The sequence below is a fragment of the Allorhizobium sp. DMC15 genome (assembly GCF_056314065.1).
In genome coordinates this window covers 55,782-112,963 of sequence record NZ_JBQUZB010000002.1, presented here as the reverse complement: position 1 = coordinate 112,963, position 57,182 = coordinate 55,782, and the positions used below count along the sequence as shown (strand labels likewise).

The following is a 57,182-nucleotide window of genomic DNA, read 5'->3' as shown; positions in this document are numbered from 1 at the left end:
CGGTCCAATCTCGACAAGGCCGGGATTCTGTCTGCAACCGTGCGTCACGGCGATATTCTCAATCTGCCGCTCGATGCGAGCGATTATGACCTGGTTACGGTTCATCAGGTTCTGCACTTCCTTGAGGAGCCGGATCTGGCTCTGGCGGAGGCTGCGCGCATGTTGCGCCCCGGCGGGCGTCTCGTGATCATCGATCTGGCACCGCATGAGCTTGACTACCTGCGCAACGAACACGCCCACCTGCGGCTCGGTTTCTCCCATGCTGTCATGTCTGAGTGGCTGGCGCGACACGGGCTCTCGGTCGAGAATGTCGTCGATCTGCCGCCTGAGAGTGCTGCCGGTCGGGGGCTGACCGTCACCATCTGGCTTGCCCGGCGCGAAAGTGCTGCCGCACTCCGGATTGATCCAGAACCGCTTGTCCTGACGGGGAACCGATAAAATGGCCCAGAACGATCGCTCCAGCACACATTCCCCCAAGCTGAAGGTCTCCTTCGAGTTCTTTCCGCCGAAGTCTCCCGATATGGCAGATCAACTCTGGCAAACCGTGGAGGCGCTGCAGCCATTCCAGCCGGATTTCGTTTCCGTGACCTATGGGGCCGGCGGCACGACGCGCGAACCGACGCTTGCCACGGTCGGACGGCTGATCGGCCAGACGTCGCTTTCGACGGCAGCGCATCTCACCTGTGTCGGGGCAACCCGCGATGAGGTCCGCCAGGTCGTCGACGAGTTCAAGGCGGTCGGCGTTCGGCATTTCGTCGCGCTGCGTGGCGATCCGCAAGGCGGCGTGGGAACGCGTTATGAACCGCATCCGGGCGGTTTTGAAAATGCGGCCGACCTGGTTGGCGGACTGCGCGAGATGGGTGAATTCGAGATCTCGGTCTCGGCCTATCCGGAGAAACACCCGGAGAGTCAGGATGAGGCTGCCGACATCGACATGCTGAAGCGCAAGGTTGATGCTGGTGCAACGCGGGCGCTGACGCAGTTCTTCTTCGACAATGACGTGTTCGAGCGCTATCTCAATCGCGTCCGGGCTGCTGGGATTACGATCCCCATCGTGCCCGGAATCATGCCGATCCAGAACCTGACCCAGCTCAAAAGGTTTGCGTCAATGTGCGGCGCCAGCGTGCCGGAGCATTTTGATCGGCGTTTTGAAGGTACGGAGGGTGATGCGCAGGCGCGGGCCGAGGTTGCTTCGGATATTGCGGCGGAGCAGATCGCAGACCTTGCCGGACGCGGCATCGGGGAATTTCATCTCTACACGATGAACCGCGCCCCACTCACCATTTCGACGCTGAGCCGTCTGGGTCTTGGTCCGCAGTCGAGCGGCCTGTCGGGGGCCGCTGCCTGAAGACTGCATGCAAATTGTCAAAGAGAAAGGCGCGTGACGGTTCTTGTCACGCGCCTTTTTTGAATGGTTGAAGCATTGCTGCTGGAGAGGCCTCAGCCGGCCGTCTCATGGCGGGTGGTTCATCCGATCTCCGATCAGATGAACAGCATCGTGGCTATGAAAACAAACGCCGCACCGACGATCAGGACATTAAGCGAATTGGTCAGTCCCATTGTGTGCCTCCTTGCGTTGACCGTTAGATATTATGTCCGATTTGTGTCAGCGGAAAGCAGAATCTATGCTGCGCTGCCGCATGGAACAGTGGACAACATCCAGTCTGTTCGGAAAACGCTCAGAATTTCAGGGAGTTCCGACACCCTCCCTAATTGTTAATGGAGGTTAATTACAGTGAGGCCTGCGGGGCCTTAACGGCGCAAACTGGCGATGCCTCTGTCGCATTTTTCAAGGTGCCGTTTTTGTAAGGAAACCTCGTCATCAAACAAAAAAACCGGGGCGAAGGGCCCCGGCCGGAATGCACAAGATGCGGTGACTGATAATCAGAGCGCGTTGAGCAGCGCGGATGTCGCCCAGCCGTCGGCGGGGAGGCCGAGACGCTGCTGTTCTTTCTGGATGGCGACCCGGGTTCCCGAACCCAGAATGCCGTCGATCTTGCCGACGTCATAGCCGAGTGCCTGGAGTTTGGTTTGCAGGCCCTTCATCTCGTCGAGGCTGAGACCCGGTTCCGGATTGCCCTTCTGGTAAGGCGGCGCGCCCGAAAGGCGGGTGGCGAAATAGGCGGCCGAGGTCGTGTAGATGAACGACTGGTTCCATTCGAGATAGATGTTGAAATTCGGATAGGTGATGAACGCCGGGCCCTTGCGTCCCTGCGGCAGGACCAGCGACGCGGGCAGGGCGGCGAATGCCGTGTTGCCGTCGCGGGGCGCCACGCCCAATGCGAACCAGTCGCCGGCGGTCAGGGTGCCGCCGAGACCCGACTTTTCGAAAGGCAGGTTTTCCGGAATGGTCACTTCCTGGATCCATGGCTCGCCCTTCTTGAAGCCGAGATGCTGGATGAACTTTGCTGCCGTGAGGATGGCATCCGGGCTGCTGGTCTTGAGGTTGATATGGCCGTCGCCGTCTCCGTCCACACCGAATTCGATGATGTCTTTCGGGAGCATCTGGACCTGGCCGATTTCGCCCGCCCAGGCACCGGTGTTTGTCGCGGGATCAAGGTCGGCGTGCTGCACCATCTTGATCAGGGCCAGCAATTGCGGACGGAAGAGTTCGGGGCGGCGGCAGTCATGGGACAGGGTAACGAGTGCGTCGCGGGTGTTGAAATCGCCCTGCACGGCGCCGAAATCCGTTTCCATCGCCCAGAAAGCGGTGATCACGCCCGCTGGCACGCCGTATTCCTCATCCGCCCGGGCAAAGGTGTCGGCAAATTGCTTCAGTTTCTGGCGGCCGATATCGAGACGCGCCTGCGAGACGGTGCGCTGCGAGAATTCGAGAAAGGTCTGGCGGAAGACGCCCTGGGAGCGGTCGCGCGAGAGCACCTTCTCATTGATCTGAGCGCCCGCCAGTGCCTTGTCCACCACGTCTGCCGGAGTTCCGGCTGCGATCGATTCTTGGCGTACCCCATCGAGAAACGCTGCCAGGTCGCCTCCACATTGCTGGGCGAAAGAGAGGCTGGTCGAGGCCAGCAGCATGGCGAGGGGAAGAGTGATGCGGGTGGCGAGCTTCATCAAGAGGTCCTTTGAATATGCCTTGGGGAGGTCTCTGCGACACTGGCCGGACATGACGACGGTTCTGTGGCGCGTTGGCATGAAGGCGCGACCCGAAATTGGATTTCCGCCAAAACCGGTCGGCAGAACGGTCATTTCGAAACGGCGGCGACCCAATTGTGCCAGTTCTTCTGCGTTCCGGCAAAGACGTTGATATCGGTACCGCCCTTGATGCCGGGGATGACACCCGTCGAGGTATATTGCCAAAAGGCCCACCGGCGTTCCGAATAGATCTCGCTCGGATGTTGTGCCACCGCACGAACCCAGAAGTGGTAGTCGTTGAAAGCGCCGTCGAGATTGTCGCGATGGAAGTCAACGGAGGTATAGATGATCGGCCGCTTGCCGTAATAGGCCTCAATACGGTCCATGAACCGCTTCATCTCGCTGCGGACCGTTGCCGGGTCCGGACGGGTACGGCAGGTCTTGGAGGAGGGATTCCATTCGGCGTCGAGCACCGGTGGCAGCTGGATGGCCTCACGCGGGACATTGGCGATGAACCAGTCTGCCTGCTGGTCGGCCGTCGAACAGAAATAGTAGAAGTGGTAGGGGGCGTAAGCGAGGCCTGCCGCACGGGCGCCCTGCCAGTATTCGTTGAAGCGCGGATCCAGACGGTCGCCGCCTTCCGTCGCCTTGATGAAGACGAAAGAGACGCCCGAACGCTTGACCTCGCGCCAATCGACGTCGCCGTTCCATTTGGACACGTCGATGCCGTGCACCTGGTGACGGTGGGGTGTCTTGCCACCGAAGTCCTGTGGATCAGTATCGTGGAAGTGCGGCGAGACGGACGCCGTCTCCATGAGGTCGTAGCTGCCCGATGTGCAGCCGGCGAAAAACAGGCAGAAGGGCAAAAGTGCCGTCGATAGCCACCGCATCGGTCGTCCATGGGTCAGGTTAAAGCTCGTGCCCGGACAGACGGTAAAGGTCCGTTTGGTGCATCGAGTGTCCTTGTCCACCCATCATGGTTAAAACGGGGTTACATGCAATCCGTCCGATGCAGGGATTTTTGAAAACCGCCGCCGCTCAACGCGAGAGAACGGCGTGCCAGGCATAGCCGCGCCACAGCGACTCAAAGGTGAGGTGGAAGCCATTTTGCCGGGCGTGTTTCTCAAGGGCCTCCCGCAGGTCTGCGCGTGGGGTCACGTGGAAACGATTGAGCCAGGCCTGCAGGACCTTGCGTGCGAATTTGGGAAGCCGTTCCTGCTGGCCGAAGTCGACGATGTGCAACGAGCCCGCCGGGCCAAGCACCGCAAGTGCCCGGTCGATGGCTGCCTCCCAGTCCGGGATCATCGACAGTGCATAGGAGATCATCACGCGGTCGAAGGCGGCAGTGCCGAAATCTGCGGCGGTAAAGCGGGTCGCGTCGGCGACTCGCAGCAGGGGCTGGTCGCTTTCCCCGCGGAAATTGCGGCGCGCGGAGGCAAGCATTTCCGCCGAGATGTCGAGACCGCACAGGCTGGCCGAAGGATAGTGGCGGCGGGCCCGCAACAGGTTGCGACCCGTGCCGCAGCCCACTTCGAGGAGGGTGCCGCCGTCCGGAACAGCCAAGCCGGAAATCATGCGGTCGCGGCCGAGAAGGTAGTATTTCCGGGTGAGATCATAGATGTGCCGCTGATAGCGATACATCGCGTCCATGCGGTCCGCGTGGCCCGACCCGTCAACGATGGTGCTGCGGTCGGCGCTCATGCCGATCGCTTTTCGTAGATGTGGAAGCCGCCGTAGATGGCCGAGCGGTCCCGTTTGTCGAGCGCGGCGGACTGGTCGGCGAGATAGATCCACTGTTCCAGCAGACTGTCGGAGAGTTTGCCGTCGAGGACGCTTGCTTCTGCTGCCGTGCGGAAGATGACGCGGGCGCCTGGGGCTGCTGTGCGGCTGATCTCCGTCCAGAGCTCGTTCAACTGACGCGGCGTCATCCAGTCCTGTGCATCGAGCAGAACGAAGCGGTCGAGGCTCGCTGCCGGCTTTTGCGCCAGAAGTTCGGTGAAGCCGGCATGATGGACAGTCACCCGATCGGCGCAGTCGCGGATCGCCTCATGGTTCTGCGGCTGCAGATAGCTGGGCATGCGCCCCTCGTCCGCTCTCGGATACCGGCGCGCGAAAGCCTGCCAGGCAAAGGGGTTGTCCCGGAGTGGAAAATAGCAGGCCAGCTTTTCCAGCCTGTGCCGCAGGATTGGTGCAATCGTTCCTTCGTCGGAGAGGCTGGCAAGCTCGTCATATTGCTGCGGCGGGATGCCCAGGCCGAAGAGCGAGCTCTTGCGCGCTGTCAGCCAGCGGACGAAGGGCTTGTCAAATAGCGGCGCGATGCGGGTATCAAAGACGTGGCGCTGTTCGCGCAAGGACTTCGCCTCCACCATATCTTCCAGCCGGACACCATGCGCCCGGGCCAGCAGGTGACCGACCGCGATGAAGCGGCCAAGCAGACCCGTGCGATAGATGTTGCGGGTAAAGACGCTCGCACGCCGCCGGCCCATGAGACCGCGCTTCTGCCAATAGCGACGGGATGTTTCATCCAGATGCGGGGCGATATGCTTGTCGAAGAGAGCGAGGTTGGCGCGTTCGCCAGCCGTCCCGAGGAAGCGCAGCACAGCGGCGTAATCCGGCAGATGGCGGAAGGCGGCGAGCTTGAGGCGATTGAGGGCCACATGGTTCGGGTTGAGGTCAACCACGTCTATCGCGGCTGGTCGGCGGCTCAGATAAGCCAGCATGTTGCAGCCGCCGGAACCGATGGTGACGATGCGATGACCTTCCGAAAGCGCCATTGCCTCCATGTCGATCTCGGGGTCCTCCCAGATCTGCGCATAGACGAGACCGGAGAACAGCAGGCCGAACACACGCTCCGACAGCCCTGCGGCCGACAGGGGCCGATGTTGCAGCAGCGCATCCTTCAGCTTCGTGTTCTGATGAAAGCCGGCATCCGGTGCAATCTCTGTCATGTCAATCCGCCATCACTTGAGGTTGCTGGCGTTTAGCTCCTGGGTGCTACAGTTTGATGACGCGGAGCACGCCTGAGCTGCTAACCAATTCTAAAGGCTTTTCGTACAATTTATTGCCTACAAAATATGGGGTGTTTAACATCATGTTAAAGAAGCCTGCCTCACGTCGCGTGCTCACCTATTCGGCTGCAGGCTTTGCCGTTGGCGCCATCGCACCCTTGGCTTCGCTGATTCCCGCATTCGGACTAGACGTCGCCGGGATATCCCCGCTGAAGATCATGTCTGCCTGGCCGTTCTTGCTGACCGCCGGCCTGCCTTTCGTCACCGCCGGGCTCGCCGCCTATCTCGCCGGGGTGGAGCAGAAATTGAGAGGCCAGATCGCGGTTCTGGAAGAGCGTCGGGCCGATCGCCACACGCCCGGTGTGGACGGACTGACGGGGCTCGGCGACCGCGAAGCGCTGCATGACGGTCTGCGTGCCTTGTTCGGCACGGCCCGCCCGAACCAGGCGTTGCTGCTGATCGACATCGATCGCTTCAAATTTGTCAACGACACCATGGGCCATGAGGCGGGCGATGCGCTACTCGTGGAGGCGGGCCGGCGGCTCAAGCACTCGGTTGGCGAAGGGGCGCAGCTTTTCCGGACCGGCAGCGACGAGTTTGCCGTGATCCTCCCCAAGGCATCAAGCGCAGTCGTCGAATTCGTCTGTCTGGCCATCGAAGACAGCCTGTCGCACACGTTTCTGGTCCAGAAAAAACGGGTCTTTGCGGGTGTGAGCATCGGGGCAACGTTGCTTCAGGCTACGGATCACGACGTCAGTGAGGTGGTCAAACGTGCCGATCTGGCACTCGGGCATGCGAAACAGCGCTTCGGCGCAAGCCACGCCCTCTACGATCCGGCCTTGGCACGGGCGGCTAACGAGACGCTGGAACTGGAACGGGACCTTGTTCATGCGCTAAGCGGGGGGGAGCTTTATCTCGACTACCAACCGATCGTTGGTGTTAGAGACGGTGAGGTCCGGTCGCTTGAGGCCTTGCTTCGCTGGAAGCATCCGACGCGCGGGCTCATTGCCCCGGACGTCTTCATCCCGATTGCCGAACGGATCGGCATCATCCTGGATATTGGTCGTTGGGTCGTACGCAAGGCCTGCGAGGAGGCTTCGCGGTGGCCTGCGCCCGTTGGCGTCAGCGTCAATGTATCCGGCGACCAGTTCAAGGATCCCGGCTTTGTTTCCCATGTCTTCGATAGCCTAGTCGAGGCGGGTCTGGCGCCCGAGCGCCTGACCGTCGAGGTGACGGAATCGGTCTTTTCTGTCGACATTGATCTCGTCTGCGGAAACCTTGCGCAATTGCGATCGGGCGGCGTGCGGATCGCGCTCGATGATTTCGGCACGGGTTTCGCTTCGATCCATCATCTGCGCAGGTTCCCGCTCGACGAACTTAAAATCGACCGGTCCTTCGCTCAGCAAATGGTCGAGACCAGTCAGGGGGCAACCCTGGTGGATCTCATGCACAAGCTTTCCGAGACCTTTCAGGTTACGACCACCATCGAAGGCATTGAAACGGTCCGGCAACTCGAGTTCATCAAAACGCTCGGGATCGGAGATGCCCAGGGCTTCCTGTTCTCACGGCCTTTCGGTGCCGGCGAGGTGCTTGGTTATCTGCAGTCTCGACTGGCGATCGGCTCTGCGCCGGTCCCGGTTCATTGATTCCAGCCCACCGTTTGACCCGTGGATAGGAAGGCAGATTGCCTCCCATGACCTTTCGCCTGTCATCATTTGCTGATTGCATGGCCGCCTCACGCGGAGGAAAACATGCGTCTCCTGTCGAAGATATTCGCTGGCATCGCCTTGGGATTTATCGTGCTGCTCGCTGGTGGTATCGTCTGGCTGTGGCTGACACCACCGGACTTGTTGCGCGTCGGCACGGGTTATGCCGCCAAGATCGTCTGCTCCAACGTGTTTCTTGCGGGCCGCGATGCCGAGGATGTGCTGGCCGATGACGTGCAGGCGCCCGGCCACCCGCTGCTCCGGCTCGCCGGGGTGGAGGTCGACATGGACCGGCGTCTGGTTGTGGCGCGGCTCGCCGGCTTCATCGCACCGTCCGTGGCCGTCTATCGAGAGGGGTTGGGATGCGCCTCCGTGCCGGATGGCGATGTCGCGGCTGCGCGGGCGCTCATGGCACCAGTCTCCGAAGCCGTCCCTGCAGACGACACTCTGCCGTGGCCGGACGGCGAGGGGACGGCACCGAATGATCCGCGTCTTGCCAATGTGCTGCAGGATCAGGCGCTGCTTGGGTCCTCCTATCGCGCCGTGGTCGTCGTGAAGGACGGACGGATCCTGGGCGAGACCTATGGCGATGGCTTCAACGCCCAGACACCACTTCTCGGCTGGTCGATGGCCAAGACCGTCAATGGCGTTCTGGCGGCCATGGTGGCTGCCGAACAAGGTGTCGATCTCGATTCCGATAGGCTGTTTCCCGAATGGCGCGACGACGGGCGCTCAACGATCCGCTTGTCAGATCTCCTCGCCATGGAGAGTGGCCTCGATTTCAACGAGGACTATGGCGACGTCACAGACGTGACCCGGATGCTATATCTGCAATCGGATATGGCAGCCTATGTGCGGTCTCTGCCGGCTCGGACGGCACGTGGTACACACTTTAACTATTCATCGGGTGAGAGTGTGCTGATCGCAAGTTGGTGGATGTCCCGGCTTTCCGACCCTGATGCTGCCCTTGCCTTTCCCAGGAAGGCGCTGTTCGGGCCGATCGGCATGCGCAGCGCCGTGATGGAGGCGGACGCGCGGGGAACGCTCGTCGGCAGTTCGTATCTCTACGCCACGGCCCGCGATTGGGCGCGTTTCGGGCTGCTGCTGGCCCAAGATGGTCTGTGGCAGGGGAGGGTGATCGTGCCGGCCAACTTCATGTCGCGCATGATGAAGAAAACTCCGGCGTCCGGCAGCGTCTATGGCGGCGCGCAGGCGTGGCGGCAGGGGCCGGGCGACACGCCGGATGCGGGTTTCGGGATTGACGCGGAAGTCCTGTGGATTCTCGGTCACGACGGACAGTCTGTCGCCGTCATTCCCTCCGAAAATCTCGTGGTGGTGCGGATGGGACTGACGCCGAGTCGCGGCGGTTATAAACCGCAGCGGCTGGTGGCCGCGATCCGGGAAGCTTTGAAGTGAAGCGTGCCTTGAGGGCGTTTCACTGTGTCAGGTGCAGCAGCCCGCGGCGCTTGGCGTCGTAGTAATATCCGCGAGCGTAGAGGCGCACGGCGCCGTCATGATCGTTGTCGGCGACGAGCCAGGCACCTTTCAGGTATTTGACTGCGTATTTGATGTTGGTTTCCGCGTCGAATAGACCTTCCGCAGGTCCGTCATAGCCCATGGCCTTGGCCGTGTTGTAACGGATCTGCATCAAGCCGTAATTGCCTTTGCTGTAGGCCGAGGGATTGTACCGGCTTTCGCGGCGAACCACGCGATGCACGAGCTCCTCGGGAATCTCGTAGATTTTTGCGTATTTCTTGATCAGTGCATTGAGACGGGTTGGACCAACCGTCTCAGGTGTCGGCGTCAGGTCCTCCGGTTCGCCGGGCGGCGAGATGTCGAAGGGGTCCCCGAAGCTGGTGAGGGCGGTTGCGCGCAGCGGTGCCGCATAGGCCAGAACCACTGGGGCAGGGGCGGTCGTCGTTCCTGCGGCTCCAGGCTGCGGCGCCGCAGCAGCGGGCGTTCCCGGTGCGGCCAGCGTTGCCTGCAGAGGAGCGGCTTGAGCCGTCAGGGTCTGCTGGGCGTTCACGCCCGGTGGCGTGGTGACCATGGTCAATGCCTGGGTCGCCGCCGTTTCGGGCGTCGTCGCCGACAAGGCCGATTCCTTGAGGGCTGGAATGGGGGCGGCCGTTTCCGTGCCGGGAATGATCGGAGCGGGGCCGGGATTGGCCGCAGCCAGTTCGGCCTGGGTCATCGGTGCCTGTCCCGTCGGCTGCGCGCCTGCGGCTTGGCCACTGGTTGCAGCTTCAGCAGCCTTTGCGGCGAGCATTTCGGGCGAGTTCGGATTCGCCATTGGCGCCGTCTTCACATCGGCCTTCACGCTCTCATCGATCGCCGTGCATCCGCCGAGGCCGGTCAGTACGGATACAGCCAAGCACAGTGCGATGCCGCGGTCTTTTCTGACGATCATGCCACTATCCGTCTTAGAGATGCAGGTGACCGGTTGGGCAAATCACCGCCGATCAGATTTCCGTTTCTTAATCTATGGCTGGCATTGCGGCAAGCTTACGGCCCCGAACCGGTCTTCGGACGCTCAGGCCGCGATCTTCCGGTAGCCCGCCGTGACCGCGCCTGCGGAGATCAGAAGGGTGCCGCTGGCCCGCGTGATGCCGCGGCGTTTGGGTTGTTTCCGCAGGAATTCCCGTATCTTGGCGGGAGCGAGCGCATAGGCCAGTGAAGTCGCAATCGAGGCCAGGGCAAAGGTAGCTGCAAACTCCCAGGCCTGCGGCATCATCGCTTCGCCGGCGGTCATGAATTGCGGCAGCATTGCGACAAGGAACAGCGTGTTGCGTGTGTTGCGTATGGTCTCCCGCGCGCAGTGGGCGATGACCCGCAGCGGCTTTTCTTCGGGAAGGTTGTCGTTGTCGGCAATCAGCCCACCGGCGATGGGCGCACGCCATGTGCGAATCGCCACATAAACGATGTAGGCGCTGGCAAACCACGCGACGTAATCATAGGTGACAGGTGGCACCTGCAACAGGCACCATAGCACCGAAAGCGCGATGGCGATCGCGACCAGATTGCCGAGCGTGACGCCCGTGACCGTGGCGAATGCCGTCCTCTTTCCATGTCCCAGGGCATAGCCCAGGACCAGCAGCGCCGGACGGCCCGGCACGGCCAGCAGGGCCGTCGAGGCGACGGCAAAAACAATCCAGCTTGCATAGGACATGGCACTCACTCCTCGTCACAGAGGAAGCCAGTTTTCTCGGCTCAGGTCAATTGATCGGACGATACTTCTGGCCGAGATAATCCATCACTTCCTTGAACCAGGGGGTGCCGAGGTCGAAGGGCTTGCCCCCCTTGATGCGGGGAAATTCAATCGTGCGCAGGCGGCCGCCCTGATCCTCGTCGTGGCCCGTGACGCCGGAGATCTTGTTCAGTCCACTCTCGACGGCGAGATCGACCATGCTCTGGATCAGGCGCAGGTCGTCGTAATTGGCCGGAGCGGAGCGGGCGTAGTACCCCGACTTCTGCACCATCGAGCGGTCGGCATCGAGCAGCTTGGCGAAGTGCTTCTGGAACCAGTTGCCGACATTGATCGTATCGAGCTTCACATGTCCGAAGGCGTCGCGCTTGATTTCCTCGCCGGCGGCCTCGCGCTCCGCAACAATCTCGTCCATGCAGGCGCCTTCGGAGACGAAGAGCGTGACGAAGCCGGTGCGATCCATGATGTCCTTCAGGCGTGCAGCTTCGCCTTCCATGTCGAAATGGGTCTCTGGCAGATAGAGGCCGTCGATGTTCTTCAGTTCCTGGTTCATCATGAAGCCTTCAACATATTCGTTGTGCTTCGTACGCTGCATATACGCGCGGGCCGTGGCGGCGGTCAGCCAGCCGCAATGGCGACCCATCACTTCATGAATGACGAGGGTGCGGGGCGAGGCGCTCTGCTCGTTGGAAACGTGGTCGAAGAAGCGGGCGCCGACTTCCGCCGCCGTCCAGGCGCCGAGCGTCTGCTTGATCGGAAAAACGTCGTTGTCGACAGTTTTCGGCATGCCGACCACCGTCAGATTGTAGCCATTGGCGCCGAGATAGGCAGCGAGATCGGCAGCGGTGGTGTTGGTGTCGTCCCCGCCGATGGTGTGGAGGATGGTGATGCCGTCGGCGGCAAGACGTTCGGCGGCGACCCGCAACGGGTTTTCGCCTTCCTTGACCAGGCCGCGCTTCACGCAGTCTGCCGTATTCGTCAGCTTGACGCGGCTGTTGCCGATCGGCGAGCCGCCATAGCGATGCAGCACATGAGCCTTCTCGCGCATCTCGCGGGTGATCTCGATCTTGTAGTCCATCAGCAGGCCACGAAAGCCCGACTTGTAGGCGACCAGTTCGACATCCGGCGCGATGTCCGTGTAGCGCTCGATCAATCCGCCGACGGCGGAAGAGAGACAGGGGGCGAGGCCCCCGGCGGTCAACATCGCGACTTTCTGCTTGGCCATCGATCCTCCTTTTGTCGGCACTTTCAGCGCCGCCATCCACACTGTCGGGTGGCAAATGGATGCGACAGGCCGGAGGCGGAGTAAAGCAGAAAATGCAAGGATTTCCGCACTTTCGCGGTTTCGCGGACGGGTGGGCGTCCTTTCAACTGTTTCAATCGATTCAATCCGAAGTTCATGCGTTTCAGCGACCTGTGGAAAATCCTTCGGCCTGTCCCACCCGTCAGGGACGGATCGACTTCAGCAAAACCAATTCAACATGAAGAAACTTTAATCCCGCTTCGTGGCCCGATCAGCTTGCTTTTCAGGCCCATATTTGGTCAATCTCATTCATGATTTTCGATTTCGCCTGTGAACAGATATCGTCGTTCTGGGACCGTTTGCTGGGCGCAATCGGGGAGACGGCCAGCAATGTCATCGGGAGCATCGTCGAAGCGGTGCGCACGGCCTTCGAAGGCGATCCCGAGACCCGGCGCCGTGTGTCCTTCTCCGTCGCGATCATTGCGCTCTCGGCAAAGATGGCCAAGGCTGACGGTGTCGTCTCCAATGCCGAGGTCGAAGCCTTCCGCAAGATCTTCGAGTTCCCGCCGGAGGAAGCCCGCAACGTCGCGCGTCTCTACAATCTCGCGCGTCAGGATGTGGCGGGTTTCGAAACCTATGCGAAGAACCTCGCCAATATGTGCCGCACCTGCGACCAGTTCTGCCCGGTGCTCGAAGACATCATCGACGCGCTCTTCCACATCGCCAAGGCTGACGGACTGGTGCACGAGAAGGAACTCGCCTTCCTGTCGCGGATCGCCGAGATCTTCTCGATTTCGGAAGAACGGTTTGCCATGATCACGGAACGGCATATCCATGTCGATGGCGATCCCTATGGCGTGCTCGGTGTGAAGCCGTCCGACGACTTTGCAACGATCCGCAAGAAGTATCGCGCGCTGGCCGCCGAACATCATCCCGACCGTTTGCATGCCCGCGGCATTCCGACCGAATTTCACAGCGTTGCCAATCATCGCATGGCGAAGTTCAACGCCGCTTATTCGGCCATCGAGAAGGCACGCCGGGCGGCATGACGTCCTTCACTTCCGATTATGCGGGTGCCGAGATCTGCGCGTCGCCCAATCATGGTGACCGCGTCGGCGTCGAGCGCCCCGATATCCTCCTGCTGCACTATACCGGCATGCCGTCTGCTGAGGGCGCGCAGGCCTGGCTCTGCAATGTCGAGAGCGAGGTCTCGAGCCACTATCTCGTGCATGAGGATGGGCGCGTGGTGCAGATGGTGCCCGAGGCGCGGCGGGCATGGCATGCCGGCAGAAGCGTTTGGCATGGCGAAACGGATATCAACTCGCGGTCGATCGGGATCGAGATTGCCAATGCGGGTCATCCCGGCGGGCTGCCGGAATTTCCGCAACGGCAGATCGACGCCCTGATCGAATTGTGTCGCGATTGCGTCGAAAGGCATGGAATCCCCGCTGAACGCGTGCTTGCACACTCGGATGTGGCCCCCATTCGCAAGGTTGATCCGGGTGAAAATTTTCCCTGGGGGCGGCTCGCTGCCGCCGGTATCGGACACTGGGTGGAGCCGTCGCCAATCGGTGGCGGGCGCTTCTTCCAGCGCGGCGATGCGGGACAGCCCGTCGAAGCGTTGCAGTCGATGTTGTCGCTCTACGGGTATGGTATTGAGATTTCGGGAGAATACTGCGTCCGGACCGAGGGCGTGGTTGCTGCTTTTCAGCGTCACTTCAGGCAATCCAAGGTCGATGGCGTCGCCGACAGTTCGACCATCGAGACCCTTCATCGCTTGCTGACATCCCTACCGCGATTTGCCTGAAAATCGGCTCGCCGATCCTAGGGCGCAGCGGTCTTCGGGAACGCGCGACGGCGGGAATTGTTGCGGTGCCACACGATTTCCTCATTGCCAAGGTCTAAAGGCCGGGCTGAACGCGATGGCGGCTTCACCAGGAGCCCGTCGCAAACATCAACATTGAAGGTCTGGAACGGGGAGCCCCCGCGGGGCTCGCGACGCATGGATTGCGTCCGCTTTGACGCGCGCCGCTCTCGACCTTCGGACGGAGACTGACCCTTCTCATGACAAGACGACTGGTTGCTGCTGCGGCATGCCTCGCTATCCTTTTGACTCAGATCCAGACTGCATCGGCAGAGGAGAAGGACGGGCGCTCGAAATGGTCGCTTAAGACCATCAGCCGCGATGCCGGTTTTCCGGTTGCCCCATCCTTCTCGAAAAGTCCTTACGGCAAGATCATCTCGAAATATGCCAAGACCTATGGTGTGCCGGTTGATCTCGCCCATGCGGTCGTGCGGATCGAGAGCAACTTCAACCCGAAGGCGAGAGGCAGTGCCGGCGAGGTCGGTCTCATGCAGATCAAGCCGGCCACGGCACGGGCCATGGGCTATCGCGGTTCGACCAGGGGCCTTTACGATCCCGAGACCAATATCCGCTACGGCATGAAGTATCTCTCCATGGCGCATGAGCTGGGCGGAGGCGAGACCTGCGGCACGATCCTGCGATACAATGCAGGCCATGCCGCCAAGCGGATGAACCCCGTTTCGAAACGCTATTGCGGCAAGGTGATCGCGCTGATCGGCGACTGACAAAGCTGTGACCGAGGCGTTGTCTCGGTGGACAGGGCGACGCTGCATGCTATCACCGCGGCATGTACGGAATGGTGATGCATGGTTGAGCGTTTCAAAACGATAATCGTCGGTCGTGGCATGATGGGGGCTGCGGCGGCGCGGTATCTAGCACTTGCGGGGGACGACGTGGCCGTGATCGGTCCCGATGAGCCGATGGACTGGGCGCAGCACGACGGTGTCTTCGCCAGCCACTACGACGAGGCGCGTATCACGCGGACCATCGATTCGAACCCCGTATGGGCCCGGCTGGCCAACCGTTCGATCGCACGATACGGTTCGATCGCTGCGGAGAGCGGTATCGATTTCTACCATCAGGTCGGGTGTCTCATTGTCGGGCCGCAAAGGGGAGGGCGGGATCCCTATGTGGCCCAGGTTCATGCCGCTGCTGAAGCGCTGGGTGTCGAGACGGACCTAATGGCGGCCGGCGACATCCGGAACCGGTTCGACTACTTCGATTTTGGCGATGGCTGTGAGGGCGTCTACGAGCGCCGCAACGCCGGATACATCAATCCGCGCAGGTTGGTGGCAGCGCAGAGCATGCTCGCGGAAAAGACCGGCGCGCGGGTTATTCGTCAGACGGCGGTGTCTGTCCGGGAAGAGCCCGGTTCCGCCGTGGTAACGACGGATGACGGTGCGGTTTTCACCGCCGAGCGGGTGCTGGTGGCAGCAGGTGGCTTCAGCATCAACGAAAATCTGCTGCCGCGGTCGCTCGATCTTAAAGTCTATGGCCGAACCGTCGCTTTCTTCGAAATTGAGGACGCCGACCTGCCGGCCTATGCAGGGATGCCTTCGCTGATCCACCAGCCGGACGATCCGCTCGACCACATCTATCTCCTGCCGCCGGTGCGTTATCCCGACGGCAAGACCTATCTGAAGATCGGCGGCGATCCGGATGACCTGTGGCTTGCCACAGAACCTGAGATCCGGGCGTGGTTCCGCAGGGGCGGGCGCATCAGCACACGCAATCATCTGCAGCGCATTATCGGGGAGATCATCCCAAGTCTTGCGAACGCCCCAATATCGATGGCCGCCTGTGTCACCTCGTTCACGCCGGAAAACTATCCGGCCATTGGTTACGCGACAGACCGTATCGCTGTGCTGACCGGTGGCTGCGGCGCGGCGGCCAAGAGTTCGGACGAGATCGGGCGCCTCGGATCCGAGCTGATCCTCCATGGCCGTATTGTTGATGAGGCCTATGGCGGTGTCTTCCGTCCCGTCTTCACGGACTGATTCACCAAATACCGCCAAGTCACGCGGATAGCGTCATTTTCGTTGGCATTCGGCGGGCGTGTCGTTTAAGGACCGCTTGCCAGTTGGCCGGGCAGCCGCGCTTTACCAATGCCGAAAGGCGGTAGGGTGAGGAAAGTCCGGGCTCCACGGAAACACGGTGCCGGATAACGTCCGGCGAGGGCGACCTCAGGGAAAGTGCCACAGAAAGCAAACCGCCTCGCATGCGAGGTCAGGGTGAAAGGGTGGGGTAAGAGCCCACCGCGTCGCTGGCAACAGGGACGGCACGGCAAACCCCACCGGGAGCAAGACCGAATAGGGATGACGCGGGGGACGCGCAAGCGTCGCTACAGCCTGTTTCCGGGCCAGTCATCCGGGTGGGTTGCGCGAGGCAGCGTGCAAACGCTGTCCCAGATGAATGGCTGCCACGTCCCGGGAAACCGGGGCCATACAGAACCCGGCTTACAGGCCAACTGGCGAATTCTCCTCCTACTTCTGCCGCCCGGGCGGCGCTTTTGGCAAGTTTCCGCCAAGCGGCTGAAACTTCGACCAGAAAACTGGCCCGACCCGTTCCCGGCGAATGACGCGGCGGCCTGCGTCTTTGTGCCGATTTCCACTCTGGAAACAGAGGTTTCTAACCATTCGTTAAGCTTAACCGCCTATCAATATTTGCAGCCCGCGAAGGGTGGTGCCCGACCCGTTCCCATTGACGCCCATATAGTCCCATGGTATCCCATTCACATGCTGTTGCGGGGAACATCTTGGTCCCCAAAGTCCGGAAATTGCATGGTCTCTCCCTCTTGCTGGGTGAGTCTTTTCAGGATGGTGCGGCGGCTGGTGTGAGCGTGCGTGTCCGGGGGTCGATCAGCGACTCCTTGTCTTCAGGGAGGTTGGTCGTCAGTCATGAGCCGCTTCCTGTCCAATGCGACAAACAGGATCGATGCGAAGGGGCGGGTTTCCGTCCCGGCGGCGTTTCGTGCCGTTTTGCTGCAGCGCGACATTCAGGAGCTTTATTGTCTCCAGGATTTCGTCTATCCGGCGATCAATATCGGCGGTCCCGATTTGCTCGAGCGATACGAGCAGAGAATGGCCGCGGAGGATCCCTTCGCATTGGAGGCAAACGAGATGTCGCTGCTGATTCACGGTGGCGGCGTCTTTATGCGACTCGATGCCGAGGGGCGGCTGGCGGTGACGGATTTCATCCGGGATTTCACGGGGATTTCCTCGGAAGTCTGTTTCGTCGGTCGGTCGGATCATTTTCAGGTGTGGCAACCGCAGGCATTTTCGGATGCTCAGGCGAGGGCCAGGGAGGTCGTCAGGCTGCGGGGCCTGAAGACCTAACAAGACGGGGAAGCGGAATGGCGGCGAATCTTGGCGAAGGAAATTCCGATGCCAATGGCGGATCGGTTCGCCACATTCCGGTTCTTCTCGAGGGCGTGCTCAAGGCGCTTGAGCCGGAGGCTGGCAAAGTCATCCTCGACGGGACTTTTGGTGCGGGCGGTTATACGCGCGCCATTCTCGATGCGGGTGCCGACGTCATCGCGCTCGATCGCGATCCCACTGCCATTGCCGGCGGGCAGTCGATGGTTGCCGAGTACAGTGGCCGTCTCACGCTGAATCATACCGAATTCTCGGCGCTGGCCGACTTTGCGCCTGCGGGCGGCCTCGACGGCGTCGTGCTCGATATCGGCGTCTCCTCCATGCAGATCGACGAGGCTGAGCGCGGCTTCTCGTTCCAGCGCAACGGTCCGCTCGATATGCGCATGTCGGCCTCGGGTGTCTCGGCTGCTGACGTCGTCAACCGTGCCAAGGTTTCGGACCTGATCCGTATCTTCGGTTTCCTTGGTGAGGAAAAGCATGCGGGCCGCATTGCGCGTGCCATTGAGAAGCGCCGCCTGAACGAGCCCTTCCAGACGACGCGCGACCTCGCGAACCTCATCGAAACCGTCAATCCGCGCAAGGCTAAGGACAAGATCCATCCGGCCACGCGCGTTTTCCAGGCGTTGCGCATCTTCGTGAATGACGAGCTTGGTGAACTGGCACAGGCGTTGTTTGCCGCCGAGCGGGCGCTGAAGCCGGGTGGGCGGCTGGTTGTTGTCACCTTCCATTCGTTGGAAGATCGGATCGTCAAAAAGTTCTTTTCCGAGCGCGCCGGCAAGGCGTCAGGCTCGCGCCATCTTCCCATGGTCGAAGCGCGTAAGGCGACGTTCGAACCGGTGGGTAAAGGCATGGTGGCGGCGAGCGAAGAAGAGGCCGAGCGCAACCCGCGCGCCCGTTCGGCCAAGCTTCGAGCTGGTACCCGCACCATGGCGCCACCGGAAAAGCCGGATATGGCGATCTTCGATCTGCCCGACCTCGCAACGCTCGAAAAGATCGGGGGCTGAATATGCTGCGTACCTTCGATTTCCTGCTGATCGGTTCCATGGCGGCGGCTGCTGCAGTGACCTACCAGATCAAGCATGACACGGATAACAAGGCGGCCGAAGTGCGTCGCCTCGAGGCTGAAATCAAGCTGGAGAAGGACACGATCGATCTCCTGCGTGCCGACCGCGCTCTGCTTACGCAGCCGAACAGGCTCGATCGCCTCGTGAAGACCTATGCGACCGAATTGCAGCTGCAACCGACGGCACCGACACAGCTCGCGCGTCCGGTCGAACTGCCGATGCCAAAGGATCAGGTGCCGCAAAAGGAGGTTGCCGAAGACAAGAATGCGGCCTCCGATCCGGTCAAGGACCTGATTACGACCGGTTCGGTCAATCCCATTGAATCGGTGAACGACTGATGAGCTTTTTGTCGCGTATCATGCTCCTCAAGAGCCAGGCTCATTTCTCCACGGATGTGCAGCGGGGCGGCGCGGTCGTGGCCGGCCCCCGTATTCAAGGCACGGCAAAGCGCAAGTCGGCGATGGCAAAAAATCGCGTCGGCCTGATGATCGCCGGTTTCTGCGTTGTTTATGCCATTATCGGCGGACGTCTCGTTCAATATGGCCAGGCTCAGCCTGAGACAGTGTCGAGCATCCTGCCAGCCGACCGCCTGATGGCCTCGCGGCCGGACATTCTCGACCGCAACGGCGAGGTCCTTGCGACCGATATCAGAACGGTCTCGCTGTTTGCCGAGCCGCACAAGATCGTCGATCCAGACGAGGCGGTGGAACGCCTGTCGACCGTGCTCACCGATCTCGACATCAAAGGCACCTACAAGAAGCTTTCTTCGAAATCGCGATTCCAGTGGCTTCGCCGCCAGCTCACCCCGAAGCAGCAAAGCCAGATCCTGGCACTCGGCATTCCCGGCATCGGTTTCCGGCCTGAAAAGCGCCGTTTCTATCCCGGTGGTCCCACCGCCTCGCATATCGTCGGTTACGTCAATATCGACAACCGCGGCATGACCGGCATGGAGAAGTATATCGACAACCAGGGTCTGGCTGACCTGCGTGCGCTTGGCATGACCAGCGATACGCCGCTTGAACCGGTCAAACTGTCGATCGATATCCGCGTGCAGAACATCGTGCGTGACGTGCTGGTCGAAGCGATGGCGAAGTTCAAGTCGATCGGTGCTGGCGGCGTCGTACTCGACGCTCACACCGGCGAGGTGATCGCCATGGCGTCGCTTCCCGATTTCGACCCCAACAGTCCGGCTGGCTCCGAAGAGGGCTGGCTCAGCCGCATGGCGAACGGCACCTTCGAAATGGGCTCGACCTTCAAGTCCTTCACGATCGCAATGGGCCTCGATTCGGGCAAGGTGTCGCTGAAGGACAGTTTCGACGCCCGTTATCCGATCCGGATCGGCGGCTTCACGATCAAGGACTTCCACGGCAAGAACCGTATCCTGACCGTGCCGGAAATCTTCCAGTATTCGTCGAATATCGGTACCGCCAAGGTTGCGGATCTCGTCGGCACGGAAGGTCACAAAGAGTTTCTCACCCGGCTCGGCCTGTTGACCAAGATGCAGACGGAGTTGCCGGAAGTGGCGATGCCGTCGCAACCGCGTGAGTGGAAGAAGATCAATTCTATCACCATCTCCTTCGGCCACGGCGTGTCCACCACGCCGCTACAGACGGCGGTTGCCGGGGTGGCGCTGGTCAATGGCGGCAAGCTCATCGAGCCGACCTTCCTGCCGCGCACCCGCGAACAGGCCGATCTCGTCGCCAAGCAGGTGATCAAGCCTACGACCAGCGACGACATGCGCTTCCTGTTCGAATGGAACGGCATCAAGGGCTCCGGCAAGAATGCCCGCGTCGAAGGCTTCGACGTCGGCGGCAAGACCGGGACGGCGGACAAGGTGGTCAATGGCCGCTATGTCGGCGACAAGAACTTCAACGCCTTCCTGGCGGCCTTCCCGATCGACAACCCGCGTTACGTGGTGCTGACATTCATCGATGAGCCGAAGACGGACAAGGGCAATGGTGCGGCGCTGGCCGGCAACAGTGCTGCACCGATGGTCGGCGACATCATTCGCAGAAGCGCCGCAATTCTTGGTGTAGAACCCAAATTCGGTGAAGACGGGTCTGCTTTGCTCGTCTCTTATTGACCAGATTGAAGATGATACGGGGCGATTCGACTGACATTGCCCCGGAAGGATGGACTGCACATGCTGTTGGGCACACTGGCCGGCGACGACTACAAGAACCAGGTATCGGCGGCTGGCGCCGCTGCGATAGAGGTGGCAGGGCTTTCCGCAGACAGCCGGAAGGTCCAGGCGGGCACTGTGTTTTTCGCCCTGTCCGGGACCAAGGCCGATGGCAGCAGCTATGCGGCGGATGCTGTCGCAAAGGGTGCCGTCGCGATCGTTGCATCGCATCCGATTGAGACGTCCGTGCCCGTCGTCGTCGTCGACAACCCACGCCGTTTCCTGGCGCTGGCCGCTGCCCGTCTCGTCGGTCGCCAGCCGAAAACCATGGTTGCCGTGACCGGCACCGCGGGCAAGACTTCCGTTGCCTCGTTCACCCGCCAGATCTGGGCCTTTGCGGGCCATCCTGCGGCGCAGATCGGCACCACGGGCGTCGTATCTCCAAGCCGCAACGACTACGGTTCGCTGACGACGCCTGACCCGCTTGCTCTGCACACGCTGCTGGGTGAACTGGCCGACGAGGGCGTAACGCATGCGGCGATGGAAGCCTCCAGCCACGGTCTCGACCAAAGCCGCCTCGACGGCGTCGTGCTGTCTGCGGCAGGCTTCACCAATCTCGGCCGCGATCATATGGACTACCATCCGACGGTCGAGGACTACATGGCCGCCAAGATGCGGCTCTTCGATACGTTGCTGCCGAAGGGCTCGCCTGCCGTCATCTACGCCGACGATGCCTGGTCCGACGAGGCGATTAGGGTGGCAACGGCTGCTGGCCACGATGTGCGCACGGTTGGCCGTAAAGGGAGCTTCCTCAGCCTGAAGCGCGTCGAACACTTCCGCCACAAGCAGGTGGCCGAAGTGCATCACGGCGATCAGATTTTCGAGGTCCATATCCCGCTTGCGGGCGATTTCCAGATCGCCAATGCGCTGGTCTCGGCGGGCCTCGCCATCTCCACCGGCGTGCCGGTGGCTATCGCCCTGAAGGCGCTGGAGACTTTGGTCGGCGCCTCGGGTCGTCTCGAGCTCGTCGGCCAAACGAAGGCCGGAGCGCTTGCTTATGTCGATTACGCCCACAAGCCGGACGCGCTGGAAAACGTTCTGAATTCTGTGCGGCCGTTTACCACGGGGCGTGTCATCGTCGTGTTCGGCTGTGGCGGCGACCGGGACAAGGGCAAGCGCCCGATCATGGGTGAGATCGCGTCGCGGCTGGCGGATATCACCATCGTCACGGATGACAATCCGCGTTCGGAAGTACCGGCGACCATCCGTTCCGAGATCATGGCGGCAACGCCGAAGGGGATCGAGATCGGCGACCGTGCGCAGGCGATTCGGGCGGCCGTTGCCATGCTGTCTGCCGGCGATACGCTGATCGTGGCCGGCAAGGGACATGAAGAGGGGCAGACGGTCGGAGGAACCACGCTGCCCTTTTCCGACCATGCCGAAGTTCGGCACGCCTTGGAGGAGTTTGATCGTTGACCCTGCTCTGGACCTCACGCGACATGGTGGTTGCCATGGGCGGCCGGCCCTTCGGCCAGCTACCTGACGGCGTCACCGGCATATCGATCGACAGCCGCACCATCACGCCTGGTGAAGCCTTCTTTGCGATCAAGGGCGACCGGGTGGATGGGCACGACTATGCGAGCCTGGCGATCGCCAATGGCGCTTCCCTGTTGGTGGTGAGCGAGGCGAAGCTTCCGGCTCTCGGCCGTCTGACCGTGCCGATGATCGTGGTCGAAGACGTTCTTGCCGGGTTGCAGAAGCTCGGGATCGCCGCGCGCGACCGGACTGCGGCAACCGTGATCGCGGTCACCGGGTCCGTCGGCAAGACCACAACCAAGGAAATGTTGCGCCTGGCGCTTCAGCCCTCGGGCAAGGTGCACGCGGCCGTCGCCTCCTTCAACAATCATTGGGGCGTGCCGCTGACGCTCGCCCGCATGCCGATGGATACGCGTTATGGCGTGTTCGAGATCGGCATGAACCACGCAGGCGAGATCGGTCCTCTGTCGCGGATGGTGCGTCCCGACGTTGCCATCATCACCACGATCGCGCCGGCCCATCTCGGCAATTTTTCGAGCGTCGATGAGATCGCCGATGCCAAGGCCGAAATCTTCGAGGGCGTGGTGAATGGTGGTGATGTGATCCTCAATCGCGACAACCCTTATTTCGACCGGCTCGAGCAGGCAGCTCAGGCTACAGGGATCGAAAACGTGCACAGTTTCGGCCAGCACGCCAAGGCTGAGTTCCGGCTGGCGGAGTTCGACGGTGCGGCGGAAACCTCGACGCTTTGGGTATCCTTCCATGGCGAAACCCGGGAAGTCACTCTCGGTGCGCCGGGTCGGCATCTGGCCGAGAACGCGATGGCCGTCCTGGCTGCCGTTTCGCTCGTGGGCGCCGATCTCGATGCGGCGGTCGAAGCCTTCGCGTATCTGTCGGCCGTCAAGGGCCGGGGTGCTCGGCACAAGCTTTCCGCCGGTGGCGGCGCTCTCACCCTGATCGACGAGAGCTACAATGCCAATCCGGCCTCCATGCGCGCAGCGATCTCGGTGCTCGCTTCAGCACAGCCGCATTATGACGGCCGCCGGATCGCCGTGCTCGGCGACATGCTGGAGATGGGCGAGTTTTCGCCTTCGGTGCATGCGGAACTCGCGGGTCCTCTGCTGGCTGCGGGCATCGAACACGTATGGCTCGCCGGTCCGGAGATGGCGGCACTGCGCGACGCCCTGCCGGAATCGGTCTCGGTCGTCTATTTCGAGACGACGGCAGAAATGGCGAACTTCGTCACGGCGGAAGTGCGTCCGGGCGACGTGGTTATGGTCAAATCCTCTCTCGGCATCGGCTTCGGCAAGATTGTAGCGGCTCTGCTTGACAAGTATCCGGCATTCCCCGACACGGAGCGCCACTCTTAATTCGGGCTTTTGGAAAGGGCTCCCATGCTGATTTGGCTTGTGGAACTGGCGAACCACTTTCAGTTTTTCAATCTGTTCCGGTACATCACCTTCCGGACGGGGGCGGCTCTCTTCACGTCGGCGGCGGTGGTCTTCCTGTTCGGACCGATGATGATTTCCTCGCTCCGCGTCCGCCAGGGCAAGGGCCAGCCGATCCGCGCCGACGGGCCGCAGACGCATTTCAAGAAGGCCGGCACGCCCACGATGGGCGGCTTGATGATCCTCGCCGGTATCGTGGTGTCGTCGCTGCTCTGGGCCGATCTTTCCAACATCTATGTCGTGGCGACGCTGCTGGTGACGCTCGGCTTCGGTGCCATCGGCTTCTATGACGATTATCTCAAGGTGACGAAGCAGACGGACAAGGGCTTTTCGGGCAAGGCGCGTCTCGGGATCGAATTCGTGATTGCCGGTATCGCCGTCTATTTCATGATGAGTTCCGCCCTGCATTCGGCGCCGCAGGGGTCCACCTTCGGCTCATCCGTCGCCTTTCCTTTCATCAAGGACTACCTCCTCGATCTCGGCCTGTTCTTCGTGCTGTTCGGCGGCTTCGTGATCGTGGCGGCCGGCAATGCGGTGAACCTGACCGACGGTCTCGACGGGCTCGCCATCGTGCCGGTGATGATCGCTGCAGCCTGCTTCGGCGTGATCGCCTATCTCGCCGGTAATGCCGTTTTTGCGAATTATCTGCAGATCCATTTCGTGCCTGGTACGGGTGAGCTTGCCGTGCTGCTCGGTGCCGTCATCGGTGCGGGCCTTGGCTTCCTCTGGTTCAACGCGCCGCCGGCGGCGATCTTCATGGGCGACACCGGCTCGCTGGCACTGGGCGGCCTGATTGGTTCGGTGGCGGTGGCCACCAAGCACGAGATCGTCATGGCGATCATCGGCGGTCTCTTTGTCATGGAGACGCTGTCGGTCATCATTCAGGTCGGCTATTTCAAGCTCACCGGCAAGCGCGTCTTCCTAATGGCGCCGATCCATCACCATTTCGAAAAGCTCGGCTGGACGGAAAGCCAGGTGGTGATCCGCTTCTGGATCATTGCGGTCGGCCTCGGTATGCTCGGCCTCTCGACGCTGAAGCTGCGGTGAGGGCGTCATGATCGCGGCGAGCAGTTTCAGGGGCAAGCGGGTTGCGCTTTTCGGGCTCGGAGGCTCCGGGCTCGCCACGGCGAAATCCCTGCAGGCTGGTGGTGCCGAGGTTTTCGCCTGGGACGACAATCCCGACAGCGTCGCCCGGGCCGCGGCCGAGGGGATTGCGACGGTCGACCTGCACGGCATCGACTGGTCGACGATTGCTTCCTTCATCCTGTCTCCCGGTGTACCGCTCACCCATCCGAAGCCGCACTGGACGGTTGCTCTGGCAAAGTCCGCAGGCGTCGAGATCATCGGCGACGTTGAAATCTTTGTGCGCGAGCGGCGTCTGCATGCGCCCGACTGCCCGTTCATTGCGATCACCGGTACGAACGGCAAATCGACGACAACGGCACTGATCGCCCATATCCTGCAGGCGAGCGGGCGCGATACGCAGCTCGGCGGCAATATCGGTCGTGCGGTGCTAACGCTCGATCCACCGAAGGCGGAGCGCTACTTCGTTGTGGAGTGCTCGTCCTATCAGATCGATCTTGCTCCGACGCTCAACCCGACGGCCGGCATCCTGCTCAACCTGACGCCCGATCATCTCGACCGTCACGGCACGATGCAGCATTATGCCGACGTCAAGGAAAGGCTGGTGGCTGGGGCGGGGACCGCGATCGTTGGCATCGACGACAGCTACTGCGAACTGATCGGCGACCGCATCGAGCGGTCCGGCCACAAGGTCATCCGGATTTCGAAACGCCAGCCATTGGCGGATGGTCTCTTTGCCGAGGGATCCCGGATCCTGCACGCACAGCAGGGCGCGGTGTCGCTGTTGGTCGATCTCGATGGCATCCAGACGCTGCGCGGCAGTCACAATGCGCAGAATGCAGCCGCTGCCATTGCCGCGTGCCTTGCGGTCGGCGTTTCCGTCGATGAGATCCGGGCAGGGCTCAAGAGTTTCCCCGGCCTCAAGCACCGCATGCAGCCCGTCGCCCGCCGCAATCAGGTTGTCTTCGTCAACGACAGCAAGGCGACCAATGCGGAGGCGGCAGCACCTGCCTTGTCCAGCTACGAGCGGATCTACTGGATCGCGGGCGGACTGCCGAAAGAGGGCGGGATCGCAAGCCTCGCTCCACTCTTCCCGCGTATCGTCAAGGCTTATCTGATCGGCGAAGCCGCTTCGGCCTTCGCCGCAACACTGGGAGAACAGGTGGCTTTCGAGATCTCCGACACGCTGGATCGTGCGGTTGCCCATGCGGCGGCCGATGCGGCGCGTGACGCTGAGCCGTCTGCCGTCATGCTGTCGCCGGCCTGTGCGAGTTTCGACCAATTCAAGAATTTTGAGGTTCGTGGCGACAGCTTCGTCCGTCTGGTCTCGCAACTCGACGGCATCAGCATGCTGATCGACGTGCCGCAAGGAGGCAAATGACATGGTGAGCCGCGTGGAGAGAGGTCCGCTGGCGGACTGGTTCTGGACGATCGATCGGCTGTTCCTGATCATCTTCGTGCTCTTGATGGGCATTGGCCTGATGCTCTCCTTTGCCGCTTCACCTGCTGTTGCGGAACGGCTTGGTCTCGACAGCTTCCATTTCGTCAAGCGACACGCCTTCTTCATGCTGCCGGCGTTGACCGTGATGATCGGGCTTTCCTTCCTTTCGCCGCGCCAGGTTCGACGCACCGCGATGGTCCTGCTCGCCACGTCGATGATCATGATGGTTCTCGTGCTTTTCGTCGGGGTCGAGGTGAAGGGTGGGCGGCGCTGGCTGTCTCTGCTCGGCATGTCCATCCAGCCGTCGGAATTCATGAAGCCGGCCTTTGTCGTCATCTGCGCGTGGCTCTTTGCCGAACATGCGCGCCAGCCGGAGATTCCCGGCAACCTCTTTGCCATCCTGCTCTTCGGCATGGCGGCAGCCCTTTTGATCGCCCAGCCCGACCTCGGCCAAACCATCCTGATCGGCAGCGTCTGGAGCGCGATGTTCTTCATGGCGGGCATGCCATGGCTGTGGATCGTCGTGCTCGGCGCACTTGGCGCCACCGGGTTCGTTGGGGCCTATCTGACCCTGCCGCACGTCGCGGGGCGCGTCGACCGCTTCCTGACCGGGGAGGGTGACACCTTCCAGGTGGATACGGCGCGCGAGGCCATCATTCGCGGCGACTGGTTCGGTCAGGGACCGGGCGAGGGGATCGTCAAGCGCATCATCCCCGACAGCCATACGGACTTCATCTTCTCCGTTGCGGCGGAGGAGTTTGGCATCGTGTTTTGCATGGTGCTTGTCGCTATCTTCGCCTTCCTGGTCCTGCGCGGCTTGAGCCATGCCTATCGCGAGCGCAACGACTTTAACCGCCTGGCGGTCGCCGGTCTGGTGCTGCTGCTCGGCATCCAGTCGATGATCAATATCGGCGTCAATCTGGAACTTCTCCCGGCCAAGGGCATGACGCTGCCACTGATTTCGTATGGCGGTTCGTCGATGACGGCGATCTGCGTCACCGCTGGCTTCATTCTTGCGTTGACGCGACGCCGGCCGGAAAAACGGGCGCAGGAGCGCAGCCTGTTCCGGTCTGTGGCCGGCGTCCCGGCGGAGTAACCCATGTCCAAAGGTATCGTCCTTCTCGCCGCCGGTGGTACCGGCGGCCATCTCTTTCCGGCCGAGGCGCTCGGTCACGAGCTGAAGCGTCGTGGCTATGGTGTGCATCTTGTGACCGACAAGCGGGCCGAACGATTCGCCGGCAGTTTCCCGGCCGATGAAATCCATACGGTGGCTTCGGCTACGATCGGATCACGCAATCCTGTCGCCATGGCCAAGTCGCTCCTTACGCTTTGGCGCGGTTATCGCCAGGCCAAGGCGCTTGTCGGCCGGCTGAAGCCGAAGGCTGTCATCGGGTTCGGAGGGTATCCGACCGTGCCGCCGCTGTTTGCGGCCGCCGGCCTCGGCGTGCCGACCGCCGTGCATGAGCAGAATGCTGTCATGGGCCGGGCGAACCGCCTGCTGGCTTCACGTGTCGATGCGATTGCCGGCGGGTTTCTGGCGCCGGGCGGTGCGTACCAGTCCAAGATGCGGCTCACGGGCAATCCGGTGCGTCCGGCTGTCATCGCTGCCGCTGGCGTTCCCTATGTGCCCTCAGGTGAGGGGCAGTCGTTCCGGCTGGTCGTGTTCGGCGGCAGCCAGGGCGCGCAATTCTTTTCCGACGCGATTGCGCCGGCGGTGGCGATGCTTCCAACGGAACTGAAGGCACGGCTGGTCGTGACGCAGCAGGCGCGGCCCGAGGATGCGCAGAAGGTCAAGGATGCCTATGGCAGCCTCGGCGTGCCGGCCGACGTCGCCCCCTTCTTCACGGATATGGCGGAGCGGCTGGCGGCGGCGCATCTGGTGATCTGCCGGTCCGGAGCCTCAACCGTTTCCGAACTCGCGGTGATCGGTCGTCCCAGTATTCTCGTTCCCTACCCCTATGCGCTCGATCACGATCAGGCAGCTAACGCGGCAGCACTGGCGGCCAAGGGTGGCGCGCAAGTGATTGCCCAGGCGGAGCTTTCGCTGGAACGTATCGCCGGGCTGTTGCAGCAGGCGATGGAAAACCCCGAATCGCTCGCCTTGACGGCGGCTGCGGCCAAAAGCACGGGCAAGCCTGATGCGGCCGGCTTGCTCGCAGACCTCGTAGAGGCTATTGCCGCCGGCAAGGGCATTGCCCAGCGGAACGGAGCCACACTATGAAAATGCCGAAAACCATTGGTCTGGTCCATTTCATCGGGATCGGCGGGATCGGGATGAGCGGGATCGCCGAGGTCCTGCATAATCTGGGACACAGGGTTCAGGGGTCCGACCAGTCGGAAAGCGCCAATGTCCAGCGGTTGCGGGCCAAGGGCATTGAAGTTTTCGTCGGCCACACGGCGGAAAATCTTGGCGAGGCCGAAGTGGTCGTGGTTTCGACGGCGATCAAGAAGAGCAATCCGGAACTGATTGCGGCGCGGGAAAAGCTGCTGCCGATCGTGCGGCGTGCCGAGATGCTGGCCGAGCTGATGCGCTTCCGCAATGCGATTGCCGTGGGCGGGACGCATGGCAAGACGACGACGACCTCGATGGTGGCGGCCCTTCTCGACGCCGGCGCGCTCGATCCGACCGTCATCAACGGCGGCATCATCAATGCCTATGGCACCAATGCGCGCATGGGCGAGGGCGAGTGGATGGTGGTCGAGGCAGACGAATCGGACGGCACCTTCCTGAAGCTGCCGGCGGATGTCGCAATCGTCACCAATATCGACCCCGAGCACCTCGATCACTACGGCACCTTCGACAATGCACGCGCGGCCTTCCGGCAGTTCGTCGAGAACGTTCCATTCTACGGCTTCGGCGTGATGTGTCTCGACCATCCTGAGGTGCAGGCGCTGGTCGGTCGGATCGAAGACCGCAAGGTCATCACCTATGGAGAAAATCCGCAGGCCGACGTGCGTTTCTCCAATGTCCGGCTGGACGGCACGCGTTCGATCTTCGATGTCGAGATCCGTCGTCGTCGTACGGGGCGCGTGTTCAATTTCAAGGATCTGGTGCTGCCAATGCCCGGCCGGCACAATATTTCGAACGCTTGTGCGGCGATCGCCGTCGCCAACCGACTGGACATTTCGGAAGAAGCGATCCGAAAAGGTCTCGCCGGTTTTGGCGGCGTCAAGCGTCGCTTCACCCTGACCGGAACGTCCAACGGCGTTCAAGTCTTCGATGACTATGGACATCACCCAGTCGAGATCAAGGCGGTGCTGAAGGCTGCGCGGGAATCCTGCAAGGGCCGGATCATCGCCGTGCACCAGCCGCACCGCTATTCTCGTCTGGCGAGCCTGTTCGACGATTTCGCCAACTGCTTCAACGATGCCGACACCATCTTCCTGTCGCCGGTCTACGCAGCGGGTGAAGATCCGATCGAGGGTGTCGATTCGGAAGCGCTGGTGTCGCGGATCAAATCGAGCGGTCATCGGGATGCGCGCTATCTGGCCGCGCCCGATCAACTCGCTTCTCTCGTCGCGGGCATTGCACAACCGGGTGATTTCGTGGTCCTCTTGGGGGCCGGCAACATCACCCAATGGGCGGCTGCCCTGCCGGCGGAACTTGATGCAATTGCGGGAAAGTCTTGAATGAAACAGGTGGATGGGGAAAAGCTGCTGGCGTCGCTCGGCCCGGGCGTGAATGAACTGAAGGGACGGCTGACGCCGGATGCTCCTATGGACCGCGTGACGTGGTTCCAAGCGGGCGGGCTCGCCGAACTGATGTTCCAGCCTCATGATACGGAAGACCTCGTCACGTTCCTCAAGCTGTTGCCGGATGATGTGCCGCTGACGGTCATCGGCGTCGGCTCGAACCTGCTGGTGCGTGACGGCGGCATTCCGGGGGTCGTCGTACGCCTCTCCGCCAAGGGCTTCGGGCAGGTGGAGCTCGTCGGTGAAAACCGCATCCGCGCGGGCGCGATCTGCCCTGACAAGCACATCGCCGCCATGGCGATGGACAACAGCATCGGCGGCTTCCACTTCTACTATGGCATTCCGGGGTCGATCGGCGGCGCGGTGCGCATGAATGCCGGTGCCAATGGCGGCGATACCGCCGGACGTCTGGTCGAAGTCGAGGCGGTGGACCGCAAGGGCAATGTTCACGTACTGTCGAATGCTGACATGGGCTACAGCTATCGCCATTCGGGCGTGGCGAGCGATCTGATCTTCACGCACGCCGTCTTCGAGGGGTATCCGGAGGACAAGGCGAAGATCCGCGCCGACATGGATGCTGTCCGCCACCACCGCGAAACGGTACAGCCGGTCAAGGAAAAGACCGGTGGTTCCACCTTCAAGAACCCGGAAGGGCATTCCGCCTGGGAACTGATCGACGAGGCCGGTTGCCGGGGCCTGATGATCGGGGGCGCGCAGATGTCGTCGCTGCATTGCAATTTCATGATCAATGTCGGTCATGCGACCGGTTACGATCTGGAATATCTGGGCGAAACGGTACGCCAGCGGGTGTTCGAGAATTCCGGCGTAAAGCTGGAGTGGGAGATCAAGCGTCTGGGCATCTTCATGCCCGGCCGTGAGGTCAAGCCTTTCATGGGTTCTGTTCCGGCATAAACCGGCCCAACACGGCAATTCCGTCTGAGTGAAATCTTAACTCGCGGCCGTTAGTCTCTGCCCGCAAATGGGGGCAATGATGGCCGCGACAGTCCGTGCTTGGATCATACGACAGCTGACGCTGGGCGAGTTCTCGTCACGCCGTGCGGTTCTGTCCAAGGCCGTGGCGATGGCCGCGAAGATTGCTGTCTTCGCCTATATCTTGAACATTCTGTCCCATTTCCTGCTCGTTGCCTTCGACCTCCTGCCTTACGATCTCGCACCAGCGCTGGTGATCGCCACGGTTCTGACGCCGCCGGTTTCCTTTGTGGTCGCCGTTATCGCCTACAGCGTCGTTGGTCTCGCGATTTATGAGCTTGGCCTGTCGCATCAGCGTTTCGAAATGCTCAGCCGGACCGATATGCTGTCCGGGTTGATGAACCGTCGCGCCTTTCTTGAAGAATTCGAGCGGGTGAGGGGAACGGCGAGCCTGGCGCTGTTCGATATCGATCGCTTCAAGGCGATCAACGACAGCCTGGGGCACAAGACAGGGGACGATGTCATCGGCAAGATCGCGCAGGTACTGACGGCCATTGCGCCGCCTGTGGTGCAGGTTTCGCGTATCGGAGGCGAGGAGTTCGCCGCACTGCTGCCGGGAATGTCCGCAGCCGACTCTCTCGATGTTGCTGAGGCCATGCGGAGCGGGGTTGAGGCCGCGGTGTTCGTCGGGCCCGCGGGGCCATTTGCGGTCACGGTTTCTGCCGGTGTCGCAGAAGGGGTGGCGGAGCTCGGCTTTAGTGAGATCTTCTCCAATGCCGATCGGGCGCTCTATCTCGCCAAAGCTGCTGGGCGGAATCGAATCGTGCTGGCCGATGGTCTGCTGACGGCGGGACGGGGCAAAGATCCCGGTGCTTCCTGCCCTTCCGACGTCCTGGATGTACGTCGCTCGGCTTGACCCCGAAATCCGGAATAGGCTGAATTTTCCGGTGGTTACTCCTGGAATTCCAAGCGTTTTCTTGGTTTGGCGGTTTCGCTCTCCTGACCGAAGTTAACGAAAGTAAACACTTCATTAACCTTAATGTTGTTCAACTGGCGTCCAGGAGATCGACGCGGTGACGGTTGCTGTGTCTCGGTCGGACGAATTTTGCGAGGCGTTTTATGAGTGGCAAGCATGTCGCGGTTTTGATGGGCGGGATTTCATCGGAGCGGCCAGTGAGCTTGTCGTCCGGAACCGCCTGCGCGGCGGCACTCGAAGAGCAGGGCTATCGGGTTACCCGTGTGGATGTCGGCCGTGACATCGGCCGCGTTCTTGATGCCCTGCGCCCCGACGTGGCATTCAATGCGTTGCACGGTCCCTACGGTGAAGACGGCACGATCCAGGGTGTGCTTGAGTATCTTGAAATTCCCTATACCCATTCCGGCGTTCTCGCTTCTGCTCTCGCCATGGACAAGAGGCAGGCGAAGATCGTTGCGGCTCAGGCCGGCATTCCGGTTGCTGAAGCCATGGTGCTCAATCGTTTCGATATCGGCACTGTGCATCCGATGGCCCCGCCTTATGTCGTCAAGCCGGTTCGGGAAGGGTCGAGCTTCGGCGTGGTCATCGTGCGGGAGGATATGGCGCATCCGCCGCAGATCCTGACTTCCAGCGAATGGCGGTATGGCGATATCGTCATGGTCGAGCGTTATGTGGCGGGTCGCGAGTTGACCTGCGGTATCATGGATGGCAAGCCGCTCGGGGTCACCGAGATCGTGCCGCTCGGCCACAGCTTCTACGACTACGACTCCAAGTATGCCGCCGGTGGCTCTCAGCACGTCCTTCCTGCGCAAATTTCACCGAAAATTTACCAAAAAATACAATCATTGGCGCTTGAGGCGCATCGGGCGATCGGGTGCCGCGGAGTGAGTCGCTCAGACTTCCGCTACGACGATCGTCTCTCCGAGGATGGTGATTTGATCTGGCTTGAGTTGAACAATCAGCCTGGCATGACCCCCACCTCGTTGTTGCCCGAAATGGCTGCCCATGCGGGTTATGGCTTTGGTGAATTTGTAAGTTGGATGGTGGAGGACGCATCGTGTTCTCGATGAGTGGCAACAAGGCGGGTGAGGCTGCGGGCGGATTTTCCGCCATGCCTGCTGGCGCGGGTGAGGGGGTGGTTTTGCCGCGCCCTCTGCGTCGCATGGTGCGGTCCGTCGCCAGCCTCTGCTCCGGGCGCATTCCTCTGCCGCGCCATCTTGGCAAGGTGTCGCTCGCCGGTTTCTACGGTGTGGTCGCGCTGCATGGCGTCATCGTCGGAGGCCATGGGCCGGTTGTGGTGGAAACTGTGACGGCGGCGGCTGGTTTTGCCATTGAGGACGTTCGTGTCTCTGGCAATCAGCACACGTCTGAAATCGACATCCTGCAGCTTCTTGGCCTTGATGGTGCGTCCAGCCTGCTGGAACTCGACATCGCCTCCGCGCGCAAGGCGCTTTCCGAGCTTCCGTGGATCGAATCGGTCGAAGTCCGCAAGGTCTATCCCGGTACCGTCGAGGTCATGCTCAAGGAGCGCCAGGCTTATGCGATCTGGCAGCATGGGTCCGACCTGTCGCTGATCGAGCGTTCTGGCAGCGTGATTGCGCCGCTGCGCGATAACAAGTTTGCTTCGCTTCCTCTGTTTGTCGGCCGGGACGCCGAGACCGCCGCGGCTGCTGTTGAAGAAGAATTCTCCAAGTGGCCGGCCATTGCATCCCGGGTGAAGGCGTTCGTTCGTGTCGCCGGTCGCCGTTGGGACGTGCATCTGGACAATGGTATCATCGTCAAGCTGCCGGAAGATCATATCGCCGAGGCGCTCGCCTTGCTTACTCGCTTCGATCAGGAGCAGCAGGTTTTGTCTCGCGATATCGCTGCCATCGATATGCGTCTTCCCGATCGGGTCACGGTTCGCCTGACGCCGGAGGCGCAGGAGCGCCGCCAGGTTGCCGTTGAGGCGCGCACCAAGGAGCTCAAGAAGCTGGAGCAGAAGATATGAGTATCTTTGGTGGCTCCTCTTTCGGTCTGCCCCGCACGAAGCCTTTGTCCTCGAAGCGTGCGCATGTCGTCTCGGTTCTCGACATCGGCACCACCAAGGTGGTTTGCATGATCGCACGGCTGACGCCGCGTCGCGAGACGTCGGTTCTGCCGGGCCGCACCCATAACGTCGAGGTGATCGGTCTCGGCCATCAGCGCTCCTACGGCATCAAGTCCGGCGTGATCGCGGACCTCGATGCGGTCGAGAACGTCGTTCGTCTCGCCGTTGATGCGGCCGAGCGTATGGCCGGTCTCACCGTCGAGAGCCTGATCGTCAATGTTTCCGCCGGCCGCATCGGTTCTGACGTCTATACCGCGACGATCGACCTCGGTGGTCAGGAAGTCGAATCGGGTGACCTTCGCAAGGTGCTGATCGCTGCCGGCCAGAAGTCGCAGGGCAATGACCGCGCTGTCCTGCATTCGCTGCCGACAGGCTTTTCGCTTGACGGCGAACGGGGAATCCGTGATCCACTGGGAATGTATGGCGACGTCCTCGGCGTCGACATGCATGTGGTCACGGCCGAACGTGCAGCGCTCCGCAATCTGGAACTCTGCATCAATCGCGCTCACCTGACAGTCGAGGGCGTGGTCGCCACGCCTTATGCCAGCGGCCTTGCTGCCCTGGTCGACGACGAGGTCGAACTCGGTTGCGCGGCGATCGACATGGGCGGTGGCATGACCACCATCTCTGTCTTCGCCGAAGGCAAGTTGATCCATACGGACGCCATCGGGATCGGCGGTCACCATGTGACGACCGATCTGGCGCGCGGGCTTTCGACCCGTATCGAGGATGCAGAACGCCTGAAGGTCGTTCACGGTTCGGCTGTCGCCAACGGCGCCGACGATCGCGAAGTCGTGTCCGTCCCGCCGATCGGCGAGGACGACCGCGATCAGCCGACCCAGGTTCCGCGGGCTTTGCTCACCCGGATCATCAGCGCGCGGATTGAGGAAACCCTCGAACTGCTGCGCGACCGGATCCAGAAGTCCGGCTTTTCGCCGGTGGTCGGAAAGCGGGTGGTCCTGACGGGTGGCGCGTGCCAGCTGACCGGGATGCCAGAGGCGGCGCGCCGCATTCTCGCCCGGAACGTGCGTATCGGTCGTCCGATGGGCGTGTCGGGCTTGCCTGCGGCGGCAAAGGGACCGGCCTTCTCGACCGCGGTCGGCCTGACGATCTATCCGCAGATGGCGGACCAGGAAACACATGCCGGGCAGGGCGGGTTGTTCTCGCCCTTCGGCAACGGAAGCAGTCGGATCGCCCGCATGGGGCAGTGGCTGAAAGAGAGTTTTTGAGTTTACCCACCGACCGCAAGGTTCGGCCAAGGGAAATCTGTTGAAATGACATGGCCGGCTTGGCGATGCGGCCGGAAAAAGAAGGAACGGGTACCATGACCATCAAGTTGCAGAAGCCAGACATCACTGAGCTGAAGCCGCGCATCACCGTGTTCGGTGTCGGTGGCGGTGGCGGCAATGCCGTCAACAACATGATCACCGCTGGATTGCAGGGCGTTGATTTCGTCGTCGCCAACACGGATGCCCAGGCGCTGACCATGACCAAGGCCGAGCGCATCATCCAGCTCGGCGTCAACGTCACCGAGGGTCTCGGCGCCGGTTCCCAGCCGGAAGTCGGCCGCGCGGCCGCTGAAGAATGCATCGACGAGATCATCGACCACCTCAACGGTACCCATATGTGCTTCGTCACCGCCGGCATGGGCGGTGGGACCGGTACCGGTGCCGCCCCGGTCGTCGCCCAGGCTGCCCGCAACAAGGGAATCCTGACCGTCGGCGTCGTCACCAAGCCGTTCCACTTCGAAGGCCAGCGCCGCATGCGCCTCGCCGAATCGGGCATCGAGGAGCTGCAGAAGTCGGTCGACACGCTGATCGTCATCCCGAACCAGAACCTGTTCCGCATCGCCAACGATCGCACGACCTTTGCCGACGCTTTCGCGATGGCTGACCAGGTTCTGTATTCGGGCGTTGCCTGCATCACCGACCTGATGGTCAAGGAAGGCCTCATCAACCTCGATTTCGCCGACGTCCGTTCCGTCATGCGCGAAATGGGCCGTGCGATGATGGGCACCGGCGAAGCATCCGGCGAAGGCCGTGCGATGCAGGCTGCCGAAGCCGCAATCGCCAACCCGCTGCTCGACGAAACTTCGATGAAGGGCGCCCAGGGCCTGCTGATCTCGATCACCGGTGGTCGTGACCTCACCCTGTTCGAAGTCGACGAAGCTGCGACCCGTATCCGCGAAGAAGTCGACCCGGATGCCAACATCATCCTCGGTGCGACCTTCGACGAAGCGCTCGAAGGTATCATCCGCGTCTCGGTCGTTGCGACCGGCATCGATCGCGCGGCACTCGCTTCCAAGGGCTTCGAAGCCGCACCGCTGTCCAAGCCCGTTATGCGTCCTTCCGCGGCCGTTGCTCCGGCACCGGCCGCATATCAGCCTGCAATGACGCAGGCCCCCAAGCCGACCATGGATCCGGTCGCAGACACCATCCGTTCCGCTGAAGCCGCCATGGAACGCGAACTCGAAATCGCCGTCGCACGCCAGCAGGCCATGAGCCAGCAGCCGCAGCCCGCTGCCCAGCCGGAATTCCGCCCGGCCAGCAAGCTGTTCGCGACCCCGGCCCCGGAAGCCGCTCCGGCTCCGCAGATGGTACAGCCTGTCGCTCCGGCACCAGTCATGAGCCAGCCTGCTCCGGTGATGCAGCAACCCGCACCGGTGATGCAGGCTCCGGTCGCACCGGCTCCGGTCATGGCAGAGCCGCGCATGGCTGCAGAACCGGTCCGCATGCCAAAGGTGGAAGACTTCCCGCCGGTTCTGCGTGCCGAGATCGATCACCGGACGCATCCGGCGGCACCGGCTGCCCAGGAAGACCGCGGTCCGATGGGTCTGCTCAAGCGAATCACCAATTCGCTTGGTCGCCAGCAGGACGAAGAGCCTGTCATGGGTGACATGACCGGTTCCGCTCCTGCCGCTTCCTCGCAGCAGCGCCGTCCGTTGTCCGCCGAAGCAAGCCTCTACGCTCCGCGTCGCGGCCAGTTGGACGACCTCGGTCGCGCAACACCGGCTCGCGCCACCAGCGAAGACGACCAGCTGGAAATCCCGGCCTTCCTGCGCCGCCAGACCAACTGATTGCCCTTTCAGGAACCGCATGCGAACCCGGGCCACAAGCCCGGGTTCTTGCGTTTTCAGGTCTTTTGTTCTTCGCGAATTTATAATCGATTTCAGCGGCTTGGCTTCGTTACAGAGCGAAAGAAACAGTGATTTGGTAAAGACGCCGGAGGCTCGTATGTATGAAATCGAAACAGGGCCTCGCGAGAGGATCTTGTCACGTAACTTCGGCGCACGAGGAGCTTGCCGGCTCCAGCGCCTCGCAGATCAGGACGACCGGAATGCCCATAGCCTTGCTCGGATTTCAGACCACGATCGCAGCGCCGCTTTCGCTGACGGGGATCGGGGTTCATTCGGGCCGCGATGTGACAATCACCCTTCTTCCGGCCGAAGCGGGCAGCGGCATCACCTTCGTTCGGCAGCATGAGGACGGCACGACCAGCGAATACCGCGCGGTTTCCGCCCATGTCGGCAACACCGACCTCTGCACCGTTCTCGGTACCAATCCTGCCCGTTCCATCGCCACCATCGAACACGTCATGGCCGCGCTTTACGCGCTCGGCCTCGATAACCTCGTGATCGAGGTCGATGGCGCCGAAATGCCGATCATGGACGGAAGCTCCGAGGTGTTCATCGATGCCATCGAACAGGTGGGCATCACTAATCTCGGCGTCAAGCGCCGCTATATCCGCGTGACGAAACCGGTTCGAATCGAGGCGGGTGCCTCCTGGGCGGAGTTCCGTCCCTATGACGGTACGCGTTTTGAGGTCGAAATCGACTTCGACAGCAAGCTGATCGGTCGCCAGACCTGGGCCGGCGATCTCAATGCCGAAACCTTCAAGACGCAGTTGTCGCGCGCCCGCACCTTCGGCTTCATGCGCGACGTGGAGCGCCTGTGGGCAGCCGGTTTCGCGCTCGGTTCGTCGCTGGAAAACTCGGTCGTCATCTCGGACGACGACACCGTCATCAATGTCGAGGGGCTGCGCTACGAGAAGGACGAATTTGTCCGGCACAAGACGCTCGATGCGGTGGGCGATCTGGCGCTTGCCGGTGCCCAGTTCATCGGCTGCTACCGCTCCTATCGCGGTGGTCACAAGCTCAACGCCAATGCCCTCAAGGCTCTCTTGAGCGATCCGACGGCCTACGAAGTCGTTGAGGCTCCCAGCCGCAACCTCAAGGTTCGCGCCCGGGAGTTCGTCCCCGTCCAGGTACCGGAATTCGCCCCCTGGACAGCTTGATCTCCACGTCGATGCCGTATCCAACCGATCCACGCCGGCTTTCGTGCAAAGCCGGCGTTGTCGTTTTCGGCGTCGGAAGACGGGCCAAGTCTGGCGCCATTGCCACTTTCTCCAGCAGGCGCCACAAAAATGCGTTAAATCGTCATCACTGCGTTGCCCTCAGGCCGCTTTTGCGGCTAGAAACGCCATCTGAAAGCGACGGCTCACGGGCGGCGCTGCAATCGGGATCTTTCGAATGAGTCATGTAGGGTCGGTCGTTGTGAAGAAAGCCGCGCGTGTTGCAGGTCTGTGCGTCCTCATGTCTGTGGCAGGGGTTCTCGCCAGCTGCCAGTCCGACCCTGACATCGACATCACCAAGCTCGCGGCTGAAACCGATCCGCCGGAAGTGCTCTACAATCAGGGGCTCGCCAACATCAAGGCCGGCAACATGAGCGAAGCGGCGCGCAAGTTCGACGCGGTGGACGCGCAGCATCCGTTCTCCGAATGGTCGCGCAAGTCGCTGGTGATGAGCACCTTCACCAAATACCGGCTGGGCCGTTATGCCGACGCGATCGCGACCGGCAACCGCTACATGAACCTCTATCCGAAGTCCGAAGATGCGGCTTATGCGCAGTATCTCGTCGGTCTGTCCTACTGGAAGCAGATCTCCAGCGTTACGCAGGACCAGAGGAATTCGGTGAAGACGATCGAGGCGATGCAGCGTGTCGTCAACGAATTCCCCGATTCCGAGTATGTCGACGACGCTCAGGCCAAGATCCGATTCGCCCGCGACCAGCTCGCCGGCAAGGAGATGCAGGTCGGTCGTTACTACCTGGAGCGCAAGGAATATCTCGCATCCATCCAGCGCTTCCGTGTTGTCGTCGAGCGTTATCCGAACACCAACCAGATCGAAGAGGCGCTGGCGCGTCTGGTCGAGGCCTATTATGCCATGGGTGTCGTCCAGGAAGCCCAGACGGCGGCGGCCGTGCTCGGACACAACTATCCTGACAGCCAGTGGTATGCTGATTCGTACAAGCTGCTGCAGAAGGGCGGGCTTGAGCCGCGTGAAAATGCCGGTTCCTGGATCGCACGTGCCGGCAAGCAGCTGCTGACCGGCTCCTGAGGCCCATTCGTTCGCAAGTGAGATCCTGAGCCCATGCTCGTCCAGCTGTCGATCCGTGATATCGTCCTGATCGAACGGCTGGATCTTGCTTTCGAAACCGGTTTGTCGGTGCTGACTGGCGAAACGGGTGCGGGCAAATCCATCCTCCTGGACAGTCTTTCGCTCGCGCTTGGTGGCCGGGGTGACGGGTCTCTCGTCCGCCATGGCGAGGACAAGGGGCAAGTGACGGCCGTCTTCGATGTTTCGGGCAGCCACGCAGCCCGGGCTCTGCTCAAGGGCAACGGGGTCGATGACGACGGCGATCTGATTTTTCGACGTGTCCAGTCTGCGGATGGCCGCACGCGTGCCTATATCAACGATCAGCCGATCAGCGTTCAACTGATGCGGCAGGTCGGCCAGCTGCTGGTCGAAATCCACGGACAACACGACGATCGCGCCCTTACCGACACCGATGCCCACCGGATGTTGCTCGACGCTTTTGCCGGCCTGACCGACGAGGTGGTGACACTTGGCGAGAGCTACCGTCGCTGGCGCGAAGCCGAGCGGGGCTTCAAGGCTCACAAGGCAAAGGTAGAGGCCGCAGCGCGAGAGGCCGACTATCTGCGATCCTCGGTCGAGGAGCTCGAGACACTTTCGCCGCAGGACGGCGAGGAGGACGAACTTGCCGAACGTCGCTCCCGCATGCAGAAATCCGAACGAATCGCCGGGGACATTTCGGAGGCGTCGGATTTCCTCAACGGCAATGCCTCGCCTGTGCCCCATATCGCCTCGCTGATGCGCCGGCTGGAGCGCAAGAGCCACGAGGCTCCCGGCCTGCTTGAAGAGACCGTGCAACTGCTGGGATCGGCGCTCGATACGTTGTCGGCCGCGCAGATGGAGGTCGAGGCGGCGTTGCGGCGCACCGAATTCGATCCGCGGGAACTGGAGCGGGTCGAGGAACGGCTGTTCGCCCTGCGTGCCGCCGGCCGCAAATATGCGGTGGCCGTCGCCGACCTGCCGGCGCTCGCCGAAAAGATGGTGACGGATCTTGCGGATCTCGATGCCGGTGAGGAGCGGCTGGGGCAGCTCGAATCGGCCGTCCGCGAGGCGCGTGCGCACTACGATCACCTCGCCCAACAGCTTTCGGAGAAGCGGCGGCATGCGGCTTCGGCCCTCGCCGAGGCCGTGATGCAGGAACTTCCGGCGCTGAAGCTCGAGCGGGCACGCTTCATGGTCGAGGTCTCGACCGATCAGGATTCGGCGTCTGCCGAGGGCATCGACACCGTCGAATTCCATGTGCAGACCAATCCGGGTACGCGGCCGGGACCGATCATGAAGGTGGCATCCGGCGGTGAACTCTCGCGATTCCTGCTGGCGCTCAAGGTGGCACTCGCTGATCGGGGCTCAGCGCCGACGCTCGTTTTCGACGAAATCGATACGGGGGTAGGTGGGGCCGTCGCCGATGCCATCGGACAGCGGTTGAAGCGCCTTTCCGACAAGGTGCAGGTTCTTTCCGTCACCCATGCGCCGCAGGTCGCGGCGCGCGCCTCGACACATTTCCTGATTTCGAAGGGCCCCGCGGGGGATGCCGGAGACAAGATCGCCACACGCGTTGCTGTCATGGAGCCAGAGCATCGACGCGAGGAGATCGCGCGGATGCTCGCCGGCGCTTCGGTGACCGAGGAAGCGCGCGCGGCGGCTGCGAAGCTTTTGGCGGGCGAGGGGTGATCGCACCGGTCGGGCGCTCCATCGTTGCATTGCTGCGTGAAACCTGTTTCGCTGGACCATCATGTTTGCCGTGATCGAGATCTATTGGGCCGAGACCCTCGCCGTGCTGTCTGTCGTGCTCGGCACGGTCGCGGCGATCCATGCGGCCATGACCAAACGCGAGGTGCGCTCTGCGCTTGGCTGGGTCGGGGTGATCATCCTGTCACCGCTTGTCGGCGCTCTGATCTATGCCGTGGCCGGGATTAACCGTATCCGGCGCCAGTCTCTGATTTCCCGACGGGCGCTAGCGCTGGACGAGATCTGGCGCAGCCTCTCGCAATTTGCCATCAGCCGCGAACAGGTCATCGCCGGGTTTGGCCCGCGATTCGGACAGATGAAGCTGCTGGGCGACCGGGTGACGCGGCATCCGCTTTCTTCCGGCAACACCATCACGCTTCTTTCCACCGGCGAGGAGACCTTTGACGCGATGTGTGCCGCAATCGATGCGGCGACCTGCAGCATCATCCTGGAAACCTATATCTTCGATCGCGACGCGGTCGGGCTGCGGGTTGCCGATTGCCTGATTGCGGCCCGGCGGCGCGGGGTGAGCGTGCGTGTTCTGGTCGATGCCGTCGGCGCGCGCTACAGCGTGCCGAGCATCATCGGCTATCTGGAGGACGGCGGCGTTCCGGTGGCGAGCTTCAACGGACAGGTCATCATGGGGTTGCGTCTGCCTTATGCGAACCTGCGCACCCATCGCAAGATCCTCGTCGTGGATGGTGCCCTTGCCTTTGTCGGTGGCATGAACATCCGTGCCGGCTTCACTGGGCCGGATGCGGCGCGGGACACGCATTTCCGCATCACCGGACCGGTCGTTGCCGACATTCTGGCCGTGGCGGCCGAGGATTGGCATTTCGAAACCGGTGAGGTGCTGTTGTCGCCGGACTGGAGCATCCGGCTGGAGGGGGCGACGCCGGGCGAGGGGACGGCGGTTCGGGCCGTGGTCTCAGGGCCAGACGCGCATCTGGAAACCAATCACCGGCTGCTGATGGGCGCCTTTTCCGTCGCCGAGCGGACGATCCGGATCGTCTCGCCCTATTTTCTACCGGACACCAGCTTTCTCGCGGCACTCAACACCGCCGCGCGCCGCGGGGTCCAGGTAGAGATCGTCGTGCCCGCGAAGAACAATCTCGCGATCGTTGCGCGTGCCATGATGGCGCAGTTCGACCAGGTGCTGCGAGAAGGAGGTCGGGTCTACCTCGCCGATGGTCCGTTCGACCATTCGAAACTGATGGTGGTGGACGAGCAATGGTGTTTCATCGGCTCTTCCAATCTCGATTCGCGTTCGCTCAGGCTCAATTTCGAGATCGATCTGGAGGTTTATGATCCAGCTCTCGCTGGCCGCATCGGTGGACGGATCGACCGGACGCTGGAGACGGCCACGGAACTGACCATGGAGATGTTGAAGGCGCGTCCTGTCTGGCTTCGCCTGACTGACCGTTTATTCTGGCTCGGATCGCCCTATCTCTGAGGGATGCCGCCAGTCCAGGTGGCGACCGAGACCGTTCCACCGCGTGTCCTGAAGGACGCGCCAATCGAAGGGGTTCCATGAAGACGAGCAGACCGAGCCTGGCGCGCACGATGATGTCCTCGTTTCGCAACCGGCGTCAGCGGCCGACAGCCGTTGAACCAACAGAGCCGGCCATAGGCGGTGATGGTGTCCTGACTGTCGCCTCCTACAACGTGCACAAATGTGTCGGAACCGACGGGCGGTTCGACCCTGGCCGCATCATCGACGTGATCAGGGAAATTGGCCCCGACGTGATCGCATTGCAGGAGGCCGATCAGCGTTTCGGCGAACGATCCGGCTTGCTCGATCTCAACCGGCTTCGGCTCGAGACCGGGCTGCTGCCGGTCCCTGTCCTTGGGAGCACGAAATCGCATGGCTGGTGCGGAAACGTGCTGCTGTTCCGTGAGGGGATCGTCGAGGACGTTCATCAGGTGTCGTTGCCGGGCTTGGAGCCGCGTGGCGCGCTGGTGGCCGATATCGAATTGCATGGGCGGGAAGGGCGCTCCGGCCTGCGCGTGATTGCCGCTCATCTCGGACTGATGCGTTGGGCACGGCGCCAGCAGGCGGATTTCATCCTGGACCTCATGCAATCGCGCCGAGAGCGCCCAACGCTTTTGATGGGCGACTTCAACGAATGGCGGCTGGGGCCGGGTTCGGCGCTCACCAGGCTTGAACCGGTGTTCGGCCCGCTTCCTCCGCCGATCCCGAGCTTCCCGGCTCGGCTGCCGGTACTGTCGCTCGACCGGATCATGGCCAACCGGACGGGTCTGATTGCTGATCTCACGGTGCATGACACGCCGCTTGCGCGCGTGGCGTCCGATCATCTGCCGTTGACCGCACGCGTCGATCTGAAGAGGCTGGGGGATTGAACCTTGTGGCGACGGTGACCGCTTTTCATTGCGGGAAATTTGATTAAGACCGACGGGACACGCTTTCGGAGGACGCCATGAGCACGGAATCGACGAGCGGCGCAATCGCCGTGGAGAACCTGACGGAAGACCAGGCCCGCGCAGAGCTGCAGCGGCTCGCCGAAGAGATCGCACATCACGATGCGCTCTATCACGGCAAGGATGCGCCCGAGATCACCGATGCGGACTATGACGCGCTGAAGCGGCGCAACGATGCGATTGAAGAGCAGTTTCCGCAGCTGGTACGGACCGACAGCCCATCGCAGCGTGTCGGGGCAGCGCCCGCCGGCATCTTCGCGCAGGTCGTGCATGCAAGACCGATGCTGTCGCTGGACAACACCTTTTCCGATGAGGACGTGCAGGATTTCGTCGGCTCGGTCTATCGTTTCCTCGGCCAGATCCCGGACGGTTCGATCGCCTTTACCGCGGAGCCGAAGATCGACGGCTTGTCGATGTCCCTGCGTTACGAGAACCGCAGGCTGGTGACGGCCGCGACGCGCGGCGACGGGACGACGGGCGAAAACGTCACCGCCAATATTCGCACGATCCGGGAAATTCCCGAGGAGCTCCCGGCCGATGCTCCCGATGTGGTCGAGGTGCGGGGCGAGGTCTATATGGCAAAGTCTGACTTCATGGCGCTCAATGCGCTGATGGAGGAGCAGGGCAAGCAGACCTATGTGAACCCGCGCAATACGGCATCGGGTTCGCTGCGCCAGCTGGATCCGAAGGTGACGGCGAGCCGCAAGCTGCGCTTCTATGCCTATGCCTGGGGCGAGATGAGCGAGATGCCGGCCGATACCCAGTCCGGCATGGTGGCGGTCTTCCAGCACTGGGGCTTCCCGGTCAATCCCCTGACGCGGCGATTGCATTCCGTCGAGGAGATCATCGGTCACTACCGTGACATCGGATTGCAGCGCGCGGACCTCGACTACGACATCGACGGCGTCGTCTACAAAGTCGACAGGCTCGACCTGCAGGCGCGTCTCGGCTTCCGTTCGCGCTCGCCGCGCTGGGCAACCGCTCACAAGTTCCCGGCCGAACAGGCCTTCACAACGGTGGAAGCGATCGACATCCAGGTCGGGCGCACGGGCGCGCTGACGCCTGTTGCCCGCCTGACCCCGGTGACGGTCGGCGGTGTCGTCGTCACAAACGCGACCTTGCACAATGCCGATTACATCGAAGGCATCGGCAATGCCGGCCAGCGGATCCGCGAGGAAGGCCACGATATCAGGATCGGGGACACCGTCATCGTGCAGCGCGCGGGCGACGTCATTCCGCAGGTGCTGGACGTGGTGATGGAAAAGCGTCCGGAGGGGGCCGCCAAATATGGGTTTCCGACGCAATGCCCCGTGTGTGGCAGCCATGCCGTCAGGGAACGCAACGAAAAGACCGGAAAGCTCGATTCCGTCACCCGCTGTACCGGAGGCTTCGTCTGCCGGGCGCAGGCGGTCGAGCACATCAAGCATTTTGTCTCGCGCAACGCCTTTGATATCGAGGGTCTCGGCACAAAGCAGGTCGATTTCTTCTTCGAAAGCGACGACCCGGCCCTGATGATCCGAACCGCGCCGGATATCTTCACGCTCAAGCAGCGGCAGGAACGGTCCCTGACCAAACTCGAGAATATCGAGGGATTCGGCCGCGTCAGCGTGCGTAAACTTTTCGATGCCATCGATGCGCGGCGTGAGATCGCGCTCAATCGCTTCATCTTCGCGCTCGGTATCCGGCATGTGGGGGAGACGACCGCCAAGCTGCTGGCACGCTCTTACGGCACCTATCAGGCTTTCGCCGAGGCGATGGTGCTGGCTGCCCCGAAATTCGGCGACGCGTGGAACGAACTGAACGCCATTGAGGGAATTGGCGAGGTCGTGGCAGCGTCGATCGTGGAGTTTTTCAAGGAGCCGCGCAATCTTGAGGTGGTTCAGCGCTTGCTGGCGGAGGTTCGCCCGCTCGATGCCGAAACGGCGATAGCAGGCGATAGCCCTGTCGCTGGCAAGACCGTGGTCTTCACCGGCTCGCTCGAACGCTTCACACGCGACGAAGCCAAAGCGCGTGCCGAAAGCCTGGGCGCCAAGGTTGCCGGATCCGTGTCCAAGAAGACAGACTACGTGGTCGCCGGTCCAGGTGCCGGTTCAAAGCTGGACAAGGCTCGGGAACTCGGCGTTGCCGTCATGACGGAAGATGAATGGCTGGCGCTGATCGGCTGATCGTTCACGCGGCTGTAAACGCTGCGTCGCCGCGGTCGATCAGGGTCCCATAGAGCGGCTGTTCTTGCTGGGGTGCCCGGGCAAGATCGCGCTCGTGCTGGATGCGGTTGCGGCCCGAGCTCTTGGCGAAGTACAGGGCCCGATCAGCGGCGGCGTAGACGGCGGAGAAATCGCGGGTCGGGGTGAAATCGGCCACGCCGCCGGATACCGTGACGGAGATCGTCTGTTGCATGCTGTCGATCAGTCGACCGGCGATCGTGCGGCGCAGCCTTTCGGCGGCCTGGAGCGTTTCACCATGATCCAGATCGCAGAAGAGCACGGCGAACTCCTCCCCTCCGACACGAGCGGTCAGATGCGGAGCCCTGATCGTTTCCCTGAGGGTCTGCGCGACCGCAACGATGACGTCGTCACCTGCAAGATGGCCGTAGCGGTCGTTGATCTGCTTGAAGCGGTCGATGTCGAGGATGAGCAGGTGGCCGTGCTCGACATGCGAGATATCCTCAATAAAGGCCCGCCGGTTGAGAAGGCCCGACAGCATGTCGGTGCGGCTCATCTGTTGAAATTCGCGCCGCGTTCGGGCGAGGTGGATGACGGCGTAACCCATGTACATCGATGAGAGCATGGTCAAACTGTAGGCGACGACGACGGTGATTGCGCAACCAATCACGAGGTCGTGCATCAGAGGGTTCCGCAGAACGCCCAGCGACCATAATGCGACCAGGATGCCGGCGACCATGGTACAAGCGATGGCGGATATACGAATCGAAAGCCGCGTGCCGAAACGAATCACCGGGTCCCAATGGTCGAATTCGGTCAGACCAATGTCTCTGATAACCCAGGCTTCAATATGTTGCTTCAACATCGGGCTTCGACCACTTTTCTGAAATACATATGAGACGCGAGACTTGCGTCCTTCGCGGGCGGCAGTCCATTTGAATTCGATTTGATCAAGCGGATGTATCGTTCTACCTAAATGCCGCGTCCTCTGCAGGATATGCACTCAGCGCGTGTGCAGAATTTAGACCGTCAAAAATTAAGCTTTGGTGAAAGTGTAACCTAAGATTGCGTTATTTCCAAATCCGGCCGGTTCTACTCACGGCTCGGTGAAGCCGACCGCGCGGATGGTCAGATCGAGCCGCTTTGGATCGTTTTCGAAGATCACTGCGCCACGCGACTGAGAGCCCCCCGCCACGTAGTCGAAGGTGACTTCGGCTTCTTCTACGAGCCGAGATTTGTCGAGCAGCTGTGCTCGAACCTCCACGCCGGCCGCAGCGAGCGTGGCATTGTTGCGCAGTTCGAAGACGACCTGCCAGCCGGAAGCGATCTTCTCGGTCGAGATGACACGCGCAACGAGTTCCGGCTGTCGGTCCTCGGAGGTCATGATGTCGAAAAAGAGCCACCCGATGACGGCGCAGATAGCGGCGAGCGAGAGCAGACCTGTCAGCCATTCGATCCAATGGGTGCGCGTCTTCTCGGTATTCTCTTTGATTGGTGACTTCGTCATTCCGGGCTCCTTACAGAATGAGGCGGGCGGCGGCGGCACCGATGGCGGCGGGGAAGGCGAGGACGATCACCACCAGCAGGCTCTCGACCGCGGCCATGCCGTCCAGCCGCTCGAAGGTCCACAGCGCATACAGGCTGACCAGGAGCGCGACGATGTATCCGGGAAGGGTGAAGCGGATGAAGGCATGCCAGCGTGACTGGCCCTTCTGCAGCGCATGTCCTCCGCGAAAAGCCAGTGCATAGACGAAGCCGTGCATCAAGAGGATGGAAACAAGCGCCAGCGCCAAAGCGTGCCATGGCGTCATCTTGTAGGCGACCAGGATCATTTCTTCTGTCGGGGCGAGGTTCAGCGAGAGGAAGAGCGCACCGACCGCCATCATGAAGAGTTCGATGGCGTAGCTGGTTCCGGGCTTCTCTTCGCGCTCGTCCTCGCTCTCGTCATCCTCATCGTCATCCGCCATGCTGAGCTGACTGCGGCCGAGCATGGCACCGATACTCGCCGGCACGGCCTGGATTGCCACCATGCCGATCCACTGGTCGGCGGGCATGTCGATGGTGATGACGCCGAGCAGAACCAGGATCGCGGCGCTGGCCAGAATGCCCATGCCGTAGGCGACGATCGCGTCGCGAGCGGACTGTGTCCAAGTGACCGTATGCTCGAAGCCGATACGGTGGGAGAGCACCAGCAGGAGCGGAAGGTTGAGAAGAAGGAGCAGAAGCAGCCGTTCACGCGACATGTAGAAGCCGAGGAACCACATCTCCATGGTCATCAGCATGGGAATGGAGAACAGAAGCGCCCCGGCGAAGCCACGCGCGATCCCTCGCACGAATGCGTCTACATCCGTGCTTGTCGACTGCCGATCATCTGTCGAGGCCATTGTTCCACCTTCCCATGCCCGCCGACAATGCGGGAGGGAAAGGTGTTGTTCCACACGAGGCAGGCCAAAGTGTGCCCGCCTGCCTCATCCGGTCCCCAATAAGGGAAAGGACCGGCCAGGCGCCGGCCGATGGCGGCCGGCCTCGGAGAGTTCGCTCGCCGGTCAGCCCTTCGGCTTGAAGGACTTCTTCTTCGGCCCGCCCGCAGTGCCCCGGTCGTCGAACTTGCCCTTGGGCTTGCCAGCGTAAGCGGGCTTGTCACCCTTGGGCTTTCCGGCCCAGTCCGGCTTGGCCGACTTATCCCAGGCGTTCGAAGCGCCCTTGGGTTTCTTAAACGCAGGCTTTGCCGGCGCATCGCCCCAGACCTCGGCGTCGGCCACGGCCATGGCATCGCGCGGTGCCCGGGCCTCGTCCTTGCGGGCATAGGGCTTCTTCTCGCCATAGGAAGGCTTGTCACCATAGGGCTTCTTGTCGCCGAAGGATTTCTTCTCCCCGTAAGGCTTCTTGTCACCATAGGCCTTCTTCTCGCCGAAAGACTTCTTGTCGGCATAGGGCTGGCGTTCGCCGTCTTCGCGCGGCGGGCGGGCGGGGCGTTCCTTCGGGGCGGCATTGAAATTCGGCATGCCAGGCAGACGCTGCACGGTGATACCGCGCTCCAGAGCCTGGTTGGGGCCGAGGGCGGCGATGAAGGTCTCGAGGCCGCTTTCGGAGATCTCCACGAAGGTCTCCTCCGGCTGCATCTTGATTGCACCGATCTCGTTCTTGGTGATGTTGCCGTTGCGGCAGAGCATCGGGATCAGCCACCGGGGCTCGGCATTTTGACGGCGGCCGACGGAGAGCGAGAACCAGACGCTCGGACCAAATTCGGCGCGCGGCTTGGTGGCGGCGCTGGACGGATTGGCATAATCGGGTTCGCGCTGCTTGCGCACGGCTTCCGGATTGACCGGGATGAGGTCTTCCGGGGCCGAACGGTTGCCGCGCTGCAGGCGCAGGAAGGCGGCGGCGACCTGTTCCGCCCCGTGGGTCGAAAGCAGGGTGGCGACCATCGCGCTCTCGTCTTCACCAACCGGCTGGGTCAGCGAGGGATCCGCCATCAGGCGTTCGTCGTCGCGGGCCATGACTTCATCGGCAGAGGGCGGAAGTGCCCAGGTGGGGCGGACATTGGCGCCGCCGAGCAGGCGCTCTGCCTTGCGGCGGGCACTGTTCGGGACGATCAGGGCCGAAACGCCCTTGTTCCCGGCGCGGCCGGTACGGCCCGAGCGATGCAGCAGAGTTTCGGAATTGGTCGGCAGATCCGCGTGGATGACGAGCTCGAGGCCGGGCAGGTCGATACCACGCGCCGCGACATCGGTTGCAATGCACACGCGGGCGCGGCCGTCACGCATGGCCTGCAATGCATGGGTCCGCTCGTTTTGCGACAGCTCGCCGGAGAGGGCCACGACCGAAAAGCCGCGATTGTGCAGGCGCGATGTCAGATGGTTTACGGCCGCGCGGGTCGAGCAGAAGACGATGGCGTTGCGGGCTTCGTAGAAGCGCAGCACGTTAATGATGGCGTTTTCGCGGTCCGGATTGGCAACCATCAGCGCGCGATATTCGATGTCGACGTGCTGCTTCTTTTCGGAGACCGTCTCGATGCGGCGAGCGTCACGCTGATAGCTCTTGGCGAGATCGGCGATCGAGCGCGGAACCGTTGCCGAGAACATCAGCGTCCGGCGGTCTTCGGGGGACTCCTCGAGGATGAATTCGAGATCTTCGCGGAAACCGAGATCGAGCATTTCGTCGGCCTCGTCGAGCACCACGACCTTCAGTTCCGACAGGTCGAGCGCGCGGCGGGTGATGTGGTCACGGAGGCGGCCGGGCGTGCCGACGATGATATGGGCACCGCGTTCGAGGGCGCGGCGCTCGTTGCGAACGTCCATCCCGCCAACGCAGGAGGCGATGACAGCGCCGGTTTCGGCATACAGCCATTCCAGCTCGCGCTTCACCTGCATGGCGAGTTCCCGGGTCGGCGCGATGGCGAGCGCCAAGGGGGCTCCTGCACGGTCGAAACGGCCGGCATCGGGCAGAAGCGTCGGGGCCATGGCGAGACCGAAAGCCACCGTCTTGCCGGAGCCGGTCTGGGCTGACACGAGCGCATCGCGGCCTTCAAGGTCCGGGTCTATCATGGCCTGCTGGACGGGGGTCAGCGTCTCATAGCCACGTTTGCGCAAGGCCTCGGCAATCGCCGGGACGATGGCGTCGAAATCGGTCATAGGTTTGTCTTTCGAAAGTGATGGATGGTGCGGGCACAGGCGCCGCGCCCGCCGAGTGCGGGTATGTTGGCGCCGTTCCTACCCGCATCGCTTCCGAAAGTACAGGGGGAGGGCAGGAAAAGGCCCGGTATGGTGAAGGGCCGGTCCTCCCTAGGCATTCGATTGCCTCCTCACATGCGCAGGCGGGCCATGGCGAAAGCGTCGACATAGGTGCCGGCGCGGTAGGCGAAGGCGCGGTGTGTTCCTTCCGTTTCGAAGCCGAAGGACTGATAGAGCCTGATCGCCGCGTGGTTGTCACAAAAGACGGTGAGTTCCAGGCGGTGGAGGTCGAGCCATTCGTCGGCGATGGCGATGACCTCCCCGAGCAAGGCGCGGCCGATTCCTCGGCGGTGATAGGCGTCGTGGACGCCCATGCCGATCATGGCGGCATGGGCCCGGCGTCCCCCGGCACGGATAAGGCCAATGTCCCCGACGATCAGACCATCGATCACTGCGACCAGATTGATGTTTTCGCCGCGCGGCTGTTCCAGAAAACGTCGAACTTCCTCCGCCGACTGGTAGGGCAGACGAAGGGTACCCGCCCTGTAACCCGGGAGATTGTGAAAATCGGCGACTTGCTGGGCGTCTGCCGGTGTGGCCGGGCGTATTACAAGGCCGTGCGGCCAGGAGGCTGACGGGGAGACGGCGGGAGGCTGGATGGCTTCATGCATGGGACTCTCATTTTCGTTCGAAGGAGAGAGCCGGTTGCTGCAACCCGGCTGTCTCGCAGGGTTGCAGGAGGATGACTTGCGGCGGATCAGACCGTAGAGACACACCCCGCGCCCTTAAGAAGGACGAAGGTGCACATGGTCACGACGGTGGTCGAAGCGGCAAACATCATGGGCAAAGGCTGCTTGCGCCGCTTGCGAATGTCAAGCGGGGCATAAGGCGCTGTTGCCCGAATCCATCGGCCGGTTTATGCCGAGCCTATGTCCAGTCCATCGGCTTTCAGAGAGCGAGCGATCGCCATCGACTTCGAAACCGCGACCGAGGCGCGGGCGAGCGCCTGTTCCGTCGGGTTGGCCTTCATCGAGAATGGCGTCGTGGTGCGGGTCGAGGAGCGTTTGATCCGACCGCCGGGCAACCGGTTTTCGCCGTTCAACACGGCAATCCACGGTATTCGCGCCGAAGACGTGGCCTATGCTCCCGAGTTTCCGGAGGTGATGGCGGAATTCCTCGGCGATTTCGAGGGAGCGATCATGGTGGCGCACAACGCCGCCTTCGATTTCTCCGTCATTCGGGCAAGCCTCGATTTCTATGGGCTTCCTTATCCAGAGTTCTCCTATCTCTGCAGCGTCAAGCTCGCGCAACGGCACTGGCCTGATCTCGGCTCGCATCGGCTGAACGTGCTTGCGGCACATCTGGGATTTTCCTTCCAGCATCACAATGCTGCCGAAGACGCACGCATGTGTGCCGAAGCCTGTCTCGCCATGGCGGGGGAGGCGGGTGCGAGCGGGCTTCTCGACCTTGCCGAGCGCCTTGCCCTCAATCCGGGCCGTCTGCATCGCGGCGGTTATGATGCGTGTTCGTTTGCCCGTAAGCCAAAGCGCAAGACTGCCGCCTTGCAAGGCTGATGCGACATCTTATCTAGAGGGTATCGATCACAAAGGAGTGAGGCCATGTCCCCGCGTCGACTGTTCATCATTGCAACTCTCACCGCCGGTATTGCCGCTCCCGCTCTTGCCGAGGTCGTGGGCAAAGTCGGTGTCGACTGGGTTGGCAATGACATCGTGGTTGAAGCAGTGACGGATCCAGAGGTGAAGGGCGTCACCTGCCATGTGACCTATTTCGACCGCTCCATCATCGATCGCCTGAGCAAAGGAAACTGGTTCGAAGACCCCTCCAACAATTCCATTGCCTGCCGTCAGACGGGGCCGATCGAAATCGGCAAGATCGATCTGTCGGAAGAGGGCGAGGAGGTGTTTCGCGAGGGGCTGTCGATCATCTGGAAGTCCCTCGTCGTGAACCGGATTTACGACAAGGAGAATGACACGCTGATCTATCTGGCGCATTCCCGCCAAGTGGTCGAGGGATCGGCCAAGATGGCGATTTCGACGGTGCCACTGTTCAATCAGAATGTCACCTGGACGCAGGGCAAGCCGCAATAACATTTCGGCGCGAACCAATGGTTCTGAAAAAATAAGCCCCGCGGCAGAAGCACGCGGGGCTTGTTTGTGCGTCCTGTCGATTAACGGACGTAGACGATCTTGCCGCCATTCGCTGCGGTCTCAACCGCAATAACATTGGTTGCATTGATGCTCTGCGCCTGCAGGGCTGCAGCAACCGCCGGATCGGCGCTTACGTCAGACTGGGCCTTCGACATGGCTGCCTGGTCGGTGACCATCTTTTCCAGGCGCGTATGTTCCTGGCGGTTCTGGTCATTGTCGAGGCTGTCGAGGCGGACGATGTTGACGCCTTCGGTCATGCCGGTCGTGGAATTGGTCGTGGTCGTCGAGTCGACCATCGGGTCAGCGGTCTGGGCCAGTGCGACGCCCGAGAAGGACGCCATAGACATTGCACCGGCGAGCGCGAGCTTTACAGCAGAATTCATTGTATTTCTCCTTGGTTTCCTTGCAGAAACTTCCGCTTCGTCGGAAGCCATGGAGAAACGCCCAATGCCGCAACCGGTTCCACTACAAAAGAAACAGTTTTAGAAAATAACATATAGTTGAACGCTGAAAACGCCGAAAGCGCCATTGGCGGCGAAGCCAATCGCGTCGTATCGGTGCAGGCCTGAACCCCGTAAAATACGGGGTCCAGACTCCGGGAAGAGCTTGGGCTCAGGCAGCCTGAGCGAGTTCGTCGGCGATCACCGTGTCGAGGTTGAGGAAGCAGACCATCGACTTTTCGAGAGCGACGATGCCGCGGCAGAAGGCGCGCTGGGCTTCCGGGATGATTTCCGGTGCCGGCTGCAGGTCTTCAGACCGGATGGTCATCATGTCGGATACCTGTTCGACCAGAAGCCCGACCAGCTTGCCGGCGATGTCGGTGACGATGATGGCGGCGCGTTCGGAGGGTTCCGTCATCTTCATGCCGAGACGGCATGCCATGTCGATGACCGGAATGACGGCGCCGCGCAGGTTGATCAGACCCAGGACATAGGGCGGCGTGTGCGGCATCGGCGTCACTGGTGCCCAACCGCGGATTTCGCGGATCGCCATGATGTCGATACAGAATTCCTGATCGCCGAGATGGAAGGACACGATTTCGAGATACGCACCCGACTGTTTGATAGCATTGCTCATCTTAGAACTCTTCCCAGTGTTCTTTTGCAGCGGCACCTGCGGATGCCGAGACCGATCGGTTGAATGTCCCGGCGACCTTGTTGATGAGGGCACGCGCGGGAGAGGGTGTTGCGGGAGTGGCGGCGGCCGGCTCCGAAACATGTGCATGAGCAGTCGCAGTCAGGCTCATCTTGAACTGCCCGACCAGTCGCGAGAGATTCTCGGCGTCGCTGGCCAGAGTATGGGATGCCGCGTTGGTCTGCTCTACCATCGCCGCATTCTGTTGCGTGACCTGGTCCATCTGTCCGACGGCCGAATTGATCTCGCTCAGTCCGACCGATTGTTCACGAGCGCTGGTAACGATTGCCTTAACGTGCTCGTTAATTCGTAAAACATCTTCGCCGATGCGGTGCAGCGCCTCGCCCGTGGCGGTGACGAGCTCGACGCCGCTGCGCACTTCGTCGCTCGAGCGACCGACCAGAGTCTTGATGTCGCGGGCCGCTTCGGCCGCGCGGCCGGCAAGGGCGCGCACCTCTTGGGCAACGACGGCGAAGCCTTTGCCGGCATCCCCGGCACGGGCGGCTTCGACGCCTGCGTTGAGGGCGAGCAGGTTTGTCTGGAAGGCGATCTCGTCGATGACGTTGATGATCTTGCCGATTTCGCCGGTCGCATCCTCGATCCGGTTCATCGCCGCCATGGCGTCGTTGACCACGCCGCCGGACTTCTCGGCATAATCCTTGGCGTTGTCGACCATGTGGCTGGCTTCTTCTGCCCGTTCCGTCGAGGTTTTGACCGTCTGCGTGATTTCGGAAAGGGCAGCGGACGTCTCTTCCAGCGATGCGGCCTGCTGCTCGGTTCGACGGGCGAGATCGTCGGCGGCACTGCGCATCTGCTGGCTGTTTGCATGAATGGAGCTACTGTTGCTCGAGATTTCCGTCATCACCTTCTTCAGATTTGTCGCAACCTGGTTGAAGTCGTGGCGCAGGCTCTCCAGATCCACGGGAAAGGCGGCGTCTATCGCGACACAAAGATCACCTTCCGAGAGTTTTCTGAGGCCGCCGCCCAAAGCATCGACCGCCTGCTTGAGGGCGCGGGTATCGGATTCGGCAGCCGCCATCCGGCGCTCCCGTTCGTTCTCATCCTGAAGACGCTGGCTGCGGGTGCGCTCTTCGAGATCCTGCTTTTCGATGGCTGCGAGGCGGAAGACGTCGGCCGATTTCGCCATGCGGCCAATTTCGTCGCCGCGATCAGTCGCCTCTATGCGCGACTGATAATCCCCGTCCACGATCTGCTGCATGCTGCGCGCCACCGCGCGAATGCCGTTGGCGATCGAGTTTCCATGCACGAATTGCAGGCCGAGCACCGTCAGGAAGGCGATGGCGCCCAGAATCAGCTGGACGTAAAGGGCCTCTGCGCTGCGAAGCGTCGCTTCCGCGACCCGTTCTTCAACGATGTTACCGCCGAGCGCGGAGATGTTGTTCAGTGCCGTGCCGAGTCGCTCGCCCGCACCGTCGATGGCATCGTCGATCGCGGCATAATCGCCTTCCGGGGCGCCGGTTTCGACCATACGCTTCAGATCGACCTTGACCGCCTGAAGGACGGTCTGCAGATCCTGGTCATAAGTGCCGGTCTCGCCCGCTGCGCCGGCTTCGGAGGCGATTGCCTTGAGGGTGGAGCTGCCTTCGGTGAGGATTGCGCCTGCCGCGTTGATGATGTCCACCCGCTCCGGCTGGATACTGCCTTCGCCGCGATCAATGATCGTGTCCATGGCCGCCAGCACGAGGTTGGCATTGGCCAACCGCATCTCGTTGACCTTCTCGACTTCTGCCTTGACCTCGATGGCACGTTCCAGGGCGAGGTTAAGCTGTGCGTTCTGGTACCATCCGACGGCCAACATCGAGCCGATGCCGACCACGGCGGCTGCGCCCAAGGTCATCAGACGTTGCCTGACGGACAGATTCTTCCCCGTAATGTAGTTGAACAAGCTGTGTCTCCTCAGACGCGGTCCAGCAGTCGTGTCGCCGTTGTCGTGTCATGCGAAGATCAGGAGTGAGCCCTGAGGACGGTCATGTCCGCGTGGCGGATCCCGCCACAACGCTGTGGCAGAATCGCACGGCATAGTTAAACTTAAGCTAATTTAATTGAACGTTGTAGGGCGATGCTGCGCTTCTCGTCACGCCGATGCGGAAATTGCACGCCTGTATAGGTGCCAGGTCGCATGACCGGCAACGGGCAGCACGATCAGAAGACCGGCAAAGAAGGGGACCAGCGCCAGGAATGCGGCAAGCGCGACGAAGAAGCCGAAGGCCAGCATGGGGACCGGATTTTCCGTCACTGTCCTCAGACTGGTCAGCATCGCAGTCACGAAATCCGGATCGTGATCGAGCAGCAGCGGCATCGAAATCACCGTGGCCGTAAAAAGGATGGTGGCGAGAACAGCACCGACGATCGTGCCGACGGCCAGGAACGTCAGGCCCTGGGGTGTCGTCAAAACCAGATCGGCAAAAGCGTTAAGCGTTGCAGGAATGCGGAAGCCAAGCATGAGAGCCATCAGCAGGCGGACCTGATAGATCCAGATCCAGAATATGAAGAGGACGACAAAAGCCATCCAGGACAGTTGTCGCTCTCGCTGACGGAAGACCTCGGTCAGGATGGCCTTCCAGCCCACGGGTTCGCCAGCCATGTGGCGCCGGCTGATCTCGTAAAGCCCGACGGCGACGAAGGGGCCAACGAGTGGAAAACCGATCGCCACGGGGATGATCATCCAGGGCAAGTGATAATAGGCCAGCATGACCGCGATGAAGATACCACCGAGCGCGTAAATCGCGCCGAAGAACAGGCCGTAGAGCGGGTATGCCCGAAAGTCCCGGATACCATCTGCAAAAGCGGCCGCGACATCCTCCAAGGTCAGCCGGTTGATCCGGAATTTCGGCACGGACCCGTTCTTGATCGCTTGCTGTTCCATATGTCCCTCCCAAGACGCTGGTGATGCGACAATCTGTCAGCAAAAGTCGATTCCATTCCTTGATATCCGTCAAGTGTCCTCGTTGCGTGGTGAAACGACGTGCCTTTGTTTCCACGATGCGGTAACATGCCGACATGATCGTTTTGCAGAGTAAAACCCGGTATCTCGCTCTGGCCGCCCTTGGACTCGCCGGTCTTTTGGGATCGACGTTCGTATTCTTCGGCTGGATGCGTTTCGGTGGCGAAATCTTCCTGTCGGCGATCGATTCCGGTCTCGCCTACTGCTTTTGAGCGGTTCGGACCGTGACAAATCGGCGCTGAAGCCGCCATCGCTTCGAGTTGAATTGCTTTTGCCCGTTCTTCGGACTATCCGGCTGGTCAATGTTGTTTGTCGCCAAGGATATTGTGCATGAAAACCGTCCGGATCGTCTTGTGGGCCGCTGTCGTCGTCATGGCTGGGGCGCTCGGCTGGCTGACTTTTGCGGTCACGCAATCCGGCGATAAAATTGCGGAAGCGCCCTTCGGGGTGCCGTTCCAACTCGTGGACCAGAAGGGCCAGCCGATCAGCGAACAGGCGTTTCGCGGCAAGCCAACTGCCCTGTTCTTCGGCTTCACCCATTGCCCGGAAGTCTGCCCGACCACGCTGTTCGAGCTTGATGGTTGGTTGAAGAAGGTGGACCCGGATGCCAAGG

The 57,182-nt window shown here is 61.7% G+C and carries 51 protein-coding genes and 1 other RNA gene (2 of these 52 cut by a window edge); 36 read left to right on the top strand and 16 right to left on the bottom strand.

The features are described from left to right. Both ACT53S_RS09080 and metF read left to right on the top strand, forming a co-directional pair. Positions 1–438, top strand: partial view of an ArsR/SmtB family transcription factor gene (locus ACT53S_RS09080; RefSeq protein WP_476066740.1) — the 3' portion only. 570 nt of this gene lie to the left of the window's left edge; the window shows 438 of its 1,008 coding nt (coding positions 571–1,008); its start codon lies off the left edge, out of view; it ends in the stop codon at positions 436–438. A gap of 1 nt (position 439) precedes the next feature. Beyond that, positions 440–1,348 carry a methylenetetrahydrofolate reductase [NAD(P)H] gene (gene metF / locus ACT53S_RS09075; protein WP_476066739.1) on the top strand — a complete coding sequence of 303 codons (909 nt, stop codon included), beginning with the start codon at positions 440–442 and terminating at the stop codon, positions 1,346–1,348. A gap of 536 nt (positions 1,349–1,884) precedes the next feature. Here metF and ACT53S_RS09070 read toward each other — a convergent pair. The 4 genes from ACT53S_RS09070 to ACT53S_RS09055 all read right to left on the bottom strand — a co-directional run bounded on the left by ACT53S_RS09070 (position 1,885) and on the right by ACT53S_RS09055 (position 6,038). Then, entirely contained in the window at positions 1,885–3,033 is a 1,149-nt protein-coding gene (locus ACT53S_RS09070; RefSeq protein WP_476067458.1) for a lytic murein transglycosylase, read from the bottom strand. A gap of 167 nt (positions 3,034–3,200) precedes the next feature. Further along, positions 3,201–3,980, bottom strand: coding sequence for a glycoside hydrolase family 25 protein (locus tag ACT53S_RS09065; RefSeq protein WP_476066738.1), 780 nt, complete (start codon positions 3,978–3,980; stop codon positions 3,201–3,203). A 148-nt stretch (positions 3,981–4,128) separates the two neighbouring features. Then, entirely contained in the window at positions 4,129–4,791 is a 663-nt protein-coding gene (locus tag ACT53S_RS09060) for a class I SAM-dependent methyltransferase (protein WP_476066737.1), read from the bottom strand. Further along, positions 4,788–6,038 (bottom strand): BtaA family protein, encoded by a 1,251-nt coding sequence (locus tag ACT53S_RS09055; protein ID WP_476066736.1) that lies wholly within the window; start codon positions 6,036–6,038, stop codon positions 4,788–4,790. The genes ACT53S_RS09060 and ACT53S_RS09055 overlap by 4 nt, the downstream gene beginning before the upstream one ends. A 143-nt stretch (positions 6,039–6,181) precedes the next feature. Here ACT53S_RS09055 and ACT53S_RS09050 point away from each other — a divergent pair, with 143 nt between their 5' ends. Together ACT53S_RS09050 and ACT53S_RS09045 are read left to right on the top strand one after the other, a co-directional pair. Beyond that, positions 6,182–7,744 carry a putative bifunctional diguanylate cyclase/phosphodiesterase gene (locus tag ACT53S_RS09050; protein WP_476066735.1) on the top strand — a complete coding sequence of 521 codons (1,563 nt, stop codon included), beginning with the start codon at positions 6,182–6,184 and terminating at the stop codon, positions 7,742–7,744. Between the two features lie 105 nt (positions 7,745–7,849). Beyond that, the gene (locus ACT53S_RS09045) at positions 7,850–9,220 is read left to right on the top strand and encodes a serine hydrolase domain-containing protein (protein WP_476066734.1); all 1,371 of its coding nucleotides are present in this window, start codon (positions 7,850–7,852) and stop codon (positions 9,218–9,220) included. A gap of 19 nt (positions 9,221–9,239) precedes the next feature. On the opposite strand, the gene ACT53S_RS09040 is transcribed toward ACT53S_RS09045, so the two are convergent. From ACT53S_RS09040 to ACT53S_RS09030, 3 genes are all read right to left on the bottom strand, one after another. Further along, complete coding sequence (locus ACT53S_RS09040; RefSeq protein WP_113375475.1) at positions 9,240–10,211, bottom strand: transglycosylase SLT domain-containing protein; 972 nt, start codon at positions 10,209–10,211, stop codon at positions 9,240–9,242. A 123-nt stretch (positions 10,212–10,334) separates the two neighbouring features. Further along, positions 10,335–10,970 carry a LysE family translocator gene (locus ACT53S_RS09035; RefSeq protein WP_142068184.1) on the bottom strand — a complete coding sequence of 212 codons (636 nt, stop codon included), beginning with the start codon at positions 10,968–10,970 and terminating at the stop codon, positions 10,335–10,337. A gap of 46 nt (positions 10,971–11,016) precedes the next feature. Next, positions 11,017–12,231: a pyrophosphate--fructose-6-phosphate 1-phosphotransferase gene (locus ACT53S_RS09030; protein WP_113375477.1), complete on the bottom strand. Its 1,215-nt coding sequence runs from the start codon at positions 12,229–12,231 to the stop codon at positions 11,017–11,019. Positions 12,232–12,560: 329 nt separating this feature from the next. Here ACT53S_RS09030 and ACT53S_RS09025 point away from each other — a divergent pair, with 329 nt between their 5' ends. The 28 genes from ACT53S_RS09025 (at position 12,561) to ligA (ending at position 45,632) form a co-directional block, all read left to right on the top strand. Further along, positions 12,561–13,298: a J domain-containing protein gene (locus tag ACT53S_RS09025; protein WP_113375478.1), complete on the top strand. Its 738-nt coding sequence runs from the start codon at positions 12,561–12,563 to the stop codon at positions 13,296–13,298. Beyond that, positions 13,295–14,056, top strand: coding sequence for an N-acetylmuramoyl-L-alanine amidase (locus ACT53S_RS09020; protein WP_476066733.1), 762 nt, complete (start codon positions 13,295–13,297; stop codon positions 14,054–14,056). Before ACT53S_RS09025 ends, ACT53S_RS09020 begins: the two co-directional genes overlap by 4 nt. A gap of 257 nt (positions 14,057–14,313) precedes the next feature. Then, entirely contained in the window at positions 14,314–14,838 is a 525-nt protein-coding gene (locus tag ACT53S_RS09015) for a lytic transglycosylase domain-containing protein (protein ID WP_476066732.1), read from the top strand. An 81-nt stretch (positions 14,839–14,919) separates the two neighbouring features. Further along, a complete protein-coding gene (locus ACT53S_RS09010; RefSeq protein ID WP_476066731.1) occupies positions 14,920–16,110 on the top strand; it encodes an NAD(P)/FAD-dependent oxidoreductase in 1,191 nt (396 codons plus the stop codon). Between the two features lie 79 nt (positions 16,111–16,189). Next, positions 16,190–16,588: RNase P RNA component class A (gene rnpB / locus ACT53S_RS09005), an RNA gene on the top strand. A 422-nt stretch (positions 16,589–17,010) separates the two neighbouring features. Then, positions 17,011–17,448 (top strand): division/cell wall cluster transcriptional repressor MraZ, encoded by a 438-nt coding sequence (gene mraZ, locus ACT53S_RS09000; protein ID WP_476066730.1) that lies wholly within the window; start codon positions 17,011–17,013, stop codon positions 17,446–17,448. Positions 17,449–17,465: 17 nt separating this feature from the next. Then, entirely contained in the window at positions 17,466–18,491 is a 1,026-nt protein-coding gene (gene rsmH, locus ACT53S_RS08995) for a 16S rRNA (cytosine(1402)-N(4))-methyltransferase RsmH (RefSeq protein WP_476066729.1), read from the top strand. A gap of 2 nt (positions 18,492–18,493) precedes the next feature. Beyond that, positions 18,494–18,889 (top strand): cell division protein FtsL, encoded by a 396-nt coding sequence (gene ftsL / locus ACT53S_RS08990; RefSeq protein ID WP_113375484.1) that lies wholly within the window; start codon positions 18,494–18,496, stop codon positions 18,887–18,889. Next, positions 18,889–20,634: a peptidoglycan D,D-transpeptidase FtsI family protein gene (locus ACT53S_RS08985; RefSeq protein ID WP_113375485.1), complete on the top strand. Its 1,746-nt coding sequence runs from the start codon at positions 18,889–18,891 to the stop codon at positions 20,632–20,634. The genes ftsL and ACT53S_RS08985 overlap by 1 nt, the downstream gene beginning before the upstream one ends. A gap of 60 nt (positions 20,635–20,694) precedes the next feature. Next, positions 20,695–22,149 carry a UDP-N-acetylmuramoyl-L-alanyl-D-glutamate--2,6-diaminopimelate ligase gene (locus tag ACT53S_RS08980; RefSeq protein WP_476066728.1) on the top strand — a complete coding sequence of 485 codons (1,455 nt, stop codon included), beginning with the start codon at positions 20,695–20,697 and terminating at the stop codon, positions 22,147–22,149. Beyond that, positions 22,146–23,579, top strand: a complete 1,434-nt coding sequence (locus tag ACT53S_RS08975) for a UDP-N-acetylmuramoylalanyl-D-glutamyl-2,6-diaminopimelate--D-alanyl-D-alanine ligase (protein ID WP_476066727.1) — start codon at positions 22,146–22,148, stop codon at positions 23,577–23,579. The genes ACT53S_RS08980 and ACT53S_RS08975 overlap by 4 nt, the downstream gene beginning before the upstream one ends. Before the next feature lie 24 nt (positions 23,580–23,603). Next, complete coding sequence (gene mraY, locus ACT53S_RS08970; RefSeq protein ID WP_113375488.1) at positions 23,604–24,704, top strand: phospho-N-acetylmuramoyl-pentapeptide-transferase; 1,101 nt, start codon at positions 23,604–23,606, stop codon at positions 24,702–24,704. A 7-nt stretch (positions 24,705–24,711) separates the two neighbouring features. Continuing rightward, the gene (gene murD, locus ACT53S_RS08965) at positions 24,712–26,121 is read left to right on the top strand and encodes a UDP-N-acetylmuramoyl-L-alanine--D-glutamate ligase (protein WP_476066726.1); all 1,410 of its coding nucleotides are present in this window, start codon (positions 24,712–24,714) and stop codon (positions 26,119–26,121) included. A 1-nt stretch (position 26,122) separates the two neighbouring features. Continuing rightward, positions 26,123–27,277, top strand: a complete 1,155-nt coding sequence (gene ftsW / locus ACT53S_RS08960) for a putative lipid II flippase FtsW (RefSeq protein WP_113375490.1) — start codon at positions 26,123–26,125, stop codon at positions 27,275–27,277. A 3-nt stretch (positions 27,278–27,280) separates the two neighbouring features. Continuing rightward, positions 27,281–28,402, top strand: a complete 1,122-nt coding sequence (murG, locus tag ACT53S_RS08955) for an undecaprenyldiphospho-muramoylpentapeptide beta-N-acetylglucosaminyltransferase (protein ID WP_476066725.1) — start codon at positions 27,281–27,283, stop codon at positions 28,400–28,402. After that, on the top strand, positions 28,399–29,811 hold the full coding sequence (murC, locus tag ACT53S_RS08950; protein WP_476066724.1) for a UDP-N-acetylmuramate--L-alanine ligase: 1,413 nt from the start codon (positions 28,399–28,401) through the stop codon (positions 29,809–29,811). Before murG ends, murC begins: the two co-directional genes overlap by 4 nt. Beyond that, positions 29,812–30,786, top strand: coding sequence for a UDP-N-acetylmuramate dehydrogenase (murB, locus tag ACT53S_RS08945; RefSeq protein WP_113375493.1), 975 nt, complete (start codon positions 29,812–29,814; stop codon positions 30,784–30,786). A gap of 79 nt (positions 30,787–30,865) precedes the next feature. After that, positions 30,866–31,720, top strand: a complete 855-nt coding sequence (locus ACT53S_RS08940) for a GGDEF domain-containing protein (RefSeq protein ID WP_476066723.1) — start codon at positions 30,866–30,868, stop codon at positions 31,718–31,720. Positions 31,721–31,923: 203 nt separating this feature from the next. Next, positions 31,924–32,850, top strand: coding sequence for a D-alanine--D-alanine ligase (locus tag ACT53S_RS08935; protein WP_476066722.1), 927 nt, complete (start codon positions 31,924–31,926; stop codon positions 32,848–32,850). Continuing rightward, a complete protein-coding gene (locus tag ACT53S_RS08930) occupies positions 32,838–33,770 on the top strand; it encodes a cell division protein FtsQ/DivIB (RefSeq protein WP_476066721.1) in 933 nt (310 codons plus the stop codon). Before ACT53S_RS08935 ends, ACT53S_RS08930 begins: the two co-directional genes overlap by 13 nt. Next, the gene (gene ftsA, locus ACT53S_RS08925; protein ID WP_062278992.1) at positions 33,767–35,098 is read left to right on the top strand and encodes a cell division protein FtsA; all 1,332 of its coding nucleotides are present in this window, start codon (positions 33,767–33,769) and stop codon (positions 35,096–35,098) included. Before ACT53S_RS08930 ends, ftsA begins: the two co-directional genes overlap by 4 nt. A 95-nt stretch (positions 35,099–35,193) precedes the next feature. Continuing rightward, positions 35,194–36,945: a cell division protein FtsZ gene (gene ftsZ, locus ACT53S_RS08920; protein WP_113375586.1), complete on the top strand. Its 1,752-nt coding sequence runs from the start codon at positions 35,194–35,196 to the stop codon at positions 36,943–36,945. Positions 36,946–37,205: 260 nt separating this feature from the next. Next, positions 37,206–38,162: a UDP-3-O-acyl-N-acetylglucosamine deacetylase gene (lpxC, locus tag ACT53S_RS08915; protein WP_142068211.1), complete on the top strand. Its 957-nt coding sequence runs from the start codon at positions 37,206–37,208 to the stop codon at positions 38,160–38,162. A gap of 235 nt (positions 38,163–38,397) precedes the next feature. After that, the gene (locus ACT53S_RS08910; protein WP_476066720.1) at positions 38,398–39,264 is read left to right on the top strand and encodes an outer membrane protein assembly factor BamD; all 867 of its coding nucleotides are present in this window, start codon (positions 38,398–38,400) and stop codon (positions 39,262–39,264) included. Between the two features lie 33 nt (positions 39,265–39,297). Then, the gene (gene recN, locus ACT53S_RS08905) at positions 39,298–40,971 is read left to right on the top strand and encodes a DNA repair protein RecN (RefSeq protein WP_476066719.1); all 1,674 of its coding nucleotides are present in this window, start codon (positions 39,298–39,300) and stop codon (positions 40,969–40,971) included. Positions 40,972–41,032: 61 nt separating this feature from the next. Further along, positions 41,033–42,481 carry a cardiolipin synthase gene (cls, locus tag ACT53S_RS08900; RefSeq protein WP_476066718.1) on the top strand — a complete coding sequence of 483 codons (1,449 nt, stop codon included), beginning with the start codon at positions 41,033–41,035 and terminating at the stop codon, positions 42,479–42,481. 77 nt (positions 42,482–42,558) lie between these two features. Then, positions 42,559–43,389, top strand: a complete 831-nt coding sequence (locus tag ACT53S_RS08895) for an endonuclease/exonuclease/phosphatase family protein (RefSeq protein ID WP_476066717.1) — start codon at positions 42,559–42,561, stop codon at positions 43,387–43,389. Between the two features lie 77 nt (positions 43,390–43,466). Continuing rightward, complete coding sequence (ligA, locus tag ACT53S_RS08890) at positions 43,467–45,632, top strand: NAD-dependent DNA ligase LigA (protein ID WP_476066716.1); 2,166 nt, start codon at positions 43,467–43,469, stop codon at positions 45,630–45,632. A gap of 4 nt (positions 45,633–45,636) precedes the next feature. Here the strand turns inward: ligA and ACT53S_RS08885 are convergent, their stop codons facing one another. From ACT53S_RS08885 to ACT53S_RS08865, 5 genes are all read right to left on the bottom strand, one after another. After that, positions 45,637–46,494, bottom strand: coding sequence for a GGDEF domain-containing protein (locus tag ACT53S_RS08885; protein WP_142068221.1), 858 nt, complete (start codon positions 46,492–46,494; stop codon positions 45,637–45,639). 231 nt (positions 46,495–46,725) lie between these two features. Next, positions 46,726–47,136, bottom strand: coding sequence for a TIGR02588 family protein (locus tag ACT53S_RS08880; protein WP_476066715.1), 411 nt, complete (start codon positions 47,134–47,136; stop codon positions 46,726–46,728). A gap of 10 nt (positions 47,137–47,146) precedes the next feature. Continuing rightward, positions 47,147–48,013, bottom strand: coding sequence for a TIGR02587 family membrane protein (locus ACT53S_RS08875; protein ID WP_113375504.1), 867 nt, complete (start codon positions 48,011–48,013; stop codon positions 47,147–47,149). Positions 48,014–48,175: 162 nt separating this feature from the next. Next, positions 48,176–50,263: a DEAD/DEAH box helicase gene (locus ACT53S_RS08870; protein WP_476066714.1), complete on the bottom strand. Its 2,088-nt coding sequence runs from the start codon at positions 50,261–50,263 to the stop codon at positions 48,176–48,178. Between the two features lie 170 nt (positions 50,264–50,433). Beyond that, complete coding sequence (locus ACT53S_RS08865; protein ID WP_476066713.1) at positions 50,434–50,973, bottom strand: GNAT family N-acetyltransferase; 540 nt, start codon at positions 50,971–50,973, stop codon at positions 50,434–50,436. A 258-nt stretch (positions 50,974–51,231) separates the two neighbouring features. Between ACT53S_RS08865 and ACT53S_RS08860 the strand changes: the two genes are divergently transcribed. Continuing rightward, positions 51,232–51,876, top strand: coding sequence for a 3'-5' exonuclease (locus ACT53S_RS08860; protein WP_476066712.1), 645 nt, complete (start codon positions 51,232–51,234; stop codon positions 51,874–51,876). A gap of 45 nt (positions 51,877–51,921) precedes the next feature. Further along, the gene (locus ACT53S_RS08855; protein ID WP_113375508.1) at positions 51,922–52,410 is read left to right on the top strand and encodes a CreA family protein; all 489 of its coding nucleotides are present in this window, start codon (positions 51,922–51,924) and stop codon (positions 52,408–52,410) included. An 80-nt stretch (positions 52,411–52,490) separates the two neighbouring features. Here ACT53S_RS08855 and ACT53S_RS08850 read toward each other — a convergent pair whose 3' ends face one another. The 4 genes from ACT53S_RS08850 to ACT53S_RS08835 form a co-directional block, all read right to left on the bottom strand. Then, a complete protein-coding gene (locus ACT53S_RS08850; RefSeq protein WP_113375509.1) occupies positions 52,491–52,853 on the bottom strand; it encodes a hypothetical protein in 363 nt (120 codons plus the stop codon). 229 nt (positions 52,854–53,082) lie between these two features. Beyond that, entirely contained in the window at positions 53,083–53,547 is a 465-nt protein-coding gene (locus tag ACT53S_RS08845; protein WP_062278961.1) for a chemotaxis protein CheW, read from the bottom strand. A 1-nt stretch (position 53,548) separates the two neighbouring features. After that, the gene (locus tag ACT53S_RS08840) at positions 53,549–55,510 is read right to left on the bottom strand and encodes a methyl-accepting chemotaxis protein (protein WP_476066711.1); all 1,962 of its coding nucleotides are present in this window, start codon (positions 55,508–55,510) and stop codon (positions 53,549–53,551) included. Between the two features lie 189 nt (positions 55,511–55,699). Next, positions 55,700–56,491: a DUF2189 domain-containing protein gene (locus ACT53S_RS08835; protein WP_476066710.1), complete on the bottom strand. Its 792-nt coding sequence runs from the start codon at positions 56,489–56,491 to the stop codon at positions 55,700–55,702. Positions 56,492–56,625: 134 nt separating this feature from the next. Between ACT53S_RS08835 and ACT53S_RS08830 the strand changes: the two genes are divergently transcribed. Then, a complete protein-coding gene (locus tag ACT53S_RS08830) occupies positions 56,626–56,781 on the top strand; it encodes a hypothetical protein (RefSeq protein WP_476066709.1) in 156 nt (51 codons plus the stop codon). 118 nt (positions 56,782–56,899) lie between these two features. Next, positions 56,900–57,182, top strand: the start of a protein-coding gene (locus tag ACT53S_RS08825; RefSeq protein ID WP_476066708.1) for an SCO family protein. The gene runs 317 nt beyond the window's last position; the window shows 283 of its 600 coding nt (coding positions 1–283); it begins with the start codon at positions 56,900–56,902; its stop codon lies beyond the right edge, outside the window.

Excerpts from the sequence above, each read along its gene's own strand:
- ACT53S_RS08880 (WP_476066715.1), bottom strand. The coding sequence starts at position 47,136 with ATGACGAAGTCACCAATCAAAGAGAATACCGAGAAGACGCGCACCCAT.
- ACT53S_RS08895 (WP_476066717.1), top strand. The coding sequence starts at position 42,559 with ATGAAGACGAGCAGACCGAGCCTGGCGCGCACGATGATGTCCTCGTTT.
- lpxC (WP_142068211.1), top strand. The coding sequence starts at position 37,206 with ATGCCCATAGCCTTGCTCGGATTTCAGACCACGATCGCAGCGCCGCTT.
- ACT53S_RS09065 (WP_476066738.1), bottom strand. The coding sequence starts at position 3,980 with ATGCGGTGGCTATCGACGGCACTTTTGCCCTTCTGCCTGTTTTTCGCC.
- murC (WP_476066724.1), top strand. The coding sequence starts at position 28,399 with ATGAAAATGCCGAAAACCATTGGTCTGGTCCATTTCATCGGGATCGGC.
- ACT53S_RS09070 (WP_476067458.1), bottom strand. The coding sequence starts at position 3,033 with ATGCTGCTGGCCTCGACCAGCCTCTCTTTCGCCCAGCAATGTGGAGGC.
- ACT53S_RS08935 (WP_476066722.1), top strand. The coding sequence starts at position 31,924 with ATGAGTGGCAAGCATGTCGCGGTTTTGATGGGCGGGATTTCATCGGAG.
- ftsA (WP_062278992.1), top strand. The coding sequence starts at position 33,767 with ATGAGTATCTTTGGTGGCTCCTCTTTCGGTCTGCCCCGCACGAAGCCT.
- ftsL (WP_113375484.1), top strand. The coding sequence starts at position 18,494 with ATGCTGCGTACCTTCGATTTCCTGCTGATCGGTTCCATGGCGGCGGCT.
- cls (WP_476066718.1), top strand. The coding sequence starts at position 41,033 with ATGTTTGCCGTGATCGAGATCTATTGGGCCGAGACCCTCGCCGTGCTG.
- ACT53S_RS09050 (WP_476066735.1), top strand. The coding sequence starts at position 6,182 with ATGTTAAAGAAGCCTGCCTCACGTCGCGTGCTCACCTATTCGGCTGCA.
- ACT53S_RS08980 (WP_476066728.1), top strand. The coding sequence starts at position 20,695 with ATGCTGTTGGGCACACTGGCCGGCGACGACTACAAGAACCAGGTATCG.
- ACT53S_RS09030 (WP_113375477.1), bottom strand. The coding sequence starts at position 12,231 with ATGGCCAAGCAGAAAGTCGCGATGTTGACCGCCGGGGGCCTCGCCCCC.
- ACT53S_RS08835 (WP_476066710.1), bottom strand. The coding sequence starts at position 56,491 with ATGGAACAGCAAGCGATCAAGAACGGGTCCGTGCCGAAATTCCGGATC.
- ACT53S_RS08855 (WP_113375508.1), top strand. The coding sequence starts at position 51,922 with ATGTCCCCGCGTCGACTGTTCATCATTGCAACTCTCACCGCCGGTATT.
- ftsZ (WP_113375586.1), top strand. The coding sequence starts at position 35,194 with ATGACCATCAAGTTGCAGAAGCCAGACATCACTGAGCTGAAGCCGCGC.
- ACT53S_RS08860 (WP_476066712.1), top strand. The coding sequence starts at position 51,232 with ATGTCCAGTCCATCGGCTTTCAGAGAGCGAGCGATCGCCATCGACTTC.
- ACT53S_RS09025 (WP_113375478.1), top strand. The coding sequence starts at position 12,561 with ATGATTTTCGATTTCGCCTGTGAACAGATATCGTCGTTCTGGGACCGT.
- ACT53S_RS08940 (WP_476066723.1), top strand. The coding sequence starts at position 30,866 with ATGGCCGCGACAGTCCGTGCTTGGATCATACGACAGCTGACGCTGGGC.
- ligA (WP_476066716.1), top strand. The coding sequence starts at position 43,467 with ATGAGCACGGAATCGACGAGCGGCGCAATCGCCGTGGAGAACCTGACG.
- ACT53S_RS08885 (WP_142068221.1), bottom strand. The coding sequence starts at position 46,494 with ATGTTGAAGCAACATATTGAAGCCTGGGTTATCAGAGACATTGGTCTG.
- rsmH (WP_476066729.1), top strand. The coding sequence starts at position 17,466 with ATGGCGGCGAATCTTGGCGAAGGAAATTCCGATGCCAATGGCGGATCG.
- ACT53S_RS09060 (WP_476066737.1), bottom strand. The coding sequence starts at position 4,791 with ATGAGCGCCGACCGCAGCACCATCGTTGACGGGTCGGGCCACGCGGAC.
- ftsW (WP_113375490.1), top strand. The coding sequence starts at position 26,123 with ATGGTGAGCCGCGTGGAGAGAGGTCCGCTGGCGGACTGGTTCTGGACG.
- ACT53S_RS08910 (WP_476066720.1), top strand. The coding sequence starts at position 38,398 with ATGAGTCATGTAGGGTCGGTCGTTGTGAAGAAAGCCGCGCGTGTTGCA.
- ACT53S_RS08870 (WP_476066714.1), bottom strand. The coding sequence starts at position 50,263 with ATGACCGATTTCGACGCCATCGTCCCGGCGATTGCCGAGGCCTTGCGC.
- ACT53S_RS08865 (WP_476066713.1), bottom strand. The coding sequence starts at position 50,973 with ATGCATGAAGCCATCCAGCCTCCCGCCGTCTCCCCGTCAGCCTCCTGG.
- ACT53S_RS09035 (WP_142068184.1), bottom strand. The coding sequence starts at position 10,970 with ATGTCCTATGCAAGCTGGATTGTTTTTGCCGTCGCCTCGACGGCCCTG.
- ACT53S_RS09015 (WP_476066732.1), top strand. The coding sequence starts at position 14,314 with ATGACAAGACGACTGGTTGCTGCTGCGGCATGCCTCGCTATCCTTTTG.
- ACT53S_RS09055 (WP_476066736.1), bottom strand. The coding sequence starts at position 6,038 with ATGACAGAGATTGCACCGGATGCCGGCTTTCATCAGAACACGAAGCTG.
- murB (WP_113375493.1), top strand. The coding sequence starts at position 29,812 with ATGAAACAGGTGGATGGGGAAAAGCTGCTGGCGTCGCTCGGCCCGGGC.
- ACT53S_RS09020 (WP_476066733.1), top strand. The coding sequence starts at position 13,295 with ATGACGTCCTTCACTTCCGATTATGCGGGTGCCGAGATCTGCGCGTCG.
- ACT53S_RS08845 (WP_062278961.1), bottom strand. The coding sequence starts at position 53,547 with ATGAGCAATGCTATCAAACAGTCGGGTGCGTATCTCGAAATCGTGTCC.
- ACT53S_RS08875 (WP_113375504.1), bottom strand. The coding sequence starts at position 48,013 with ATGGCCTCGACAGATGATCGGCAGTCGACAAGCACGGATGTAGACGCA.
- murD (WP_476066726.1), top strand. The coding sequence starts at position 24,712 with ATGATCGCGGCGAGCAGTTTCAGGGGCAAGCGGGTTGCGCTTTTCGGG.
- mraY (WP_113375488.1), top strand. The coding sequence starts at position 23,604 with ATGCTGATTTGGCTTGTGGAACTGGCGAACCACTTTCAGTTTTTCAAT.
- ACT53S_RS08830 (WP_476066709.1), top strand. The coding sequence starts at position 56,626 with ATGATCGTTTTGCAGAGTAAAACCCGGTATCTCGCTCTGGCCGCCCTT.
- ACT53S_RS09040 (WP_113375475.1), bottom strand. The coding sequence starts at position 10,211 with ATGATCGTCAGAAAAGACCGCGGCATCGCACTGTGCTTGGCTGTATCC.
- ACT53S_RS09010 (WP_476066731.1), top strand. The coding sequence starts at position 14,920 with ATGGTTGAGCGTTTCAAAACGATAATCGTCGGTCGTGGCATGATGGGG.
- recN (WP_476066719.1), top strand. The coding sequence starts at position 39,298 with ATGCTCGTCCAGCTGTCGATCCGTGATATCGTCCTGATCGAACGGCTG.
- metF (WP_476066739.1), top strand. The coding sequence starts at position 440 with ATGGCCCAGAACGATCGCTCCAGCACACATTCCCCCAAGCTGAAGGTC.
- ACT53S_RS09045 (WP_476066734.1), top strand. The coding sequence starts at position 7,850 with ATGCGTCTCCTGTCGAAGATATTCGCTGGCATCGCCTTGGGATTTATC.
- murG (WP_476066725.1), top strand. The coding sequence starts at position 27,281 with ATGTCCAAAGGTATCGTCCTTCTCGCCGCCGGTGGTACCGGCGGCCAT.
- ACT53S_RS08850 (WP_113375509.1), bottom strand. The coding sequence starts at position 52,853 with ATGAATTCTGCTGTAAAGCTCGCGCTCGCCGGTGCAATGTCTATGGCG.
- mraZ (WP_476066730.1), top strand. The coding sequence starts at position 17,011 with ATGAGCCGCTTCCTGTCCAATGCGACAAACAGGATCGATGCGAAGGGG.
- ACT53S_RS08985 (WP_113375485.1), top strand. The coding sequence starts at position 18,889 with ATGAGCTTTTTGTCGCGTATCATGCTCCTCAAGAGCCAGGCTCATTTC.